This window comes from Halobacillus naozhouensis, assembly GCF_029714185.1.
GTDB lineage: Bacteria > Bacillota > Bacilli > Bacillales > Halobacillaceae > Halobacillus_A > Halobacillus_A naozhouensis.
Genome location: NZ_CP121671.1, coordinates 4151109 through 4208779 on the forward strand (window position 1 = coordinate 4151109; position 57671 = coordinate 4208779).

Consider the following 57671-nt stretch of genomic DNA (forward strand, 5'->3'; position numbering starts at 1 on the left):
ATTCTCAGGAACATCTAAGATTCCCTGAATAATTACCATATTGGCAGATCCGCCCGTCCAGCTCCCTGCCAATGCCCCAAAGGCCTGCCACGTTTCTGGAGCGTACAACCCTTGAAACATTAAAAAGGTAAGCACGAAACCGAGAATGATACTAAATGAAGCTGCCACATAGCCTACTAACATCTTAGGCCCCAGTTTCACTAACTTTCGCAAATCACAATTCAACAGCATTAATAGAATTAGCATCGGCAACAGTGCATCTCGTACAGATCCATACGTTGCATCAATCGGCTCTGTTGACCCAATAATCCCGCTCGTTTTCAAGATTGCTCCGCCAAAATAAATCAGTACAATGCCCGGCACATACTTAAAAAACTTGCTTTTGGAACTTGACTCAAAGTAGGCAACCAGACCTGCCAGACCAATAACAATACCAAGGTACAAAAATCCTCCCTCAATCATTTTCATTCCCCCTATTTTTAAAATAATATAAAAAACCCAGCTGCAAGAATGGTGTTCTTGTCAGCTGGGTTTTATCTACGAAAAGTAAGATAAAGCAGCTCTTCACTTATTTAGTGCCTCTTTATACTTGTAATAGGCTTGTTTAAATGCTACAATCAACGCTTTCTGAGATGAACCAAAATATCGTCCATGTACTTCTTTTGCAGCCCCGTCATAATCCAATATACTCCGTCCTACAAAAAGACTTTGAACAAACTTAACGGTGATCCCCATCATGGCTGTGCACTCAACATCCACAATTAAATCAGTTTTTGGATCGATAACGAACCCTATGAAAAAGCCGTCAAACTTTTTCGTAATCGGGTTATTTCCTGGGGATTTCGACTCCCCGACTACATAACAAGTTCCATTGGTATACACTTAATTCACTCTCCAGGTCAATCCGGCATCTTCCGTACGGAGTACCTGTCCGGTATGGAACGGGCAGCCGCTACGAAATGTAGATGTTCACGGAGGTATTCTTGGAAAAATACTACCACGAAATGAATCCGCTTTCAATAATTGTTGAAAATTATTGAAAAAAGTGACTTTTTCCTTATCTCTTACACTAGCCCTTGGAACGACTCTATATGGACGGCAGTAACACGTACGTAACATCCCCCAGAGCCATCATCTTCTCAATGTTTTTTGAGAGAGAATAAACCATGTGAAATAAGCTGCTACCAGCATCATAATAATTCGTACGAACACTAACGGTACGATAAAAAAAGCAGAATAGATAATGGAAATCCACAATGTAGCAACCCCGATCACCTTCGCTTTTAGGGGAATTCCTTTGCCAGCACGAAAATTTTGAATGTAGCTTCCGAACCACTTATTATGGATAAGCCATTGGTAAAGTCTATTCGAACTTCGGACAAAACATGCAGCTGAAAGTAATAAAAATGGTGTTGTAGGGATTAAAGGCAGGACGATCCCTATTATACCTAAAGCCAGGGATAAAGTACCTATAATAATTAAACTAACTTGTATCACTAATTTCATAGTCAAGTCCTTCATTTCTTCAAAAAGTGGTTGATAAAAGGGAAAGTCTACTAAGCTTCCCCTTTTTAATACTTCATTCACATTCGCTGTTTTCTACGATGATGGATCACGTTGATCTCCGCACCAATCATTAGAATAATCCCCGTAATAAAGAACCATAGCATTAAAATAATAACCCCGCCAAGACTGCCATACGTTGCAGAATAATTGCCAAAGTTACTTACATAAAAGGAAAAGGCAAGGGAAATAAGCTGCCAGAGAACTGCCGTAATGATAGCTCCGGGCAAGATCTCTTTAAATGGCAACGATTTATTAGGTGCAATGTGGTATAACGCCACCAACACAGCACTCATTACAAGAATAGCAATCGCCCAACGAAGTATTTGAAATAAGATGACTGTTTGACCAGGCAATCCAAGGGAAGAGGTTAAGAAACCAATGATGACATCCCCGAAGATAGGCAATGTTAAAGCTACAACAATAGCAATAATCATACCCAACGTTAGTAAGATGGACAGGAATCTCACCTTAATAAAGGATCTCGTCTCTTCCACATTGTAAGCAATGTTTGATGATTGAATAAATGCGTTTACACCGCTTGAGGCTGTCCATAATGTACCAATAATACCAATGGTCAACAGCCCTCCTTTAGGCTTCTCGACAAGGTTGACAATATTGTCACGAAAAGCTTCTGCGGTGCCTCCTGGAACTACCTTTTTTATAAAACCTATAATAGTTTCAGGATCGATATTTAAGTAAGGCAGAATGGATAATAGCAAGATGAGCATAGGCACGATCGCAAGCAAATAATAGTAGGCCTGAGCCGCACCTAAAATCGGAATATTGTCCTTCTGAAATTCATCCAGGACTTCCTTAGTGTAGGTAACAATTGTTCTCATAGAAAAAACCCCCTCGAACCACTTATATAGTTCTATCCCCTTTTTCGCTTAATAACTAACCCCATTTTTACCAGGAGAGGATCTTTACTTAAAAGATGAGCCTTTGGTTTTATTACTAAATAATAACCTTGTATAATACATTTAATGAGAAAGGGGAGTTCTATGAGCCTACCAAAACCGCTTGTACAGTTGAATCAGAGCTTTATTGTTACTTCTGTCCTGCTTGCTTTTCTCGTCCATCCTTCTATATTGATCATCCCATTTGTTATCGGTGTTTACACATTATTAACCAAACAAAACCCTGTCATCAGCTTAGGTAAAAGGTTTCTAAAGAAACCTTTACACCAATACACTGCGGAAGATAAAGACCAACAGCTTTTTAATCAATGGATTGCCACCATTTGCTTAGGACTGTCGCTCCTGTTCCATTATATAGGCTGGACCGTTCTTGCTCTTGTATTCAGCCTTATGGTATTGACTGCTGCCGGCGTTGCCTTAATGGGCTTTTGCATCGGCTGTACGATCCGCTACCGCTATCTGATGTGGAAGCATAAGCGAACTTAAAGCAGAATGCAAGCCACAACCTTTGCGTAGGTTGTGGCTTGTCTTTACTCAGCCTTAATAGAATTATGAAAAAACTCCAGCAAGGTATGCTCTATCTTATGAAAGTACTCCCCTATTTCAACAGGATGGATGAAAATCTCGTGGTTGTTTACATTTTCATAATCCACATGCCAGATTAGTCCTTGACCCGGTAATAAGAAAACAATTTGGTCAAACTTGGACTGATCCTCTACATAGTTTGACACCATAAAAGCAATATTATCTAACTCCTGGCCGTTACGTAAGAACTCCTGTAAAAAGCTTCGCAATGAGGAATCTACCTTTTCGTCTCGAATCATTCTCCCCAATACATCAGCTTCTGTAGTATGTAACTCATCAAGCATGGTGTCTGACAATTGGATGGTTTGTAAATCTGCTCTATCATAATCAACTTTTTCCAAACCATAATGACTAATAAAAATGGATTCGAATCCGTCAGCGTTTTGATGGACCCAAAACGTATGTTCATGATTATGTATTTCCTGTATAAGTGAATGCTCCTGGTTAACATCATGAATAAGCAAAACACGTTCATTTTCCATGTTTACACACCGAAGCTTTTTAGTGGATTGGATTAGCAGATGCAGCAAGTCTTCTAATCCACTAGCTATATTTGTCTCCTTGTCATCATCCCAGTACCCCTTCCCCCTTAAAGAGATCTCGGCCTGATAGACAAAACGGTCAAACTCTGCTTCGTTTTGAATTAACTTATGATCATTGAGAATCTGACTAGCAACTTGTTCGTAACCGCACAGAACTAATGCTGACACTAGCTCATTCACGGTAAGCTTGATTTTCCCCCTGTCGATCATTGTAACCCCTCCTCAACTATACACTCCCTACTATACATGAAATTTCCTCAATTTTTCCACTTTCTATTCACGTTACCTTGTACAAATATTGTTATACTAGATATACCTTTTACAAAAATCTTCACCATAAAAACTGTCAAGAGGAGGGGAAAAATGGATGCATTTCCGGATGGGATATCTTTTTGCTATGACTGGCGTTCCTATCAAGCAAAAGCCTTCGACCAGTTAGACAAACACTTGAAAGATAAGCATTTTCATCTGGTAGCTCCGCCGGGTTCCGGTAAAACTGTGTTAGGTTTAGAAGTCATGCTTCGATTAAATCAACCTACATTCATTGTTGCACCGACTATTGCCATTCGGAATCAATGGGCTGAAAGATTTCAAGAGTTATTCTTACAAACCAAAACAAAACCTGATTGGATTTCCACTAATATCCGTCAGCCGGCATTTTTAACGATAACAACCTATCAATCCTTACATAGTCTTTATCGAGGAGAAAAAGAGAATAATGAGGCAGACGCAGAACTGGATGAACCTGCAAACCCAGGGGAGGATGAAAAAGCTGAAAGTCAAAGTGATGTGGACCTGGCTATGGACCACTTACATAAGATTGGATTTAAGACATTCATATTAGACGAAGCCCATCACTTAAGAACAGCCTGGTGGCAGAGTACGATCGACTTTCGAAACAGCCTTGGAGACCCTGCAATCGTTGCTTTAACAGCTACCCCGCCATACGACGTCAACATGTCCGAGTGGAAGAAGTATGTTGATTTATGTGGACCCATAGATGCCGAAATTAGTGTCCCTGAACTTGTGAGGGAAGCAGAATTATGCCCTCATCAAGATTATGTCTATGCTTCAGCCCCCTCTCATGAGGAATCTGAGCCGATTTATGCCTTTAAAGAGAAGGTAAGGGCGTTTCAAAAAGACATCATACATAACGAAGCATTTAAATCATTGATTGAACAGCATCCTTGGATCGCTTCTTCCAAAGATCATATAGAAGACATTCTATCATCACCTTCCTATTTCTCGAGCCTTATCATTTACTTGAAGAAATCAGGCAGTACGACATGGAAGAAAGCTATAAAAACTATTGAGGCCAACGAAAAGGTTATTCCTGATTTTGATTTGGAATGGCTTGAAGATATGCTTACAGGTGTGCTGTTTAAAGATGATCACTTTGCCCCTAGAGAAGCGATTATCAAAGACATTCATAAACACCTTTCACAGATAGGTGCTATCGAAAGAAGAAAAGTAATGCTGCAATCTACCGATATGATAAATCGAACATTAGTAAATAGTGTTTCAAAACTATCAAGCATCAGCGAGATTGTTTCATTTGAGGAAAATGAATTAGGCAAAGATTTACGTCTGGTTATCCTTGCCGATTATATCAGAATGAAAGACATGCCAAATAATATAGGCGAAGAAAAACCACTTGTTCGTCTAGGGGTAATTCCGATCTTCGAAAAGGTCCGCAGAGAATTAGGAAACCAAGTAAAAATAGGTGTATTAACCGGATCGATTGTGATTATTCCAAGTTCAGCGCTTCCGCTTTTGCAAACATGTGCGGACGTACAACATTTAGAATTTCAATCCAGTCCACTGGCTTATGACGAAACATATATACGTGTAGAGATGAAAGCAGCTTCTCGCCAAAAGATGGTCAGTGTTATGACAGAGGTGTTTACATTAGGCGGTATGCAAGTGTTGGTAGGGACAACTGCATTGCTTGGGGAAGGATGGGATGCCCCGAGTATTAACTCATTGATTCTAGCATCCTATGTAGGAACATTCATGCTTTCCAATCAAATGCGCGGTCGAGCAATACGGACAGAAACCGGTAACCCTATGAAAACAGCCAATATATGGCACCTTGTTTGTTTTGATCCAGACCAACGAGATGGGGGCCACGATTTTAACTCGCTTACCAGAAGATTCCGTTCGTTAATAGGAATCGCGGTGCAACGAGAAACTATTGAAACCGGCATCGAACGAATGAATTTACAGCCGCCTCCTTATTCTCAGGATAAAATCCATACCGCAAACAAGAAAATGTTTGAAAGAGCAAGTGCTCGCAAAGAACTTTTCGATCGTTGGAAAAAGGCTGTAGAACAGGATGGAGAAATAACGGAAGAGATCATTTCGGATAAACGGGCAGTTCCTCGTCCTTTTATTTTCAGAAACACACTTAAGGCTATGTTTATCTTTGCCATTATTAATGGTGTGCAACTCTTTTTTGGTGCATTGGAATCAAGCAGAGCCTATGATGAGGATGATATCAATATTGGCTTCCTTATTGGAATGGGGATCATTGCGATCCTTTCTGCATTGCCATTATTAAAAACAATCAAAACTTACTTGCGCCATTCCTCTATTGAATCCAGTATGGTTCAAGTTGGGGAGGTTGTCTACAACACATTGCATCGTATGGACCTAATCCAAACAAATCTTGAACACAACCACATTCATGCTGAAAAAGATCATCTTGGATTTGTTACATGCTGGATGGAGAAAGGATCCACTCATGAAAAAACGGTCTTCCTCAAAGCGATGGAAGAACTTGTCGACCCTATTGAAAACCCAAGGTATATTTTGTTTAGAAAATCAAGCTTATTCTTCATACCACGCTATGATTACCATGCTATACCACAAGAAATTGGACGCAGGAAAGAAAATGCGGAATTTTTCACAAAGGAGTGGGAAAAACGTGTAGGAAAAGCAGAACTTATTTATACCAGAACTCCGGTGGGACGTAACAAATTGCTAACAGCGAGAATGAAAGCCATGTCGGCAGCCTTTGTTCCTAAATCTGAGCGGATAAGCGCCTGGAGATAATACAAGCCAAGGCTCAACAGAAGTGATACGTTGTTGAGCCTTGGCTTTTTATATTATTTAGTCAAAAATGCCGCCAACTAGAAAATTTGCTCCTCGTTTCATCGTCTTTTCTATTGTTGACAGCTATCCATCTTGCTACTTCCGATTACCACCTATTGCTCAAAAACATTAATAAGTACTGCACTTTGCCACAATAAGAAAAAGATAAATACTATTGCTATTAATTTATTTACAATTAACGGTAATCTAATTAAGATAATTTGAATATGATAATTGATTCCCGAGAAAAGAACAGCTATAAACTTAAATGTGTAATCCATAACACTTTCTGCTTCTCCATATACATTCGATTCATACAAAGCTATTGCTGGTTTGTGAAAAATAATTGAATATAAAGCCACCATGGCGTTTGTGAAGATAGTTAAAAGAACGAGTGTACTTGGATAAGGAATATGAATGCCTGTGAATATTAGCGACATTAATGAAAATAAAATGGTTGCTATACCTAAACCGAGCCACTCATTTTTCTGTGGCATACTGAATTTCCTTTTCTTTGTCGTTGGCTTTACACAAGCTAATACGCCTATCAAGATAAGGAATACTTCAAGGGTAAAGATAAACATACTTATGGCAGAGCCACCCGTACCTCTCCACACCCCGTAATTTAGTATGAACAACAGCAAAATAAAAACCACTAGAAGGTTAGCCTTTAAAAAAATTTTGAAGCCACTTTTGAGAGAGAACTTTTTTGGTTCTTGAATGATCTCACCTTGTTTATCTAGAGATGAATTGCTCATTTGTACCTCCCCATTTCTGTCTATAACGGTTAATTGAAAAAGTTTGAGATGAACTTTCCAGAACCTGATATAAGGTCATCTATTTCCTCTCCTAACTTTTCCCCTGTCTCCTCTCCCCATTCTATAGCTCCCTCTACTTGCTCATCCAACCATTTTCCAGCATCCTCGCCCCATTCCTTCACAGTATCCTCAACTATCCAGGACCCAACAATACCAACTCCAGCTCCAACTGCCCCACCAATAATTGTGCCTACACCTGGACAAATCATAGTTCCAATGACAGCTCCTCCAGTCGTTAAACCGGCGACCCCAACATCTAATCCGAGACCTGCAGCAAACCGGCCTGTTTTTTCCAACCCTGATTTATGTTTATTGGTATCACTGTAAAATTCCCCGGAATTAGTCATAACAGAGAACCCTATTCCCACATAGGGGATACGCTTGGTAAACTTAGAAATACTCTTAGCATCCGAGAATTGTTTTGCCGTTGCTTTCATATCAACATCCCATTTGTACTTTTTAAGCATATCTTCCTCAAGAACTAACACATTCGTGTATTTGTTCGCAACTTTGCCAAAACTAATCCGAGTTGTTCCACCCTCTAAATTAACCATTTCTCTGAGTACCCCGCTTGGAGCGTTATTATATTTTCCTAAATATTTTTTAAGTACTGGGTTGGCAGACTTGTTTCCTGTCTTTAATAGTTTGTGAAGATTGCTAGCCAAGTTGGATCCGTATTTTTTATTGATATCTTGCTTCCACGCTGAAGAAGCGGTCACGATAAAATTGCCCTTCCCATCTTTGGTCAATTTCAACATTCCACTACTTAACACACTGGCTGCCACAATTCCTTTTGCTACATTATAGGCACCGTTTGTTCTGCCTAAATCAGAAAGCCATTGAGCCACATCACCTTTAAGGGTGGAATCTCCCTGCTCAACAGATAATTTCATAGCATTATCAATCATATCCTGGATCGTATTCGATTCTCCGAAGTAATTCTCCACTTGATTAATTTGTGCTTCAGTAAGAAATACGCCGTTTGTCGTCCAGGATTTTATATTTGAAATAAATTGATTAATCTGTTCAATGGATTGCTCAGGAGATCCTAACTTTGATGAACTTGCTTCATCAAGATTTCTCAATTCAGTGACGGTCTCCTCATTTTGCCGTTTTGCGCGATAGATGGCTTGATCTAACCTGGGAGTAGATAGACTTATAGGGTCAATTAAATCCCCCACCGCTTCATAATGATTACGTATATCATGAACAATGTCATGAGTCATGTTCTCTAACTTATTCAACCCATGTTCAACATCTTGTTCAATAAAGTCTTCTCTTATCAGCCCATCATGACTTTCATATTCCCTAATGGAGCTTTGGATCTTCCTAAGCACGTCCGTATATTGGTGCAGGAATTGATTAAAAAGGATAATGGCCGGAAAGTGCAGGGTAATGAAATGTTCTTTTATGGCTTCTCCACCCTCTCCTTTAAGGGCATCGCCTAAATCAATGATCTTATTCATTTCATCTCTTAGCGTAAGAACTTGTTCCTTTTCCTGTTCCTTTTTTTGAATGACTTGTTCCAGCCCCTGAATCACTTCAGATACGTTCAATACTTTCATCCGGTCGCTCTCCCTCACTTCGATCTAGTTACGCATCAACAAATCTATTATTTTTCTTTCATCTGCTGAGCCAGTCTTTGTTCAGTCTGAACCAAGGTTTCAATACTAGAAGAGATATCATCTTCTACTTTTATCAGAGTTGTTTTATAAGTGTCTAACGTTTGATAATATTTATCTTCGATGGCGTGTATTCTTTCGATGAAGTTAAGGATAGATGTAGGAAACTGGGGTTCGGGATTAGTCGTATTTAAATCATTAGTTCTTTCCTTTAGACGCTTTAAAACGGGTTCAACTTCATTAGGTTTAACTTTTATTTCGGGCACCTTATATCACCACCGTTAATTGTTATTCATGGAATCTATCTGACTTTGTTTCGACTCCAGCGAATGAGAAAGGCTTGCATTCACATTCTGCAAGCGTGAAATTTCACTCGTTATCCTTTCCAGAAGAGATTCTACTCTTCCGTTTATTATGTTTGTATAAGCCTGCTCAATATCACTTCGAATGTTCAAGAACTCTGTGGAATGCTTGCCAGTCCATGTTCCCGGAGATAATTCTGGTTCAAATACAAGCCTTTTTTGGATCGCTAGTTCATCCTGTTCATTTAAAATGTTAAATTTAGCCTGTTCCAACCTGCTGATATCTTCCATATTGGATTGCATTCTATTATGAAGCGACCAAATATCGCTCGTTAAAGATCTGATTAGGTACTCATTTTCTACCACTTTATTCGCCTCTCTTGGTTATAAAGTATTGTCACCAAAACATTTTTTGGAAAATTACCCATATAAGTATTAATTATACGGTGAATGATAACCCCCGTAAATTGACTTCTTAGAATTTAAATCCTTTGCACTATTTAACCATAAGCGAGCAGCGTTAAGCAGGAAATCAGGACCATGATTATTGACCCCATCATAACCTTTACTTCATCCCGACATCTTGAAGCACTTCTTGAGTTTGTCCCTTTGGCATGAACTATGTTATGAAATTCAGCCAACATTCAATGTCATGGTTAGGCTAATTTTTGTTAAAAAAGTTTTCTTAACCTCTTGTAGGGAAAGGTTATTTTTGTTATAGTACACTCAATTAAATAATTTTCTTATTTCAATATATTTTGAAGTAAGGATAGAGGTGCAAAGACCATCAGTACACAATATAAGGGGAATGAGACCCTGTGACCATTGTGAAAAGGGGGCTTTGCCGAAGCGGAGGGAATCTCATTGTCTTGAAGCTGGTTCTGCTATTGAATAAATACGGGACTGTCATATAGGAAACTATATGGAGGGCTATCTTACGCGCAGGAACGATTTTTCTAAAAATATGTTTCTACGGCAACAACGAGCCCTCTCGTTGTTGCTTTTTTGCGTTTACTTCTGTGTAGGCCCAGACACCTCCATATCTCAAATTTACAAAAAGGGTGTGACAAGATGAATTTTGGGCAAGTTTTAACTGCAATGGTTACCCCATTTGATCAAAATGGTGAAATTGATTTTAACGCAACGAGAACTTTGATCAACCATTTAATAGCAAATGGAACGGACGGATTAGTAGTAGGTGGCACGACTGGGGAGTCACCGACATTAACAGCAGAAGAGAAATTAGACCTATTCAAATTCGTTGTACAGGCTGCTGATGGAAGGGTCCCTGTAATCGCTGGAACTGGCTCTAACAACACGAACGCTTCTATCAGCTTAACAAAACAGGCTGAACTAACCGGTGTCGATGGGATTATGCTCGTGACTCCATATTACAACAAACCATCTCAAGAAGGTTTATTTCAACATTTCACCACCATTGCTCATTCCACATCGCTGCCGATTATGCTTTATAACATCCCAGGAAGAAGTGTAGTGAACATGGCACCTGAGACGATCATACGCCTTAGCAAGGTTCAAAATATTGTATCGGTCAAAGAATCAAGCGGTGACTTAGATGCTGTGTCAGAAATCATTACTGAAACAGCCGATGATTTTACAGTTTATAGTGGTGATGATGGGATGACCTTACCAGTGATGTCCGTTGGTGGAGCCGGGGTTGTTTCCGTCGCTTCTCACATTATCGGAAATGAAATGCAGCATATGGTGACGAGCTTCCTGAATGGTCAGGTTAAAGAAGCTGCCGCAGCTCACCGAACCCTGCTGCCTGTTATGAATGCATTATTTGCGGCACCGAGCCCATCTCCTGTAAAAGCTGCCTTAAATATGAGGGGAATCCAAGTGGGAGATGTCCGTTTACCAATGCTTCCGTTAACGAAAGAAGAAAAAGATACACTCCAAAAAACCCTCCCGCCAAATAAAATAGAAGCAGTAGGATAAACTAGTCAAAAGTTCACTTTAGGGAAGCTCCTAATGTGAATTTTTTTTGTGAAAAAACCTGCACTGCATAGCCTATAAAATTTTATAGAGGTAGAATAAAATCTTCATAGAAGGGTATGAATCATAATAGAAAAGAAACGTAATTTAGAAAGAAAACGGAGGAGATTTTAGTGAACCGTGGAATCGTGACAGCTCTCTCAGCAATTGGAATCGCACAAGGGCTCAAAATACTTACACATAAAAACGTAACTGGAAAATGGGAGTGGAAACCGATCTTTCAAACCGGTGGCATGCCAAGTTCTCACTCTGCAGGGGTTGCTTCACTCGCTACTTATGTAGCGGCCAATCGTGGAACGAGACATATCGAAACCGCTTTAGCAGTCGTGTTCGGATCCATTGTTATGTATGATGCACAGGGGATTAGACGCCATACTGGTGAAATTGCCCAGCTGGTGAATGATCTCGAAGAGCATTTCGAGGCTATTTCCGGTGATTTCCCCAGCTTAGAATATGTGAAGCAGGAACATGAATTAAAAGAAGTCCTGGGGCATCAGCCAGCCGAAGTGCTAGCAGGTGGGCTGTTTGGTATTTTACTTGGGTTAATCTCAGCAAAAGTAGAAGATAAATAAGGCGCATAGCCACAACTTTGGTGTTATCATTTGATTATCAACAGATTATTACGATCAATAAGGTGTGAATACTATGGTTCAACATATGAGCCGAAAACGACCCATCGTTACATATAAAAATGGGCAACTACAAGGTGTAGAGGATGAAATAGTAACAGAATTTCCTATCACCATTCATATCAACGGTGAAGAGTTTGCTACAATGGTTTGCACTCCGACTCATCTCGAAGAACTGATTATTGGCTTTTTAGCCTCAGAAGGAGCCATTTTGTTTAAAGATGACGTGACGGACCTCATTATTGATGAGAGCGCCGGCTTTGCCTATGTCACTTTAAAATCTGAGATTCACGAGAAACAACAACAGCATTCTAAACGCTTCATTGGATCCTGTTGTGGGAAAAGCAGACAATTTTATTTTCAAAATGATGTTCGAACTGCTAAAACATCGATGGCAAAGACTAGACTCAAACCCGAAGATTGCTTGAATCTCATGAAAATGATGCAGAAAAATAGTCTTGTTTTTAAAAATACCGGCGGTGTACATAATGCCGCCCTTTGCACCCCTTCTGAGATCTTAGTAGGGAGGGCTGATATCGGAAGACATAATGCAATTGATAAATTATACGGCCATAGTCTTCTGAACAAAATACCAGTCAGGGATAAAGTAATTGTCTTCAGTGGAAGGATCTCATCAGAAATACTCATAAAGGCAGCTAAAATTGGAGTAGGTATTGTTTTATCAAAATCTGCTCCAACTGATCTTGCCATTCAACTCGCGGATGACCTAAATATTACAACGGTCGGTTTCATCCGCGGGGAGTCCTTTAACGTGTATTCTCATCCGGAGAGAATATCAGATTATAGTATGGCTGAATAGAAGTAAAGGAGCAATCCATGTCTGTTCAATGGATTGCTCCTTTATTATCACTTAAGGTTAATTCTACACCCTGTTATGAAGAGGGTCGGATGTCTTCACTGTAGATTTGTGGCTAACAGCAAGACCATTACCGCAATACCAATGGCTCCAGCAACTTGTTGGATCGTTTGAGTCGAAGCAATTCCATCTGGATACCACTGTTTTGGAAGGGAATTCAGTGTCTTCCCTTGCACTTTTCGTTTGATGCTATTAAAGTATATAATGGTTAAAATCCAGTCTATATAGGAATAGATAACAGTAACATTTTCACTTTTTAACTTTGGGAACATGTTTTCCCTTAAGGAAAGGGTTCAGATATACTATGAAAGAAAACTTTTGGCATGAGTTGCCACGGCCGTTTTTTGTTCTGGCACCGATGGAAGCTGTAACGGATGTCGTTTTTCGTCATGTCGTGAGTGAAGCAGCGAGACCTGACGTGTTTTTTACAGAGTTTACGAATACGGAAAGCTATTGCCATCCGAAAGGAAAAGACAGCGTGCGTGGACGTCTGACGTTCACGAAAGATGAACAGCCGATCGTCGCCCACATCTGGGGAGACAAGCCCGAACACTTTCGAGAAATGAGTATCGGCATGGCCGAAATGGGCTATCAGGGCGTAGATATCAACATGGGATGTCCTGCGCAGAATGTCGCACCGAAAGGAAAAGGATGCGGTCTGATCCGCCGTCCGGATGTGGCAGCGGAAATCATCCAGGCAGCCAAAGCGGGAGGTCTTCCCGTCAGTGTGAAGACCCGTCTTGGTTATACGAAAGTGGACGAATGGCGCGACTGGCTGAAGCACCTTCTGGAACAGGATATTGCCAATCTTTCCATCCATCTCCGTACGAAAAAAGAAATGAGTAACGTCGATGCTCACTGGGAGCTGATCCCGGAGATTAAGAAGCTTCGTGACGAAATAGCCCCTGATACGCTTCTGACGATCAACGGTGATATTCCTGACCGCCATAAGGGTCTTGAACTTGCAGAAAAATACGGCGTGGACGGAGTGATGATTGGACGGGGGATCTTCCATAACCCGTTCGCTTTCGAAACAGAGAAGAAAGACCATACAAGCGAAGAACTGCTCGACCTCCTGCGGCTGCAGCTCGACCTTCATGATAAATATTCCGAAGAACTGGAGCCACGGCTCTTCAAACCGCTTCGTCGCTTTTTCAAGATTTACGTCCGTGGATTCCGGGGAGCGAGTGAGTTAAGAAATCAGCTGATGAGCACCCAATCCACCGATGAAGTGCGTGCGCTGCTTGATGAGTTTACAGAGAAAGATGGAGTGAAAGAAGAGGAAGGTTTTTCTATTTCTTAAGTAAAGCTGTTTTGTTTGAACAGAATTATTCTTAGATTTTTAAAGGGGAGGAGAGCCGTTCGTGCTTTTCTCTTTTTTGTATGTGCTTCGAAACTGATTCTGAAATGTTGATAGCATCGTGTTTTCTCCTCTGTTAAAAATAGTATTTTAAGGGCTACACAAACTGACTGCCATTCCCATATAGAATGCCATAAACAATAAACAGACCTTCTGGTTTATGAAGACTATTTATGGTACGGTTCCCCTCGATTAATCTTAAAAGCCCGATAAATTTGCTCCACCAGCACCAGCCGCATCAACTGATGAGGAAACGTCATTTTAGAAAAAGAAAGCCCGAAGTCCCTTCGCTGCAATACCTCATCACTCAAACCCAGTGACCCGCCAATGACAAAGGCGACCTTGCTCTTACCATACGTTGCAAGGTCGTCCATTTTTTTGGCAAGCTTCTCCGATGTAAGCTGCTGGCCATCAATTTCCAGTGTTATGACATAGCTATCCGGATTGATTTTGCTCAGAATCCGCTCCCCTTCTTTTTGTTTCACTTCAAGCATCTGCGCCTCGCTTAAGTTTTCGGGAGCTTTTTCATCTGCAACTTCCACGACTTCAACTTTTGCGTAAGGGCTAAGGCGTTTTACGTATTCCTCGATCCCCTGTTTTAAGTATTTCTCTTTTAGTTTTCCGACAGTTATGATGGTGATTTTCATGTAGTGGCCTCCACTTGATTCGTTTGTTCTTAGTTTATCATTTGCTGATAAAGATTACGATTCCCCTTGCTGTTGATAATGGTATTTAAGATAAGACAGTAGGTTAGGGAGGTATGTCCATTAGATAAGGCGGTATCTTTCATTCCGCGAGTCATTATATAAAAAGTACGCCGCTACTTCCTTAGGCATAAACCGTTACCTCTCTATTTCTCCTTATACTCCTCCAGCATCGAAATCCGATCCATCATCGTCGGATGGCCATACCTGAAAAACTTCACGAGAGCTGGTGGATTCACGTCACTTAAACCATTAACGGTTAACTTTTGAAAAGAGCCTACCGCGGCTTGTGGATCCTCCGTCATCTCGATAGCGTATTGGTCTGCTGCTTTTTCAGCGCTGCGTGAGATTGCTAATTCTGCCGGACTTGACGCAAAGGACAATAGAGATAAGATGATAAATAATGCGGGCAGTGAGGAAATATCAGCCACATGTTTTACACCCCAGCCTGCTCCCCATTTGCGAATAACTACATGAAGAACTCGATAGGCAATGTACAAACCAATCAGGCTTGAGAGAATAACAGCTGCCAGGTTTAAATAGAGATGGTCCATCACATAGTGGCCGATTTCGTGTGCCATAATGAATAAAACTTCTTTATCCTTAAGATTATTTAGGGTCGTATCCCATAGCACAATGCGCAGGTTCGAACCAATTCCATTTACATATGCATTCATAGCGTTTGTTTCTTCGGACATATTTACCTGGTAAACACGTTCGGCAGGAATATCGGCTTCATCGGCAAGGTTAAGAATTTTCTCTTCCAACACCGGATCATTTAATCTGGAAAAATCGTTGTAAAGCGGGTCAATCACGACGGGTTGAATATACATCATAAAGACGAAGAAAGGAATAAGAAGGACCCAGGCATAGAGCCACCAGCGTTTCGTAAAACGTTTCATTAGCGAATATAAAACCGTAATGAGAATAATCATAATCAATGTACCGATCCAGAAACTTAACAGCAGATCCTGCATCCAGCTTGAAAAACTTTGCGTTGAAATGCCATATGTCACCGAAAGCTTTCGTTCAGCGTAATCGATTGGAAACGTAAGAATCCATGTGAAGGCGGACAATAATAATACATAAATAGGAATTTTAATGATGGAAAACCGTGAAACGCCTTCACCAAATCGTTTAAAAATTGGAGATAGGCCAAAAACAAGCACACTTAAATAAATCAGCGCTTCTAAAGGAATTCCAATAAAAAATAAGAAGTCCTTATATCTTGAAAATTCTTGACTCAGTTCAAGTTCCTTCGCTGTCATAAAGGTTGATGGATCAGCAGCCGTACCCTGATAAGCAGCCGGTACCCCTGTGCCTGCCATGTGGAACAAATAAAGGTAGACAAGAAAGGCATAAATCGGGAAAAGAACAGCCGTCCACAGCACGAATCGTTTTTTCATTTTTGTCTAAGCCTCCGTTCTTTAATACACTCTATACTACTTGTACGAGTTCTATTCCTTTTTAGAACCTTCATTCGTTTTGAGTAGTCTACTTTATTTAGTGAAAAAGGAGTCCGGTTCATCTGATTATTTTAAATTGAGAGAAGCTGCCAACTTTATTGAAGGCAAAATAAGGTCAGCTCCAAACGAAAATGGAGGCTGACCTTATTAAGTAGGATTTTCATTATACTACACGCAACTATCGAAGCTTAGACCATTACCATCTGTTCAAGTACTTTACTTTCCGTTTCATCCTCTTTCTGTAACTCTTCAAAGGAGTAGACACCTTCTACATAGATCTGGTGCCACAGCATGAACATGAGAACCGTCCATATTTTCCTTGAGTAGTCTCCTTTTTGCTGAACGTGCGCCTCAAGCAAATCAAGGACGACTGATTTATGAATGAGATGGTCTGTTTCACTTGTAACAATCAGGTTTTTCGCCCAGTCATACAATTCATTCCGCAGCCAATGACGAATTGGTACAGGAAAGCCAAGCTTTTTACGATCGAGCACGTGGTCGGGTACAATGTCCCGTGACGCCTTACGTAAAATTGACTTTGTTGTTCCATCGGCGATTTTGCTTGCGACAGGTAGTTCGCGGGCTACGTTAAACACTTCCTTATCCAGGAAAGGAACGCGCAATTCCAAAGAGTTCGCCATCGTCATTTTATCCGCTTTTAATAAAATGTCACCGCGCAGCCATGTATGAATATCAACGTATTGCATTTGGTGAACAGGATGTTCGTTTTCTACGTTATCATACAGACTCTTCGTAAGTGATTGATACGACTTGTCCTTGGAAAATTGTTTCAATAAATTTCCTTTCTCACGTTCTTCAAACATCTTCGCGTTACCAATATAACGGTCCTTCAATGGCGTTGTGCCACGCTCGAGGAAACTCTTACCGCGAACGCCTTCAGGCAGCTTCTGTGCTACTTTTTGTAAGGCCTTTTTTACAACAGGCGGCATCGAATCAAATGCCCTTAATGACTCTGATTCACGATAAATATTATACCCGCCGAACAGTTCGTCTGCTCCCTCACCTGATAGAACTACCGTGACATGCTTCCTCGCTTCTCGTGCAACAAAGTAAAGCGGAACACAGGCCGGGTCTGCTAATGGATCGTCCATGTGCCACATTATTTTAGGCAGCTTCTGAACGTATTCATCAGGTGTGATGATGTATGAATGGTTGGTTACGTTAAGTTTATCAGCTGTTTCTTTTGCCACGTCAACTTCTGAATAACCTTCACGCTCAAATCCTACAGAGAACGTTTTAATGTTTGGATTAAATTCCCTGGCGATAGCAACTATGATCGATGAATCGATCCCGCCGGATAGGAAGGAACCTACCGGAACATCACTTCGCATGTGAACATCGACAGAATTATATAACGCATCCTGAATTTGTGTAATCATCCGCTTCTCATCTGTAAGAACGGGTTGGAAAGTAGCATGGAAATAACGCTCAATGACAAGCGGTTCACCTGGAGTTTTTACGAAATAATGACCTGGTTCAAGTTTTTGAACGCCTTCCGTTAATGTCATTGGCTCAGGGACATACTGGTAGCTTAAATAGTGCTGCAAAGCCTCAGTATCTACCTTGCCGTCTGCTTCTGCCAGGCTCTTCTTCTCCGACGCAAAACTTAAGGTGTGACCTGACTTTGTATAAAACAACGGTTTAATGCCAAATTGGTCACGTGCTCCGTATAAAGTGTTCGTTTCCTTGTCCCAAATCAGAATGGCAAACATGCCTCGCAGCTTACTAAAAGCCTGCTCCTGCTGATCTTGGAACAATACTGCAATAACCTCTGTATCCGATTCTGTTTCAAAGGTATAGCCTTTATTCAAAAGCTGTTCGCGAAGTTCTACATAATTATAAATTTCTCCGTTAAATACCATCCAGTAGCGTTCATTTTCAAAGTGAAAGGGTTGATGGCCGCTCTCAATATCAATGATACTTAACCGGCGAAATCCCAGTGAGATATAACCATCATGGTAGTACCCTTCATCATCAGGTCCCCGATGCTTAATAAAATTATTCTTCTCACTGAATTGCTGTTTGTATTCCTTATTAACTTGATTTCCTTTGTTGTGTAATATCCCAATAAATCCGCACATAGGGAATCCTTCTTTCTTTTAGAAAAATTAGTAAGGGAAAACCTCGATACCATTAGACTCACCTTTATACTCCTAATGTACACGTTTTTAATAACGGTATTCTATCTTTGGAAAATAAAGTGTATAGGACTCAATTGTCTAATGTGTCCCTTGTTTGACTTAAAACTTTGAGTTGCGTGTCTATACAGCTATTGTACCATGTTTTCAAATAGCTGTTATATTTAAATCCAATCATTTGGTGGGCTCTATGACCTTGAAACCGCACACCCTTTAATTAGACCGGTACAGCAGATAAAAGGTTTCTTGTATACTACACTTTTCGTAAAAAAATTTGAATTATGACTATTGATTGCTTAATTTCAACAGTTTGAAACTAATTGTTCTACACAGGTTATGACAGATTCTATATCTTTTGCATTCACATCATAGTTTGTTACGAACCTTATCGTTTCAGGTCCAAATGGCACAGCAAGCACTTCGACCTTTTTTAAATCTATCAGGAATTCATCAGCTGACTTGCCAAGATCAGCTACATTCACTAAAACGATGTTTGTTTCCACCTGTCCTTCCAAACTAAGCCCGCTAATTTGGTCAATTCCTTCCGCGAGTCGCCGGGCATGTTTATGATCTTCTGCTAGTCGATCAACCATTTCAGAAAGAGCGACTATTCCAGGTGCTGCAACCATACCAACCTGCCTTAGACCGCCTCCCAGACGTTTACGCCATTTTCGTGCTTTGTTTATGAAATCATAAGAACCCGCTATGATAGAACCCATAGGAGCACGAGCCCTTTTGATAAGCAAAACTGAACCGTATCCGCCTGAGCGGCATAGTGTCCAAGTGATACGCCTGAAGCCACTGATGCGTTAAACAATCTTGCCCCATCCAGATGTACTGGGATCTGCTGCTCGCGAGCTACCTCATAAATCGCCTGCATATTCCCCAGGGGAACAATTGCCCCACCTGCTTTGTTATGGGTGTTCTCTACACAAATGAGACCGGTTTCGGGAAAATGAATGTCCTCTGGACGGATGGCAGCCTTAACCTCTTTCGGATCCATTGCTCCACGGGTGCCTTCAATGGTTCTTGGTTGAACACCAGCTAACGCAGACATGGAGGCTCCTTCATATAAAAATAGATGGGAGTTTGACTCAAGCAGTACTTCATCGCCCGGCTGACAATGTGTTAACATAGCCACCTGATTTCCCTGCGTTCCGCTCGTCACAAACAATGCCGCTTCTTTCCCAAGCAGACTGGCAGCCATCTCCTCCAAACGGTGAACCGTAGGATCCTCGCCATAAACATCATCTCCTACTTCGGCTTCAAAGGCTGCTTTCCTCATTGCTTCTGTAGGTTTTGTTACTGTATCGCTTCGTAAATCAATCATATGTAACTCCTCCTTATTTCCATCATTGTACGAAACCAACATATTAGCGAACAATTTATTTGGTTGTGAAAGTTTGATTCACAGACACCTTAATTTACGACATGTAACGTCCTAATAGAAATTTCTCGTATGTCGTTAGTAAAACCAGCTTATACACACAGGTGTCCTCATCTATAACATGTGATTAACTTGCAGGTGTTGTGGATAAACGCTAACACTGCGCCACCACTGCTATTCACATGTGGAAAGACTGACTAACGAAAGCAGTTACCCACAATTGTCCACAGACTTATACACAACCCGTGTTGGTCAACTTTTACTCACAGGTTGTCCTAGGCTATGAACAAGTTATCCCCTGATATTATCCACACCTGTTTATAACTTAAAGTCTATATGGTAGTAGTATATATGTTCGCTACCATATATGCTATTTATCCAGAGCTTTATCAACACACTGTGGATAAGTGCTGATAGCTTCAATTTGCCTATCAAAAAGACGACATTTAAAAAGGCGCATGCATTGTAATTATAATGCATACGCCTTAGTCTTTATTGCTGTGAGCCTAATGTTAAAGTAACTGTATTCTTTTCACCTTCACGATAATATGTGATTTCCAGCTCATCACCAGGGTCTTTCTGTTTATAAAGATATTTACGCAAGTCAATAATATCTTCTACCGGCTCACCGTCGATCGCTGTAATTACATCAAGTGGCTGCAATCCAGCTTTATCGGCTGGTGACATCCTTGTAATACTTCGAATGTATAAACCACCATCCACACCTTCAGGTAAATTCAAAGTATTTCGCCATTCAGAAGTAGGAACTTGTGACAATGAATAAGCTTCAATTCCTATGAATGCTCGATTAACTTGACCATACTGCTCAAGCTCCGCGATGATCGGCTTTACAGTTTCAATTGGTATTGCAAAACCAATGCCTTCTACCGCTGACTGAGCTATCTTCATGGAGTTAATACCAATGACTTGACCTTCTATGTTTATAAGTGCTCCTCCACTGTTTCCGGGGTTAATGGCTGCATCAGTCTGAATAACTTCTGATTGCCAGTCTTTTTGACCATCCCCATTAAAATCTTGAGGTATCGCCCGTTGTTTCCCACTAATAATTCCTTTTGTAACGGAGCCAGCAAAGCGCAGGCCTAGAGGGTTTCCAATTGCAATCGCCGGTTCTCCAACTTTCAAGTTATCAGATGAACCGAATTCGGCAACTTCCTTCACCTTCTCACTCGACATCTTAAGTACGGCTAAATCAGTAAATACATCACCGCCGACTAGCTGTGCCTTCTTTCTTGTACCATCGGAAAGAACGACTTCAATTTCACTAGCCCCTTCAATGACGTGATAATTCGTCACCACATAGGCAGTACCATCTTCTTTCTTATAAATTACTCCTGATCCGGCTCCTGCCTGCTCAGGGTCCCCTCTTTGCTCCCAGAAATTTTGCTGAGATTGGAGGTTGATAACCCCTACTACCGCAGGAGATACTTCTTCTACCACTTTAGTAATTTGGCTTGTTACATTTAAATCGACTGTTTGTGCGGGGTCTTCAGTGGGAGTGCCACCATCTTCAGCCGACTGTTGTTCATTTGGTGTAATATTATACGGCAGTATGTTTGTTTGGACCAGCGCTGGTAAAGCGAGCAGGACGAGAACTGCGCCAAGAACGACTCCAACAATCGTTGGCATAACGAAGCGACGTCGACCTTTTTGCCGCTGATTGGCTGGTGAATGATCGTCATAATAACCCACGTTTTCCACCTTTCCTTTCATTTCGGCTTTCCTTCTACCTATCTTATTGTTACCTTATCTCAACCCATTTAAAACCTGCTATACTTCATAAATTGGTGTCGCCTGTGCCGGGTCCGTATCATGAAGTTCAATACGTGATCCAATCTCAAAGCCACGCTCCTCCAATACGTTCTTAACGGACATACGGGCTATATCCTTCATGTTGTTATCGAGACTTAAATGCGCTAAATATATCCGTTTGGTCCGATCAGTTAATATATCGGACAGGGCAAGAGCAGAATCTTCGTTAGATACATGCCCTGAGTCGCCTAAAATTCGCCGTTTTACATTCCATGGATATCGACCCATGCGTAACATGCTCACATCATGATTGGATTCAAAAATATAAGCATCCGCATCCTCGACAGTCTTTTTAATCCGTTCAGATACATACCCTAAATCAGTGACAAGCGCCACCTTTTTTCCGTTGTTACGAAATGTATAAAACATGGGTTCGGCTGCGTCATGGGAAACAGCAAAGGACTCGACATCAAGCCCTCCAAATGATTTTGTTTCCTCCATATTAAAATGGAATTTCTGGTCTACAGATAGCTTGCCAAGTTGTCCCTCCATAGCACTCCATGTCTTTTCATTTGCGTAAATAGGCAAGTTATAACGGCGAGCCATAATTCCAAGACCTTTGATATGATCACTATGCTCATGAGTGACAAGGATTCTGGACAGCTCTGCCGGATCCACATCCACCTGTGCCAGCAAGCCTTCAATCCTTTTCCCGCTAAGACCTGCATCGACCAGGATCTTCTCTTCTTCAGATTCTATATAAAAAGCATTCCCCGTGCTTCCTGATGCTAGTACGCTAAATCTTAACGTCATAGTTAGACACTCCATCTCCCTTTATTCTTCAGTGTTTTCTCCCTTATTGGTCATAACATTTTGGTTGCTCCCTGACTTGATCTCTTCGAAGCCATTTATGGTTTTTTGAATAAATTCATTTTCATCGAGTTGTAAATAAATTGGCTTTGCTGCTAGAGCAGAATAAAAAGCATCTTCATTGCCATTGATAGTCACTTTCCATACAGGAGCGAATAATTGCTCACTCGCTCCTCCCCCAGGGTCTAAACTATATGCTGAATAGTAGCCAATTGACATGTCCGTAACTTTGTCTCCTCCATTTATAACTCCATCGGTATATAGACGCTCTACCACTTCTAACGGGTTAATTAGCTCTTGTTTATCTTCCCCTGACTGATTTGGTACTTTCAGATGAGCAAGCTGATAGCCTGTCATTTTGCCGTTTTCAATATTAACAATCAGTACACCACCCGAGTTATAATAAACGGTTCGGGAATTCGCCTTCTGGAAGAAAATTGCCCTGCCCAGCTCTTCATTTAAGTTCCAAAAGGAATACTGACTGCTAAATGGAACATATTTGCTGACAGCTCCTGCAATTGTTTCTTCAGATACAGCTACAGGTTTATCTAAAGTCGCAGTTAAAAGATTCTTATTATATACTTTAGCCGTTTGTCCTTCGAGTTGCCTGATTGCCTCAAGCTGCTCTTCAGTGAAATCACCAGCTGAAGCCGTAATTAACCTGACTGCCGGCGCTTCTTCTGGTACATTATTGGAAATTGTTATGTCTGCGTTACTTAAGCTCGTTTCGTACTGCGATTCTCCAACAGTTTGAATACTGGTTTGTCCTTGCTTATCCAGAAATTGCTGAAGAAGGAATAAATCGAGCACAAGGAAACTAAAGATAAACAATGTTTTAATTTGTCCCCATTGCACCAGTCATCCCCCCTTCGTGTACGAAAGATTCTTCGACTTCTTTCCAGCTGCCATTTTCTAAGATAAACCATCTAGGAATAAGGGAATAACCTCCATACCCACCACTTTGCTTCACAAGCTTGTAACCGATTTCGATGTCTTCAATAAGCTTGATATTATATTTGCGCGATTCATTAATGAGGGCAATAATTTTATTCCCTGACGAAAGCGAGTATGGCCCTTCTGATTTATTAATTGAAGGTTCCAAACGAACCAACGGGCGTGCGTAGCGTTTTTCTAGGCCGTTTTGATAATCAACCATAATGGTATGAATGTTACCTTCACTTGCCAGAACTGGTAAATGCTTTTGATACATGTGATAGGTAATCGACGTGTTTGCTGTAGACAATTCACCTATGCGGAACGTGTCTGTCCAACCCTGATGTGCATTAATAAAGCTGATACTCTTTTCTAATACCTCATAAGAACTCATAGCTGTCTGGGGAGAAGGTTTACTGAGCAACTCAGAAAAAACCATTCGTCTTCCCCCTTCCATAACCTCCAGATTACTAAGAGAATCAGTAAGTCTTTGTTCTACTCTTGGAGCGGGGATATCCTTGACGATAGAAGGGTCCTCAAATAATGTGTTTTTTAAAGGAACAATCGGTATCGTAGTTGTGTCTAAAATATGCCACGAAACCTCTACGCTATTACTTGGTAAGAAAATGCGCTTATCACCATCACCGGTAAACATGACTTGCTTATTTACTCCTTCGGTGGTGGCAATTAACTCTTCCAGCTGATATATATTTTCACTTCGAAGTGAAGCCCCATATGCTATAGCGTCTTCCGATTCAGGCTTAAAGAAAACATCTACCCCGCCATTTTCATTAATAGAAAAGAAGATTCGCTTGAACTCACCTGATGAAGGCGCGAAATCCTGTTCACCAAGAGAAAAGATATTTTTAATCGCCTGTGCAGGAATATTCGTCGGAAAAATGACCTCCATCATTCTCGCTGCCTCAGGTACAACACGGTTTTCCACTGTATGAATATTAAACAATGTCCAGTTCTTCATTATCTTGTAAGTTTCCTCACGGTCTTTTCCATCTTCAAAAGAATAATGGTTACCGTTTCTATGGAAGACAAACTGAGAAGGGGCAATTAAGGAAGACATTTTAACCTCCTCACCGCCAATTGTGGTCTCTTCTACTAAATTTTCATTTTCTTTACCCACCTCATCGGTGATAGGTTGATAATTCCATAAGCCGACAGTTAATAACAGACTAAAACAAATAAGAATTAGTAAAATAATGGACTTAAGTGTTTCAAATTTCATTTTCTCCGCCTCCGCTTCTGACTGATTAGCGGAAGTGTAAAGAAGACAGTGGTCCCCTTACCTTCTTGGCTTTTCGCCCAAATTTGGCCATGATGGGCTTCAATTATTTCCCGGGCAATAGCTAGTCCAAGTCCTGTACCGCCCATTTCTCTGGACCTTGCTTTATCAACACGATAAAAGCGATCGAAAATTTTATCGACAGTATCTGAAGGCATGCCAAGTCCTTGATCAGAGATGCTTACCTGAAGATGTTTATTAACAGGCTGTGCTTGGAAAGTAATGGTCCCTCCTTCAGGAGAGTATTTAATCGCATTAGAAATCACATTGTCCAGGACTTGTGTAATTTTATCTTTATCAATCCATACATAGAGGTGCTGCTTAGATAATTCTCGTTGATGGTTCATGTTTTCATCCCGATTCATTTCGAACCGATCTATAATATGGTCAAAAAAAGGGACAAAATCGACTTTTTCCTTAAATAGCCCAGTATCCTGCTTACGCTCCATTTTTGACAATTGCAGCAAATCATTGACGAGTCGAATCATTCGGTCTGTTTCATTTTGAGTAACATCTAAGAACCTTGGTGCAATTTCCTTGTCCTGCCAGGCACCATCTGTCAATGCCTCAATATAGCTCCGCATCGTTGTTAAAGGAGTACGAAGTTCATGTGAAACATTCGACACAAATTCCCGTCGCTCCTGTTCTACTTTTTCTTGTTCGGTTACATCACTAAGTACGGTGATAAAACCATTCATCTCTTCATTTTCATCTTGTACCACAGAGAAATTAGCTTTTAATAGAAGATGCTGGTCATCCTCACTCAAATCAATGATCACTGAACCGATGGAATCAATCTCTGATATGTCATTGAGTTGATCTGATAACTCAAGGATATCTATTAATGACTGCCCTTGTACTTCATAAAAACTTTGTCCAATAAGTTTAGACGCTGGAGCATTCATTAAGGTTACAGCCCCCAAACGATCTGTGGCAATAACCCCATCTGACATGTTGGAGAGGACGGAACTAAGTTTCCTTCGTTCCCCCTCCGTTGTAGCCTGTGACAGCTTTAATTTTTCAGTCAAATCATTAAAGGCTATCCCTAACTGTCCAATCTCATCATTTCCATGTACCGTTACTTTTTGCGAGAAGTCTCCAGTAGACATCACAAGGGCTTGCCTTCGCATCGCAGACAGAGGTTTCGTGATCGTCCGCGCTACCAAGATGCCTAGTAAAGCAGTAATCGTAATGGCCAAGACTGCCCCTGTAGCAAAAATATTGTTGATCGTCTGAAGCTGTCCATAAACTTCACTCATATCAGCTTGATAATAGACAGCTCCAAGTGCCTGTTCCTCATTACTGCTCAGTATTGAAGTGGCGCCGACTAATAAGCGGTTCCCGGTTTCTCCATCTTGTCTAATATCATGGGAAGACTCGGAAGATGGCAGTTGTAGAGCGGAGGTGATTCGGGGAATGAGGACCTTTTTCCCAACGTTTGAAACTCTTAACTCTTCATTTTGTTCCGCAATAATACGTCCATTGCTATCTACCACCAAAAGTTTCTGGATATCGGATTCATCAAAATCCTGGATTAGGTTTTGAACGTCTGACTTAAGACTTGGATCTGTTTCGTCCCTATCCAATTGGAATGAATTTTGCAAACTATAGGTTAGGGAACGAATAGTCCCCTCAATAGAGCTTGTAAAATTCTCCTCAAGCTGCTCCTCAAGCTTGTCAACGAAATATGCCCCAATCACCTGAATCCCTAGTAAGAGTAATAAAATATAAACAACAATAAGCTTCAGCCTTACTGACTGAAAAAAGCTCACTTTCTTCATATAATCCTACTCCTGCTCAGGGTTTCTCAAATAATAACCAACTCCGCGTCGAGTCACAATCCATGCTGGATTACTCGGATTTTCTTCAATTTTCTCACGAAGACGACGAACCGTAACATCAACCGTACGCACATCTCCATAGTAGTCATAACCCCACACCGTCTCGAGCAAATGTTCACGGGTCATCACCTGTCCAATATGACGAGCAAGGTAATGCAGCAATTCAAATTCACGGTGCGTAAGCTCAATATAAGATCCATCCCTAGTGACTGTATAAGCGTCAGGGTGAATCGCTAAACGTCCAATCGTAATGTCTTTAGACTGTTGAGACTGATCCTCTGGCTCTTGCTGATGTCGACGCAAATTGGCCTTTACTCTCGCAATCAGTTCACGATTACTGAATGGTTTGGTCACATAGTCATCGGCTCCCATCTCTAAGCCTAAAACCTTATCGATTTCAGCATCCTTCGCTGTCAGCATAATAATCGGCATCGTGTGATTTTTACGGACCTCACGGCACACTTCATTCCCATCTTTATGAGGCAGCATAATATCAAGCAAGATCAAATCAGGATCTTCATGATCTGCTTTTTGAATGGCTTCATCCCCATCATAAGCGCAGACCACATCATAGCCCTCTTTTTCTAAATTAAATTTCAATATATCCGCAATTGGCTTCTCATCATCTACTACTAATATTTTCAGCGCCATATCTAGTCACTTCCTTTTCATCTACTTCAACACTTTCCCTTATTTTAACTTATTTACAGTCAAATGTCTTACTTCAACTGAAATTACAACCTTTCACACCAAAAAACCGCTATGATGCACATAGCGGTTTGTCTATTAAAAATAGGATAGAGGATTTTGTAATGAACCATTTTTATAAACCTCAAAATGTAAATGTACCCCTGTTGAATTTCCGGTCGTTCCCATAATTCCGATCGCGCTTCCTTGTTCAACGGTTTCTCCTGCACTTACATTAATGGACGATAGGTGAGCATAGATAGTTTTATACCCATTGTTATGATTGATCACGACTTTATTCCCGTAGCCGCCGTCATAACCTGCCGAAACAACGACTCCATTGTCAGCCGCTTTAATTGTACGGTCACTCACACCAGAGATATCAATCCCTTTGTGATAGTCACCCCACCTAGAACCTTGCTCACTTGTAATCGTCCCGCCTATAGCCGGCCATACAAATTCTCCAGTTCCCCGTGATGGTGTCACCTTTGTTCCTTTAAGAATAATTTCTTTTACAGGCTCTGTAATGATTTCTTCATCCAATGTTTTCTCTTCGATTACAGTTCCGTTTCTCTTTTTTAAGGAAAAATGAACTTTCTTTTTCCCTTCCTGTCCCTCTTGTTTAACTTTTGTTTCACCTTTACGAAGATCATCTGTCTTAACAACCTCCGTCTCATAGGAAATTTTCTTCTCTTTCATCCCTTCTTCCGTCACGAGTACCTCTGTTAACGGTTTAAACTCCGTTACATTCAGTTCTTGTCCAATCTGCAGAGGTTCCCCTTTATTCAGATCAGGATTCAACTCATATAATTTCTCCTCAGAGAGATCATACTCAGAAGATATTTCACTTAGCACCTCACCTTTTTCAACAGTATGAAGTTTTTCCTCCGGTGTCCCTTTTTGTAAAATATCCACCGCTTCATCTACCGTTACAACTTTACCGGGTTCCACTTCTTTTTCTTTTTTTGAAACCTTATTGGTAAGTTTGACGTCTATTATAGTAGAGTCGTCAATATTTGGTTCTTCACCATTCTCTTTTCTCTCTTTTAAGTTAAGTAGTGCCTCTTCTTCCACGTACTGTGCTTTGTAGTGTTGAATAGCCTTCCGGGCCTTTTCTTCGCTTGGAAGATAAGCTACAGTTTGGTCACCAACAGTTAATGCCACAGCATCAGCAGCAATGGTGATATTGTTTTTGAGGATTTTCATAACTTCTTCATTATCATGAGAAGGTGTAAATATTTTTTCAGGTACGTAGACGATATTTTTTTTTGTCGTAACCTGAAGTTGGTTATGATCTTCTTGAGCTTGGTTCAAGCGTTGATCTACATAATCTTGAACGACTTCTTTATTATCCACTACCCCTACGTGTTTATCTCCCATATATACGTGGTAGATAGTTTCTAAGCTGCCTTTTGCATATGATGTAGCTCCAAGGCTCAAACCAAATCCAAGTAAAGTCATTATGGCGACTTTTTTCCAAATGCCAGTCGTCTGTTTCACGATCCTTTCCCCCAAATCAAATCTCTATCTCTCTTTATTTTTATATAGTTGACACCTTTTACAACTTATCATACCTAAACATAATTCGACAGGATATTTAATAGATGTAAACAATTTATAATATTGCTTCCAAAATTCTCTTATAAAGTGTTATCAAACACTCTAAAGGTGTAATTTTACACAAAGTGAAGGGTTATTTTACCATTATTATTGCACTAATGTTACATAAGTGGAAAAGGACTAAATTTCTGTGTCATAAAGGGCTTTTTGTCGAATTTAGCCAAGTGGAAATTGAGCACTCGCCACAAAAATAGGGACTCCTCCAAAAGTGACCAATTATTTACATGTGAATAACCTAAAGAAAAGCAATATTTTTCTAGGAGGGTCCTCATGTATCCAAACTATCCTTATTACACTGTAACCACTACTACCGAATATAAGGCGCTCACATTTCCGCCTCAGCATCAGCCCAAGCAGCCAGGCATTGAAGCCTTAATGAACCCAAAACCAATTATTGAAAGTAACAACTATGAAGGCAGCGGAAAGCTTACTAATAAAGTTGCGATCATAACGGGTGGTGATAGTGGGATCGGAGCTGCAGCAGCCATTGCCTATGCTAAGGAAGGGGCAGACCTAGTCATTCCATATTTTTATGAATATGAGAATGAGGATGCCTTTCGTACTAGGGAGCGCATAGAAGAGCTTGGACAGAATTGCCTCCTTCTTAGGGGAGACCTTCGAGATCCAGCATACTGTGAATTTGTTGTAAACAAAGCAGTTGAAAGCTTTGGTAAGTTAAATATTATTGTGAATAATCACGGGGTGCAATTTCCTCAAAAAGACTTACTTGATATTACAAACGAGCAATTTGATGACACGTTTAAAACAAACATCTATTCCTTTTTCTACCTGACGAAAGCTGCTCTCCCTCATCTATCTAAAGGGGATGCGGTCATTAACACGGCCTCAGTTGTGGCGTATGAAGGGAATAAATTGTTAATGGACTATTCTGCCACAAAAGGCGCAATCGTTGGGTTTACCCGCTCCCTGTCACAAAACCTTGCTGAGAAAACTATCAGAGTCAATGCAGTGGCTCCTGGACCAATTTGGACACCCTTGATCCCATCAAGTTTTTCCGAAGACAAAGTAAAGACGTTCGGTATGGAAGTACCTATGAAACGAGCAGGGCAGCCATTTGAATTGGCACCCATGTATGTATACCTGGCTTCTAATGATTCGCGTTATGTAACTGGTCAAGTCTTTCATGTTAACGGAGGGGAGATGGTAAGTTCCTAACGTAAGAGTTAATAAAAACGTCCGTGAGTAACTCACGGACGTTTTCTAAGAGTGGCTCGGGACGGAATCGAACCGCCGACACACGGATTTTCAGTCCGTTGCTCTACCGACTGAGCTACCGAGCCATAATGTTATTAAATTCAAGTTGAGCCTTCGCTCTTTGGTGCCCATATGTAAAATGGCGGTCCGGACGGGACTCGAACCCGCGACCTCCTGCGTGACAGGCAGGCATTCTAACCAGCTGAACTACCGGACCATTTCTTACGGCAACGATATTTATCATATCACAGAGATATACAAACAGCAATAGATTTTTTGATAACCCTCCAAGAGAGAAATAAGGAACGGGGACTCCCTATTTCTCTCTTAGCCAACTTTTCATCTTTTCTACAAGCTCTCCCGGTTCAGTAGCTTGTAGTATCAAGCTCCTGTTTGATTCAGAAACGAATCCTGCTTGAATCGCATGATCAATCAGATTTAGTAGCGGAGTATAATAATTCTCGGTATTTAATAAGGCAATGGGTTTAGTGTGCAACCCGATTTGTGCCCATGTTATCGTTTCGAATAGTTCCTCGAATGTCCCAAAGCCTCCAGGCAATGCAATAAAACCATCAGCCAGTTCGCTCATTTTAGCTTTTCTTTCATGCATAGTTTTGACTTCAATAAATGAGGTTAGCTTTTGGTGAACAATTTCTTTTTCAAAAAGCGGTGTCGGCATAATGCCTGTCACACTTCCCCCTGATTCTAGAATGGAATCAGCAAGCTCTCCCATCAGTCCACTTTTAGCTCCACCGTAAACAAGTTCAATTTGTTCCCGAGCAAAAACTTCTCCCAACATTTTGGATTGTTCCGCAAATGCCCGGTTACTCCCTAGTTTTGCTCCAGCATATACACATATTCTTTTCATAATAAGCTCCTTTCCTCAAACAAAACACGCCCCCCATTAACAAGGAAGACGTGCCTTATTCTTTCTATTGATACTATTCGCTATATACACTTCGTACAACATTCGTTTGTGAACGATCAGGGCCAACTGAAAAAATAGACAACGGAATACCTGTCAGCTGTGAGACACGCTCTAAATAATGACGAGCGTTCACAGGCAGATCAGAAAGTGTTTTGGCTCCTGTAATATCTTCGCTCCATCCCGGCATTTCTTCATAAACAGGTTCACATTCAGCTAACACTTTCAAGCTGGCTGGAAATTCTTTAATGATTTCACCCTTGTATTTGTAAGCTACACAAATTTTTAAAGTCTCAATTCCTGTCAGGACATCAATAGAGTTTAAAGAAAGGTCGGTGATCCCACTAACTCGACGCGCGTGCCGAACGACCACACTATCAAACCAGCCGACACGACGCGGACGTCCTGTTGTCGTTCCATACTCGCGGCCTACCTCCCGAATCTGGTTTCCTACTTCGTTATCAAGTTCTGTAGGGAACGGGCCATCTCCAACACGTGTAGTATAAGCTTTTGATACACCTACTACATGTTTGATTTTTGAAGGACCGACACCTGAGCCGATGGTGACACCACCTGCTATAGGGTTTGAGGAAGTAACAAATGGGTAGGTTCCCTGATCAATATCCAGCATAACCCCTTGAGCTCCTTCAAACAGAACCCGACGGCCTTCATCTAAACTATCATTGAGGACAACTGATGTATCACAGACATATTCTTTTATTTGCTGTCCATACTCGTAATATTCATCTAGAATTTCATCTACAGTAAATGGTGTTGTTTCATATACTTTTTCAAATAAACGATTTTTTTCTGCTAAATTCTGTTCAAGCTTTTCACGGAAGCTTTCTTTATCCAATAGGTCTGCCACACGGATTCCGGTTCTCGCGGCTTTATCCATATAAGCAGGTCCAATTCCTTTTTTCGTTGTCCCGATTTTATTGACACCTTTTTCTTCTTCTTGCAGTGCATCAAGTTTTAGGTGGTATGGAAGGATAATATGTGCACGGTTGCTAATTCGTAAATTATCCGTCGATATCCCTCGGTCATGTAAGTACTTCAATTCTTCTAAAAGAGCCTTCGGATCGACAACCATTCCATTTCCTAACACACAAATCTTTTGATCAAAAAAGATCCCAGAAGGAATAAGATGCAATTTATAAGTGACTCCATCAAATTTAATGGTATGCCCCGCGTTATTCCCGCCTTGATAACGAGCCACAACTTCGGCATTTTGTGACAGAAAATCAGTAATTTTACCTTTACCTTCGTCGCCCCATTGGGTTCCGACAACTACTACTGAAGACATATGGCACCTCCGCCAATAGAATTTACTTTTTAAATTAAATACATGGTCAGTTTATCAATATTACAGAAATTCGTCAACGTAAATCCGAACGATGTTTAATAAATTACTTCATAATGTTCGATTATATCCCTTTTTCTCCAAATACTTATAATTACTTAATATAACTTACATTACTTGAATTGTAATGAAATATTACTTATAATAGCTTATGGAGGGAGGTAGTTTACTATGTATCAAGAGGAACGGCTTATTGAGATCCTTACTTACTTAAGTAATGAGAGACGAATTTCAGTAGAGAAAATTTGTGAACTCTTTGGCGTTTCCCGTGATACAGCCCGAAGAGACCTCGTAAAGCTTGAAGAACAGCAAGCGATCTTACGAACAAGAGGGGGAGCCATCCTGCCATCTACTCGTAATAAAATTAAAGACTATCCCAATCGCCTGCAGACTGATTCGGGAGAAAAATTCCACATTGGCCGAAAAGCGGCCTCTTTGATTAGAAATGGCGATAAAGTGATATTAGATGCCTCGACCACTGTTCAATCGTGCGCAGACCAAATGAAAGAACTAGACTGTACCGTCATTACAAATTCCATTAACCAAGCAGAAATTTTATCAAATAAAGCAAACATAACCATTCATTTACTTGGAGGACAGCTGCACAAGGAACATCGTTTTTTATATGGCACATCAGTCATTGATCGGTTAGCAAAATATTACGTCGATCATGCCTTCATTGGAGTAGTTGGCATCTCCGAGCATGGGTTAACCATTGCTCATGAAGAAGATGGAATGGTAAAAAGGAAAATGATTGAGCAAGCCAAACAGGTTACAGTTCTTGCTGACCATACCAAGATAGGGATAACTGACTTTTACCAGTATGCCGGCTTAGAAGATATCGACCTATTGATCACAGACCGTGCACCTTGTCTCGAATTTCAAGAACTTCTCAGCACTCACAAGGTCGAATTAGTCGTTACAGAGGAGGAAACGTCATTATGAAGATGATTGCTATTGATTTGGATGGAACCCTTTTAAATAGTCACAGTTTAATTAGTGAAGAAAATATAGCAGCAATTAAAAAGGCTCAAGCTAGAGGGATAGAAGTGGTTATTGCGACAGGACGTGCTGAATTCGATGTGAGAGAAGTTTTCAAGAATACAGGGCTGGTGACATGGGTAATAGGAGCAAATGGAGCTACTATACACCGGCCTGATAGGAGGTGCTTTGACGCTGTTTCGCTTGATCCAAAGGATGGAGAAGAGATTTTGCAATGGCTTGAACAAGAGGAATTCTATTATGAAGTCTTCAGTGATTCAGCGATTCTTACTCCACAGAATGGACGCGAACTGCTTAATATTGAACTTGACCGAATACGAAGTGCTAATCCACAAGCGGATATTTCCGATCTAAAGGTGGCGATGAACAAGCAATTCGGACAGCAAGGATTTCTGCATGTAGGATCCTATCAGGAGATTCTGGCAGCTGGCGTTCCACTTTACAATGTGCTGGCTTTTACGTTTGATCAAGATAAACTCATCACAGGCCGGCGTTATTTTGAGTCACGCGACGATTTAACATTAGTGAGTTCTTCTCTTCATAACTTCGAACTTGAACATAAGGATGCTTCAAAGGGCAATGCACTATGGAAGTTAGCGGAATATAAAGGCATCCCTCTGCAAGATACCGGTGTAATCGGAGACAGCCCTAATGACCTGTCCATGTTCGAAGTAGCCGGACACAAAGCAGCGATGTCAAATGCGCATGACTTAGTGAAAAAAGCTGGTGACTTTATAACAAAGTCCAATGATAAACATGGGGTTGCCCACGCCATTGATACATGGCTTCAATCATACTGATTCATACACAATCGGCGTAACTTACTATCGAAGGCGTAACGAGTTGTGATGAATATAAAATCAGGCGCCTGAGCATTTAATGCCCAGGCGCCTTACTATTAAAAAACCACCTCAGGTCATCCAAAATTTGGATGACCTGAGGTGGTAAAAAAAGGTACCTCTTTCTATCTTTTAGGCTGGCGGAACGTCTGCGTCACTGTATCGTCTATCAAGGTCAACGAATTTGTTGTATTCCTTTACAAAGGCGAGTTCTACATTACCGACCGGGCCGTTACGTTGTTTGGATATAATAATTTCAATAATATTTTGGTTTTCTGATTCCTGATCATAATAATCATCACGGTATAGAAATCCTACGATGTCTGCATCCTGCTCAATCGAGCCCGATTCACGCAGGTCGGACATCATTGGACGCTTATCCTGCCTTGACTCTACACCACGTGACAACTGGGATAATGCAATTAACGGGACATTCAACTCACGAGCCAGACCCTTCAAAGAACGGGAAATTTCCGATACTTCCTGCTGACGGTTCTCCTTAGAATTAGCACTTCCTTGAATGAGCTGCAAATAGTCAATCAAAATCATACCTAGTCCATGTTCTTGCTTAAGCCGACGACACTTGGAGCGGATTTCGCTCACCCGAATACCCGGTGTGTCATCGATATAAATCCCTGCATTCGAAAGACTCCCCATTGCCATGGTCAGTTTGTTCCAATCATCAGATTCCATATGCCCTGTTCGCAAACGCTGAGCATCAATATTTCCCTCTGCACACAGCATACGTGAGACGAGTTGATCAGCACCCATTTCCAGGCTGAAAATAGCCACATTCTCTTCCGTGTGTACAGCTACGTTTTGAGCTATATTAAGAGCAAACGCCGTTTTACCCATGGAAGGGCGGGCAGCGATTATAATCAAATCATTTCGCTGGAACCCCGAAGTGATTTGATCTAGGTCCCGATACCCGGTCGGAATTCCCGTTACGTTTCCATCATTGTTATGAAGCATTTCAATATTATCATATACATCGATTAACACATCTTTAATACTTTTAAATGCCCCAGAATTTTTTCTGCTGGATACCTCAAGAATATCTTTTTCTGCTGAATTTAAAACATCTTCTATGTTCTCTTCTTCAGCAAATCCGCTCGTTACGATATTCGTCGCAGTGCGAATCAACCCACGTAAAGTCGATTTCTCACTAACGATTTTCGTATAATAGCCGACATTTGCAGCCGTCGGCACAGAGTTCGCGATATCACTTAAATAGGAGACACCGCCAACTTCTTCTAACACTTTATTATTGGATAACGCCGTGGTCACTGTCACAAGGTCAATAGGATCACCACGATCTGATAAAGTAAGCATTACTTCAAAAACCCGTTGGTGACTTGCTCTGTAAAAATCCTCAGGCAGCAAGTATTCTGCGGCCGTGGACATAGCTTCCGGTTCCAAAAAAACCGCCCCTAGTACCGCTTGTTCCGCTTCGATATTATGCGGCGGGGTGCGGTCATTCCATAGTTCACTCACATGCTGTTCCTCCCCTAGTCAAGCAAAGGGTTCGTTATTTCCCTTCAATATGAACACGAATTGTGCCTGTAACCTCTGGATGCAGCTTTACAGGTACATTTGTATACCCAAGTGTACGAATAGGATCGTCTAACTCAATTTTACGTTTATCAATTTTAATATTGTACGATTTCTTCAGTTCTTCAGCAATTTGTTTACTCGTTATAGAGCCAAACAACCGTCCGCTATCACCGGATTTTGCTGTTAGTTTCACTTCCATATCCGCTAGTTTTTCCTTGAGCTGTTCGGCTTCCTTCACTTCTTCCTTAGCAAGCTGCTCTTGTTTTGCATCTTTCGCTTCCTGTGCCTTAAGGTTTCCGCTCGTAGCCTCGACAGCTAAATTGTGTTTCAAAAGATAGTTCCGTGCATACCCATCAGAAACGTTCTTAGTTTCCCCTTTTTTCCCTTTTCCTTTTACATCAGCTTTAAATATTACTTTCATTCTTCTTCTCCTCCCTCAAAGTATTCATCAATTATATCTTGTAATAACGCTCTCGCATCTTCAATTGTTGTATCTTCAAGCTGGGTGGCAGCATTAGTTAAATGGCCTCCCCCATTCATACGTTCCATAATGATCTGCACATTTACATCACCTAGTGAGCGAGCACTAATGCCAATACGGCCATCTTTTCGTTCAGAAATTACAAACGAACATACAACCCCCGTCATCGTAAGTAATGTATCTGCGGCTTGAGCAATGATGACCGGACCATAAGCTTCGCCGTGCTCTCCGGTTGAAATCGCAATTCCATCCCGGTACACATTGGCTTTTTCAATTAAACGGCTTCGCTTTACATAAACATCTAAATCTTCTTTCATAAATTTCTGCACAAGAACGGTGTCCGCTCCTTTTGACCTTAAATAGGAAGCGGCATCAAAGGTCCGAGAACCCGTGCGTAACGTAAAGCTTTTTGTGTCGACAATAATCCCTGATAACAATGCTGTCGATTCAAGCATAGATAGTTTCAGTTTCTTCGGCTGATACTCAAGTAACTCAGTTACTAGCTCTGCAGTAGAAGAAGCGTATGGCTCCATATAAACAAGTGTCGGATCCGATATGAATTCCTCTGCACGGCGATGGTGGTCAATCACTACCACATGTTCTGTTTTATTTAGAAGCTTTTCTTCGGCAACAAGCGATGGCTTGTGTGTGTCAACGACGACCAGCAAAGTTTCATTCGTAACAAGTTCAAGGGAATCTTCCGGAGTAATAAAGTTAGACCATAACCCCTCATCCTCCTGAATTTCTTCAATCATCCTTTGGACACCTGTATCAATATCATGAGGGTCAAGAACAATAGCCGCCGGTTTATCATTGGCCTGAGCAATTTTCAAAATCCCAATAGCTGCGCCAACCGAATCCATGTCTGGTGATTTATGACCCATAATCAGCACTCTTTCACTTTCCTGAACCAGTTCCTTCATAGCATGCGAGATGACCCGGGCACGTACTCTTGTGCGTTTTTCCATTGGATTCGTTTTCCCACCGTAGAAACGAACTTTACCGGTATCATCTTTAATGGCTACCTGATCTCCGCCTCTTCCGAGTGCGAGGTCAAGGCTTGATTGCGCTAATTCCCCTAGTTCCGGCAGACTCACAGGTCCTACTCCGACTCCGAAGCTTAGTGTCAAGGGAACATTTTGATTCGTAATGAGCTCTCTGACCTCATCTAAAATCTCAAATTTAGAACGTTCAAGGGTTTGTAAGATCTCCTGGCTCATAACGGCAATAAAGCGCTCCTGGGATGTACGTTTAAGATAAATACCATAATCCCCTGCCCACTTGTTTAAGGTGGATGTCACTTGTGAATTAATTTGACTCTTATTCGTATCATCCATTCCCTGAGTAATTTCTTCATAGTTATCAAGAAAAATAATAGATAAGACGGTCTGCTCATTTTGATAAAGATTATGAATCTTGGTCTGGTTTGTACGATCAAAAATATATAATAGACGCTCATCACGTTTAATTAAGGTGTGAAGTTTATAATCTTCAATCTCTAACCAAGTTTCGCCCTGGTCTTCTTTAATTTGAGCAATTAAATCATCAGAAAGAGTGGTGAGTGATTCTCCAACAATTGTGTCCTGTTTGGTAAATTTGTTCATATATGGATTGGCCCACTCTACCTTATAATCCTCACTATATAGAACAATCCCAATAGGCATCTCAAGTAATGCTTCTTCTCCTACCTTTTTCACTCGATAGGAAAGTGTTGATATATATTCCTCAGTTTCACTAATCATGGTCTGCTCTGTGCGAACACTATAGAATATAGATGCAGCGAGAAACAGTGTCATCAACAATCCAAGCATCCACTGGTAATACCAGATAAAGCAAAGAAGCAATAGAGAGATGACATAGATGACCCACAGATGTCCGCTCATAGTCGGTTTTTTAAAAAAATTCGGCATTTCATTCAGCTCCTGCCATTTTGTACGAGCTATCGTTACTTTTTAGCTTGTAAACGTTCGCGTAACGAGAATCCTATATCAATTATACCTAAGATTCGTACAAGATAAAGTAGGATTGTTGGTAAAAGCACACATGCTATAACTGCTATGATCGGCAGCGCCTTTGTTTTCTGTTTAACATGGGCATAGAAAGCAATAAATGCAATCCCCTGAACGACTAAAAGCGTTCCAGTTAGGGTGAAAACATTAATAGCAGCTAAATAACCTATACCATCACCAGCTGCAAATATAAAGTTAAAAATTAAGGCAAAAAAGTAATACCATAATACGGAAGTTGGCAAGGTGAAGTTTCTAAAAGCGGGAAATTGAAACTTTTTACCTTCCACCCGATTAATTAGTTTATAGCTTGCCCATTGACTAATAAAGGCATAAAAAATACCTAAAATAGCCAGAATACTAGGAATTAAGTCAGGAAGTGTTTCCATTTGCTGTCGTAAACCTTCAAGTTGTTCCTCCGTCTGTCCTTCCCCGCCAAAGGTACCTAACATTCCCTCTGTTATCGCAAATGCTTCATCTAAGGCTGTCTGAATTTGTTCCGTCCAGCTGACTCCAAACAATAACTGTGACATCAAGTATATGACAACAAGACCAATGATAAAACCAATGGAGCCCATCGCCCATGTTTCGTATGCTGACCTCTTATTATTCATAGAGGCCCCTACAAATATCCCACCAATTCCTGTAAGTAATGTAACAGGTAGTGAAAAGACCGTTGCAAACAAGGAAGCAAATATAGCGACAGCAATCAGCATGAGTCCCCCTGGTTTCCACCCATGCCTGTAAGTATAAAACACAAATGGTATTGGTAATGTAAGGATCAGAATAGAGCCAATAATTCCAGGAAGAAACAGAATTAACAATAACACTAGCAGATAAATTCCTGTCATTAAAGCCCCTTCTGTGATTCTTCTCGTATCATTCATTTACGTGCACCTCGTCTTTACTAAAAAAACTATACTAACTTCCCTATTTTAACATACCAGGCAACAACTCATCTTTCTTAGCGTTTTGTCTTTAGTGTAATATGTTGATATGATAGGACAAACAATTTTAACCAAGTTAGGAGGAGTAAATATGCGAACTGATTATCATGTACATATGGCTGAAACGGGGAATTTATCCATAGATTATTTACGTACTTATATTGAAAAGGCTAAACAAGAAGGGATAGAAGAATTAGGGATTTCAGAACATGCTTACTTTTTCCAGGAAACATCAGACATTCTGTCTAACCCTTGGGTGGAAAATCGCCGGACATTAGAATTCAAACAGTACCAGCAAATGTTTGATGCGGCAAATGATGCTGGTCTGCCTATTAAAATGGGTATTGAAATGGACTATATGCCTGGCAAAGAAGCGGAAATGCAGCAATTTATCGAGGCACATCCTTTTGATTATGTAATAGGTTCCGTACATTGGATTGATGAATGGGGCATTGACTTAGCTATATTCCGGGAAGAATACGAGAAACGCGATTTGCATAATGTTTACCAGGAATATTTTGATCGAGTTGTTACTTTAGCAGAATCAGGCCTTTTTGATTTCGTCGGCCATATTGACGTCATTAAAGTGTTTGGCTATCGCCCAGATGATAAGGAATTTCTCCAAGAACAGTATGAACGTGCCGCCCAGGCCCTTGCCAAAACAAATACTTGTATCGAAATTAGTACAGCCGGTTTGAGGAAGCCGGTCGGTGAACTATACCCCGACCCAGATCTTTTAAAGGCTTGTAAGGAAAAAGGTGTAGGAATCGTCCTCTGTTCAGACGCCCATAAGCCGGACCATATTGGTTATTCTTACGATGAAGCTATTAAACTAGCTCGAACAGCTGGTTACGATGAAGTCCATGTATTTACCAAGCGGGAAGCACGAACGGAACCTATAATATAAGTGTCCGTACCCCCAGGTGGAGATGAATCCATCTGGGGGTTTACTTTTGTATAACTACTCGACAGCACCGGGCATGGAAGAGTTATATTTCAATCCTCCACGCCATTCTCATGATAGAGAGTCCCTACTCAATCTCTTTACCTCATAGTTTGTCCTCTCAACACATACAAACATCTCTGTAGTAAAAAGTATTATTCTTTTTTATCCTATTAAACATATGTTCAATGTCAATCGGTCAATATAAATAGTTTTTTTCTTTTTTTTCTTTAGTAAAAACACTGAAAATTTATAGAATTATCTGTATAATTCAAAAGGTAGAAAAGATTTAGAATATTACCACATTAGGGGGAGGATTACTTTGAAGAAAGGCAGTTTATGGCTATTATTAGTATTAATGATGACATTCGTATTAGCTGCGTGTAGCGGTGGTGAAAGTACATCAAGTAATTCTAGTGGAGAAGAAGGAAGCAGCAGTGAAGGAGAAAGTGATGTTAAACAGGAAATAACTATCACAGCAAAAAGTGAAATTGCAAGTATGGATCCTTCATTAATTACAGATACGGTTTCATTCCAATGGGCCGGTGAAACATTAGAAGGACTTTTCCGATTGGACAAGGAAGGTAACCTATCACCAGGTATTGCCAAGGATAGTTCTGTTAGTGAGGATGGACTTACCTGGACTTTTAACTTGCGTGAAGATGCTAAGTGGGCCAATGGAGATCCTGTAACAGCACATGATTTTGTGTACTCCTGGCAGCGTGCAGTAGACCCTGCAACTGGATCTGAATATGGACCCTATTTCCTTGGCGGTGTTGTCAAAAACGCTACAGCCATTAGCGAAGGTGAAATGGATCCATCAGAACTTGGTGCTGTGGCCGTTGATGATCATACATTAGAAGTTCACCTTGAAAAACCTGTTCCATATTTCAAAAATATGACTGTATTCATCACATTCATGCCACTTAACAAGGACTATGTTGAAAAGCATGGAGATAAATTTGGTACAGAAGCGAAGTTCACACTGGCTAATGGTCCATTTAAAATGACAGAGTGGAACCACGGCGAAGGATGGACACTTGTTAAAAATGAATCTTACTGGGATGCAGATGCCGTTAAACTGCAAAAGCTTGAAGGAAAAGTCATTAAAGAAATTTCAACAGGGGTTAACCTCTATCAATCTGGTCAAATTGACCAAACAGAGCTCAATGCCGAATTCGTGGATCAGTATTCAACTTCTGAAGATTTCAGAGTAGCAGAACAGCCGTATTTATATTTCTTCAAATTCAATCAAGCAAATGAAGTATTAGCAAATTTACATGCTCGTAAAGCTATTTCCCTTGCTATTGATCGTCAATCCTTAGTTGACGTAATCTTAAACGATGGCTCTGTCGTAGCAGAAGGGTATGTTCCATCTAACTTTGTGAACAAACCTGGTACCGACAAAGGATTCCGCGAAGTACAAGGATCACTTGTAGAATCTAATGAATCTAAAGCTAAAGAACATTGGGCAAAAGCACTCGAAGAACTTGGAAAAGAAGAAGTTACTTTAGAAATTTTAGGTGATGATACAGGAACATCACAAAATGCTATGGCTTACTACAAAGACCAATTAGAAACAAAACTTGAGGGACTTACAATCAAACTTGTTCAAGTACCATTTAAAGAACGTGTGCGACGCGGACAAGAATCAGAGTTTCAGATCCTTGCAGCGACTTGGGGACCTGACTACGTTGACCCGAACACCTATTTAAATATGTATTTGACAGACGGACAAAACAATAACATGAATTTCTCAAGCGAAAAGTATGATTCCCTGATTGCGAAAGCAAATGGCGAATATGCTCAACAACCGCAGAAGCGTTTTGAAACATTCCTGGAAGCTGAAAGATTACTTCTAGAAGAGTACGCTGCTGTAGCACCGATTTATCAGGATGCGAAAGCAATGCTGTTCAGACCATCCATTAAAAACGCATTCGCTACTGCTACTGGCCCAGAATTTGAATTTAAGTGGGCATATGTAGAAAAATAATCTCAACAAAAACACATCTGTTGATTTTTCAACAGATGTGTTTTTTGTTTTAATCGAGACTTCCTTCCGGACCAAAGAACTCATAATTTCTTCTTTCCTCTGGTATTCCCCATTCTTTTAATGAATGATGAACAGCCTTCATAAACCCTTCAGGTCCACAGTAATAAAAATCTGCATGTTGAGGCACATGTTCCTGAAGCCACTCTAAATCAATATACCCTTTTTTATCATATCCCCTATCCTGTTCCGATGGACTTTCATAGATAGTATGTGTTTTTACGAAGGGATGATCTGCACTCACTTGACTCATATCCTCTTTAAACGCATGAACACTGCCATTTCGCGCTGCATCGATAAAGTGAATATCGCGGCCCGTCTGTTTCGTGGTGGAGGTCTTAAGCATACTCATTAATGGCGTTAACCCTACACCACCACTAAGTAGCACGACAGGGTTTTCTGATTCTGTATTTAAGTAGAAATCTCCAGCAGGGGCACTGATTGATACGATATCGCCAGTCTCTATTTGATTGTGTAAGAAACTAGATACGATACCTGCCGGATTTCCTCCATATTCATCTTCCCTTTTCACACTGATACGATAATAGCCTTTACCAGGGGAATCTGATAGGCTGTATTGTCTTAAATGGGTATGGTCTTCACCGGGAACTTCAGCCTTAATCGTAATATATTGACCTGGTTTATAGTCCGCTAATTCCCCGCCATCCACCGGTTCTAAATAGAAGGACGTGATCACATCACTTTCTTTCACCTTCTTCACAATCCGAAACTCACGATAACCATTCCAACCACCTTTTTGCGCAAAAGCTTCATGGTACTTCTGTTGTTCAACCGCAATAAATGCATCTGCAATCACACCATAAGCTTCTCCCCATGCTTCGATAATATCATCAGTAGCAGCATCTCCAAGAACCTCTTTAATAGCCAGAAGCAAATACTCACCAACAAGAGGATAGTGCTCCGGTTTGACGTTTAAACTCCGGTGCTTTTCAGAAATCTGTATAACTGTCGGCATGATCACACTTAAATCATCAATATGTTGCGCAGCAGCATAAACTGCATTGGCCAGAGCCTTAGGCTGTCTCCCTGCCTTTTGGTTCGTTTGATTAAAAATGTTTTTTAATTCAGGTTGATCCGCAAACATACGCTGATAGAAGCACTTTGTAATGGCTTCTCCATGCTCAGCCAGCACAGGTACAGTTGACTTAACAATTTTTATTGTTTCTTCACTTAATCTAACTTTTACAGTCATAGAAATATTCCTTTTAAAAGATGTATTTTTAATACATCTTTATTGTAAAAACAATTGCACTTTAAAAGCAATATTATAAATACACCTTTTGTGACAATATTGTAACAAGGCAAACACTTGCAAGCTAAAAGACAACCTGCGGATTATATGATAAGATAATGGAAAACCAAAATGAGGATTTTTATATGCGCTTAAAAAAATACACTGATTATGCTCTTAGAGTACTAATTTATACATCTTCTCTCCCGGAAGGTGAATTAGCGAGGAAAAAGGAAATCTCTGATGTCTTTCATATTTCTGAGAATCACCTCGGGAAGATTATTCATCAGTTAAACAAACTTGAGTTAATAGAAACGATACGTGGCAGAAGCGGGGGAATTAAGCTGGCTAAGGAACCCCGGGATATTAACATTGGCTATGTAGTTAGAGCTATGGAGGATGATTTTCTTCTGTTGGAGTGTTTTGATAATGACACCAATTACTGTGTGATCACGCCAGCCTGTAAACTAAGGCATGTACTAAATGATGCATTACGTGCCTTTTTAGAGGTAGTCGACAACTACACACTCTATGATTTATTATCCAATAAGGATGAGTTAAGAGAGCTAATGGATATTACCTAAAAAAGTTTATTAAAAAAGCCGTTGAGTTAGTTAAATAACTCAACGGCTTTTTACGTTTGCTATTTATTCAGCACTGTAAGGTAATAGTGCCATTTGACGAGAGCGTTTGATTGCTTTCGTCAATTTACGTTGATACTTTGCAGAAGTTCCAGTTACTCGACGAGGAAGAATTTTTCCACGGTCGGAAATGAAACGTCTAAGCAAGTCTGTATCTTTAAAGTCGATGTGTGTGATTCCGTTTGCTGTGAAGAAACACACCTTTTTGCGTTTACCGCGTCCACGACGTGCCATGAGGCGTCCCTCCTTTACTTATTTAAAATGGTAAATCATCATCTGAGATGTCGATCGGTTCACCATTATCGGCGAAAGGATCGTCATCTTTTTTATTATTATTGGAACCGAAGTTATTTCCTTGTTGTTGTTGATTCTGATTTGGCTGGAATCCTGAACCTTGTTGGCCGCCTCCACCCTGGGATGCACCCTTAGATTCTAGGAACTGTACGCTGTCTGCAACAACTTCTGTTACAAACACACGCTTACCTTCTTGATTATCGAAGCTTCGGGACTGCAAACGCCCGTCCACACCGATAAGACTGCCTTTGCTCATAAAGTTGGCAAGGTTTTCAGCAGCTCGTCTCCAAACAACACAGTTAATGAAGTCTGCATCACGATCACCCTGGTTATTTGAAAATGGCCGATTCACTGCAACAGTGAAGTTGGCAACAGCCACCCCATTTGGCGTATAGCGTAAATCCGGATCCTTCGTTAATCTGCCGACTAAAACGACACGATTTAACATCAGAACCACCCCTTATTTGTCATCTTCGCGTACAGCGATGTGACGGATAACATCATCCGAGAACTTCGCTTGACGGTCGAATTCATTGATCGCGTCACGATCACCTTTGAAGTTGATCGTTACATAGATCCCATCACGATAATCGTTAATTTCGTAAGCAAGACGACGCTTGCCAACTTCTTTAACATTTTCGATTTCCGCACCATTGTTTGTAAGGATACCGCTGAAACGCTCAACTACAGCTGTTTTAGCTTCCTCCTCGATATCTGGGCGGATGATGTACATGATTTCATAATTTCTCATCCGTTTTCACCTCCTTATGGACTTAACGGCCCCTTTAACATTGAAAGGAGCAAGGAGTAATTTAACTATAATTACTCACAATGTTGTATTATATCAAAAGTGCCTTGGAAATACAATATGTTAACGGAGAGATCCGGGTTTTAGCTTATACGTTGAATCGGAAATGGATTACATCGCCATCTTTTACTAAATAATCTTTACCTTCTAAACGAACTCGGCCACGATCTCGAGCAACTCCCATTGTCCCAGCATCTACAAGGTCTTCATAAGAAACTGTCTCTGCGCGAATAAACCCGCGTTCAAAGTCAGTATGGATAATTCCCGCAGCTTGAGGAGCAGTCATTCCTTCTTTAAAAGTCCAAGCACGAACCTCTTGCTCACCAGCTGTAAAATAAGTAGCTAGTCCTAACAAGTTATATGTTGCTTTAATCAATTGATCCAGTCCAGATTCTTCAATACCAAGGTCCTCAAGAAACTCTTGTTTTTCCTCACCATCCAGCTCGGCAATTTCAGCTTCGATTTTTGCACATACTACAATAACCTCTGCATTCTCTTGAGCTGCATATTCACGAATTTGTTTCACATTATCATTGTCTGCCTCACCAATTTCATCTTCACTAACATTAGCCACGTATAAGATTGGCTTAGAAGTTAATAAGTGCAGGCCTTTAACAATCTTCAGCTGGTCTGTTGAGAATTCAACCGCTCGAGCAGGTATTTCACTCTCAAGACTCTCTTTCAGCTTTTCTAGGACGGCATATTCAGCTACTGCATCCTTATCTTTTTGGCGAGCCATTTTAGCTACCCGGTCCAAACGTTTAGAAACAGTTTCAAGATCTGCTAAAATCAATTCCAAATTAATTGTTTCGATATCTGATATGGGATCTACTTGTCCTGAAACGTGTGTAATATTCTCATCTTCAAAAGCACGTACAACATGACAAATCGCATCCACTTGGCGAATATGAGACAAAAACTGGTTTCCTAGTCCTTCTCCCTTACTGGCACCCTTAACAATTCCAGCAATGTCGGTAAATTCGAATGCTGTCGGAACTGTTTTCTTCGGATTGACCAGTTCAGTTAACTTTTCTAATCGAGGATCCGGCACCTCCACAATCCCAACGTTTGGATCAATGGTGGCAAACGGATAGTTCGCAGACAATGCTCCAGCCTGCGTTATTGCGTTAAATAACGTAGACTTGCCCACGTTAGGCAACCCTACAATTCCAGCTGTTAATGCCATATAAAAATTCCACTCCTTAAGGATTTACATACATGTATGTTCGGTCATATCAATTATAGATACTGTACAAAAAAATAACAACCTATGCAAAATAGAAAACAGACCCCTTAAGGAAGCCTGTTTTTCATATTTTGTCTATTTAATTATTTAAATGTCAGTAACCTTACATATCAGCTTAAAGCAAATCCAACTCTAATGTATTAGCTGAGCTTTTTTAAATACCTTGTTATTGTTCATTCGTTTCGAGTACTTTTTTCATCTTTGTTTCAAATTTCTTGCGCGGGATCAGCACACTGTGACCGCATCCTTCACACTTAATCCTAATATCCGCACCCATGCGAATAATTTTCCAGCGATTTTCTCCGCAAGGATGTGCTTTCTTCATTTGAACTACATCATTTAAATGATACGTTTTCTCTGCCATAGCTTTTTGCCTCCTGAATACATAATTATGATGGTTCTTGCCTTGTTTCTTCTTCATGGCGTGAATACATAACAATACGCGGATAAGGAATCTCGACCCCTTTCTCTTCTAAACGCTGTTTCACTTCCCTGCGAATGGCACGAGCCACGCCCCAGTGCTCCATAGGGACTGTTTCGCTAATGATCCTCATCATGATGTCTGAAGCGTTCAAGTTATCTACACCTAGCAATTCAGGTATTGCCGTCATCTGTTCATAACGTTCTGGTAATTCCTCAAGGAGCTCGGATATGACCTGTTCCGCATATTCAATGTTATTCTCATAGGCAATCCTTACATCAACTACAGCAATGCTGTTATGAATGGAGTAGTTGGTGACCTGGGTGACATTTCCATTAGGGAGAATATTGATCTCACCTGTCCAACTTTTGATTTTAGTCGTCCGTAAACCGATTTCCTCAACAAACCCCTCTACACCAGAAGTCAGTACATAGTCTCCTACAGAAAATTGATCTTCAAAGATAATAAAGAATCCTGAAATGATATCACGCACAAGATTTTGTGCGCCAAAACCAATAGCTAAGCCGGCCACACCAGCACCGGCAAGCAATGGACCTATTTTGATACCGAATACTTCCAATATCATTATAAATGCTGTGAAGTAAACGATGTATGTCATTGTATTGATTACAAGTTTTTTGAGGGTAGATTCACGACGTGCCGTAATCTGAAATGGGCCGCGTCGGCGGTTCTCAAAAAACTTTGAAATAATTTTACTACCAATTCTAATAATTAATAACGAAACTAATAGAATGAGCAATATTTGCAGCAGGCCCTGTCCTAATTCCATCCATAGTTTAGGCCCTGTAATATATTCAATGGCTTTATCCCACTCTGACACAGCTTCCTTCATAGTCACCCTCCTAAGTTTCAGCAGTATAGAATATGAAACTTATTTTAACAGGTTTCTATCGAATTTTGAATCGATGTATGAAGGGAGATAGCAGAAGGGAGCCCAAGACATATAAGTTAAGCAATCCATAGAGAGGATATAAATATTCTATCAATGTAGAGAAACCAAAGGATGTAAAAGGGATCATAATGGCAATCGTTATCATGGAAAGAATCCATAACGGTTGTTTTAGATACTCTCTGAACCGAGTTACGATTCCGAGCATCCCTGAAGCAGCGGTCGTAAACATAGCAATCCACATTACGATCGACATAAATATCATCATTTCAAACGGGTACTCTTTTAATATAGCGAATAAAGGAATTTCATATAATATGATTTCCTCCGAAATTTGGATCAAACTATTATTATATAAATAAGAAACAACTCCCAATAGAAGACCGCTACCTATACTTGCCACCCATATTTCACGCCTACTTTCAATTTTATTTCCGATAGCCCCAAGAACGGCTATTAACGGAACAACATTAAGAGCTGTAAATGGGAAAGCAGCTTTCCAATTGCTTGTCTCCTTTATGTGTCCGAACATTGACAGGTTCTGATCATGAGTAAACAGAAGTAAAACAAATAGCAGCCCACCAATTAACAATGGTAGAACTAGACTATTAACTGTCACGATTCCTTTTACATCCCAGACAAACAGTAAGATTAAGGGGATAATAATCGCTATTACTCCTAACCGGTAGGAAAAATGAAAGGCTTGCCATGTTGCTCCACTCCCCGCCAGCATCACCACTGTTGTTGTAAATAAATATATGATAATCATTCCGTCATAGATACCCGTCAAGTGTTTTCCAACCACTTTTCTAAGAACAGGCAGATAATGACTCGCCCTCTGTTCATAGCTGATTCTCATAATACTCATACAACAAAAGCTAAACATAATCGAAAATAAAAGGATCGCCAGACTGCTATCTTGTCCGAAAAACTGCCACAGTTCTCTACCAGAAGCATAACCAGCGCCAATTGTTGTTCCTATGATTAAGCACACCCATTTAAAACCTGCTCTCACTACAACCGCTCCCTACTCGATATATTTTGCCACGTATAGAAACATGAAAAGGCTTATATACTGTTACTAATATGTGTCTGGAGGGGTACCTATGAATGTTAAGGACAAGTTTTCAAAAGGTGAGCAGCGTGTCCATGTAGACGATCCAAATATGAGCGAACAACTAAGCCATTACTTATTGGAGTCCCTTCCTAAAGACAAGCAAGTGATTATTGCTTGCATCGGCACCGACCGATCAACTGGAGATTCATTAGGTCCGTTGATAGGTTCGATGTTGCGCGACCATTCTCTAAGAACCTTCCATGTTTACGGGACATTAGAGCATCCCTTACATGCCCTGAACCTGAAAGATACAGTAAAGGCTATATACCGTACCCATCCATCACCATTCATCCTTGCTATCGATGCCTGCCTTGGAAAAAACTCTTCTATAGGAAGTGTATCTATTGGACAAGGGACCCTTAACCCTGGGGCTGCATTAAAAAAGGATCTCCCGCCTATAGGTGATATTCATATCAGCGGAATGGTTAATGTAGGTGGTTTCATGGAATATGTAGTCCTGCAAAATACCCGCCTGCATCATGTTATGAATATGGCTGCAAAAATTGCTGCAGCCATCCGAATGGCAGAAGAAAAACGCGGGCGCGGGGCTTATACTTATCAGCCTTTAATAGCCGCAACAAAAAAACAGCAACGGTGAGTTTCCGTTGCTGTGCTAAAACCATTGCATAACATAGATAATGATTCCGACAATGAATAATGAGGGTAATAAATTTGCCACCCGTATTTTAGTCAACTTAAGTAAGTTTAAGCCAATTGCAACAATGAGTAACCCGCCCGTTGACGTCATTTCCACAATAAATAAATCGAGCATCTCTTGGGGGACCCACTTATTGATTTGCGTCGCCAGTAAGGCAATCCCCCCTTCGTAAAGTACAACAGGGATAACTGAAAAAATCACACCTATTCCGAGTGTAGAAGTTAATACTAAAGCAACAAATCCATCAATGATTGCTTTAGTAATCAACACTTCATGATCATTCCGAAGACCACTATCTAAAGCTCCGATAACAGAGAGTGCTCCTATAACAAAGATAAGTGAAGCCGTAATAAACCCTTGAGCAATAGTTGACTGCTGCTCAGGTCTTGTGAACTTCCTCTCGACCCAGCGACCAATATACTCCAGGCGCTCCTCCAAATGAAGGGCTTCTCCTACGACAGCACCTATTAGCAGACTAAGTAAAACTACAACTATATTTTTCGTTTCAAACCCCATCTGCAAACCTATCAGGATAACAGCTAAGCCAACGCCGCTCATAACCGTTTCTTTAAACCGTTCCGGAATTTTCGTGAAAATTAAGCCAAGCAATGTACCAACAAATATACATACTCCATTTACAATAGTACCTAATAATACCATAATGCACGCCCCAATAATTGTTTCACGTGAAAACCGTATAAAATATAAGAAAAAGGCCTGGATACCATTCGGCCATACTGTTTGCTCTTATGAATTATCCAACCAGTTTAAAATCCGCTCCAGGTCCTCGTCATTTAGAAACTCAATCTCAATTTTCCCTTTCCGTTTGCCTTTATGAATGGTGACCCCTGTCCCCAAACGCTGTTTGAGACTCTCTTCCCTCTCACGGATAAAAATATCTTTTTCAGGTTCTTTCGCGTCCTTTTTTGGTTTATCTTCATTTATTTCTAAGATGAGCTTTTCGACCTGACGTACGTTTAACCCTTCTGATTCAATACGTTTCATAACAGGAATAACCTTTTTCTTATCCTTCAATCCTAAGAGGGCTCGACCATGCCCCATAGATAAGGAGCCATCATTAATCCGTTCACTGACCTCTTGTGGCAGGGTCAGCAATCGTACGAGATTAGCAATATGTGAACGACTTTTACCAAGTCGCTTAGAAAGACTGTCCTGAGTGACCCCCAATTCCTTGATTAGGTTTTGATATGCATGCGCTTCTTCTATAGGTGTTAAATCTTCACGCTGAAGATTTTCAAGGAGAGCTAACTCCATCATTTCATCATCCGTCAATTCCCGGACTAAAACAGGAACAGATTCAAGTCCCGCCTGCTTGGCTGCACGAAAGCGCCGTTCCCCTACTACAATTTCGTAACCCTTTATACTTTTTCTCGCAATCAAAGGCTGAAGAATTCCATGTTCTTCAATAGATTGCTGAAGTTCATTAATGGCTTCTTCAGTGAAATGTTTACGTGGTTGGTATGGATTGGGTCTACAATTCTTCACTTTTATTTCATGAACCTGTTCGTCGTCCTTAACATTCATGTCGTTAAATAGCGCATTAATGCCTTTACCTAACCCTCTCGCCATTTGCCATCACTTCCTTCGCTAAGTCTAAATATACTTCAGCCCCGCGTGATTTGGCATCATATAAAATAATTGGTTTGCCATGACTCGGCGCTTCACTTAAACGAACATTACGGGGAATAACTGCCTTGTAAACACGATCCTGAAAATACTTCTTCACTTCTTCAATCACTTGGAGGCCTAAGTTTGTACGAGCATCCAGCATCGTCAATAAGACTCCTTCAATCATAAGATCTTTATTCAGGTGCTTTTGAACAAGACGAATAGTGTTAAGCAGCTGACTTAATCCCTCGAGAGCATAATACTCACACTGAACAGGGATCAAAACTGTGTCTGATGCTGTTAAAGAATTAATCGTTAACAGACCTAATGAAGGTGGACAATCAATAATGACATAATCATACTCATCTTTCACTTCATCAATGGCATGCTTGAGCCTTACTTCTCTCGAAATTGTAGGGACAAGTTCAATTTCCGCCCCAGCTAACTGAATGGTAGCTGGAATGGCATCCAGGTTTTCTACCATTGTTGACGTACGAACTCGAGGAGCATCAACTCCATCTACTAATACATCATATATACATTGGTTTACTTCACCCTTTTCTACACCAACACCACTGGTAGCATTACCTTGTGGGTCAATATCAACTAAGAGCACCTTATTGTTCAAGTAAGCCAGGCATGCGCTTAAATTGACGGCTGTTGTTGTTTTTCCAACGCCACCTTTTTGATTGGCAATGGAAATCACTTTACCCATGCTGTCACCTGCCTCTTTCCAAAGACTTTACAAACTGACCATTATCATCACTTTCTTTCACATCTGTCTATTACTACTTCTTTCAAAAAACACCCATCTTCACAGCTGCAGGATAGATGGGTGGATAATGTAAGCTATGTTTTTTTCTTAGGGATTTTTATTGTGAATTGATAATATTCATCATGGTCTTCTTCATTTGTTTCAACATCAATTCCGGTATCCGAAACCATATCTAGAGATTGACGGATTGTGTTCATCGCAATCCTCATATCTTTATTGACACCTTTAAGCTTCGGTTTTTTCTTCTTTGGCTTAGGATCTTGCAGCTTTGCAATTCGCTCTTCTGTCTGCTTGACGTTAAGTTGCTTTTCAATAATTTCATCTAGAAGCTTTTCCTGATACTCCGGCTCTTTTAAAGCAATTAGGGCACGCGCATGGCGTTCCGTAATCACTTTATCCATCACAGCTCGCTGTACAGATTCAGGAAGCTTTAGCAATCGCATTTTGTTGGCAACAGTTGACTGACTCTTCCCTAGTCTTTGAGCAAGAGCTTCTTGAGTTAATTCATGAATTTCAATTAAACGTGCGTAAGCTGTAGCTTCTTCAATCACGGTAAGTTCTTCACGTTGCAGGTTTTCGATTAAGGCAACAGAAGCTGTTTGAGCATCGTCCATTTCCCTAAGAATGGCAGGGATTGTTTCCCAGCCAAGTGACTGGACGGCACGCCACCTCCGCTCACCTGCGATTAACTCATAATGATCTTCGTTCAAACGACGCACAACAATTGGCTGAATCATCCCGTGCGTATGTATCGTCTGGGCGAGTTCACTAATCTTTTCTTCGTTAAAAATAGCCCTAGGCTGATAACGGTTCGGTTGAACACTCTCGACAGGAACTTGCATAACTTCATCAGGATTGTATTCTTCTTCGTTGTTGTTGCTATCTGTCTCTGACTCTGACTTGTCACCCAGTCCGAACAGACGACCAAAAGGATGTAACACGATCAGACACCACCTTTTTTCGATCAAGCACACGATCAAATATGTTTCACGTGGAACATTCATTTATCAAATAGAAAAAAGCGCCGCAGGCTTAATAGCTGCTGCGCGTACGTATGCCTTTTTGAATCTATGATTTATTTTATCATATTTTGGCTAGTAAAAGTATCTAGTAAATCGAATATTTCTAATATCGACTTTTATTACAAAGTAACGACTCATTATACAAAATTCCACTTTGCTTGTATGATGAATAAGATTATTTTTCGACCCTAAGCTACACAATCATAATCTAACCCCGCTAAACTAACATAGATCAGGCCTTATTTAAGCATTCAACTAGCGGTTTAGTAAAACTAGGCCACCCCGTATCCTAATAAAATTTGTCTACAGAGCTGAAAAACGGCTCACTAGATACAACATCTACGTAGATTCCTTCTTTTTTTATTATTCCAGTACTTATTTTCAAAAGCCTTTTCCCATTCGAGTAACTTTATATTGAAAGATGTTAGCATTTCTTTTAACTCAATTTGAAAACATGTGACCTTTCCTCGTCCCTATTTCTCAAATCTACTATACGTTCCGCGTTGTTCACTTCACCGAAGATCTTATTATAAACTCCTGTACCTATAAAGACAGTCAAACCAATCAGGGCAACGATAGAAAGAACTATTTTGAACAAGGGTCTCCATCCCATCGAGGTTCTATATTCATAAATTTAATATTTATCGCAGACAAAGCCAATTTATATGCTTGATCCCATTTTTTCATTATAAAAATAATCTGCCATTCGTTATAATAATAGATAAATGAGGAAAAGGAGCTAATGGGATGAATCGAAAAGAAATGGAAGACCAAGTAATACAAAGCTATCAACAGGACGAGCAAATGATGATTCTCGTGTTTGCTCAATGGTGTATCAACCATGACCTGGACCCTGCTGATCTCTATAAAGAGGCCTATCCTGAGCAAGCAGACAATGAATCATTAATTCAAGCATTACAATTAACTGTATCTAAACAAGAAGCTGGAGAAATTCCGGATGAGACATTGCTTGGTGTGTTGTCCCTATTTGGTAATGATGATTTAGCTTTTGTCGTAACTAAGTATATGGATAATCAAAAATAAAGCGGCCTCCTAATTTGCGCCGCTTTTTCTTCACCACATACAGTTATTACAATTCTTATAAAATTATGCGAGTTCCAAATTCCCTATCATCTTGTAACCTTAAACAGACTTCCCTTCCCCAAATTCAAATGAAATAGCAATTTATCCAATTCTATAAGTGAAATATCAAATGTATTCAAAAGCTCAACTAAAGGAAGCTTAAACTCTTGAACAGATACATTTTATTAACAGTAGGGATATGTTTCACGTGAAACATATCCCTTAATAATTAGACTTTGGAAGCCGTTATTTCCATGTTTCCTTCAATACCCGCATCCAATTTCCGCTCGTTAACTTACTTAGATCATCATCACTAAACCCACGATCTTTTAACAATTTAACTACCTTTGGTACTCCTGTTACGTCGCCTAATTCGTCCGGAATCGTTGTACCGTCAAAATCTGACCCTAAAGAAACATGCTCGATGCCAATACGATCCGCAATATATTCAATATGTTTTACGATCATTTCTAAAGGTGTATCTGTATCTAACTTTCCATCCGGGCGAAGCATATTTACGGCATAAGTTACCCCTACTACTCCATTAGAATCCGCTATGGCATCCAGTTGCTTATCAGTTAAATTACGCGATATCGGACATATGGCATGTGCATTTGAGTGAGTTGCCACTAGGGGCGCATCAGACAATTCCATTACATCCCAAAACCCTTTTTCATTAAGATGTGATAAATCTAACATGATTCCAAGTTTATTACACTCCTGTACAAGTTTTTTCCCAGGCTCTGTTAGCCCAGATCCTATATCAGGTGTGGACGGATAACGGTATGGTACTCCTTCAGCAAATACATTCGGGCGACTCCATACGAGACCAAGTGAACGAAGACCAGCTTGATAAAATACGTGTAAGGCATTAAGATCTTTATCGATGGATTCGGCTCCTTCAAAATGAAGAATTGCACCGACCGTTTCAATATGTATTAATTCTTCTAATTCATCAGCGGTTCTAAGTACCTTGAACTTCTCATTCGCATCTGCCTCCAGACGGTAAAGATCAGCAACCATAGCATTTGTTAAGTGATTACAATAGTCATAATCTACGGCTTGTGGCAAGGGAAAGTCGTATCCATCTTCTGTCATGTATTCTTCAAAATCTGGAAGCATTGGCCCTGACGAGTTTGGACAAAAAATCGCAAAGAATCCGGCACTAAATCCACCTCTTCGTGCCCTGGGTAAATCAATGTGTCCCACTGATGTTTTACTAAAAAATAGACGCTCACTGCTACACCCTTCTAGATGAAGCTTTAACAACGTATCATTATGACCATCAATGATTGGAAACCGATTCATGATATTCATACCTTTCTCTTAAAACTTCTGGTTAATTTTTTGAGAGACCAAATGAGTATTCCAGAAACTACTGCTGCGACCATGGATAATCGTTGAACGTTATAGACAGGCTTAAATGTGGTGTGTTGTCTGGACATTTCGTAAACACCCAAAGGCTTAATGGAAACGTGTCCGCCTCCGCCCTCGCCTCGACCAGCTTGAACTGATTCAGTTCCATCTGAACTTCCTCCCCCGCCACCAATAAAGTAGTTAACTTTCGCCACTGGGATCACTTTCCTATCTCCGAGTTCGACAGGGTCTCCATACACTAATGAAATTTCTTTTTGTTTCGACAATTTTTCAAAAACAGGTGCTATGGGAGACCGATAGCTATTTTCTTTGTCCATTTCCCACTTCCTCTCTACATTATTGTTTCGGTGTGTTTTGTTTTTTTTCCTACTTCTTTTTTAAAAATAGACCAGCTTTTATCAAGCTGGTCTATAGTACTCTATAATTTCTTTCTATGCATACATCAATTTGGTTTGATCGTTTTCTTAATTTCATGCTCGTCTCCGTTAACTACAGTAAGGTTTCCATTATCTTCAGAGTCAGTTATTTCATCTTTTGCTTCATTAACTTTGTCGTTCACATCTTTCAATTCCTCACCTGCTTCTTTTGCAGTAGAAACGATTTCTTCAGAATCTGCTTTTACTTCTTGAACTTTTTCTTTTAACTCCTTACCTTCATTATCAAGGATCTCCTGGATCTTGTTAATAGCTTCTTTTGTAACCGATGTAGTTCTTTGAATACGACTGACAAGCTCTTCCTTTGTTCCAGATGGATCTTCCTTCACTTTAGAGACGTATTGACTTAACGAGTCCTTTGTTGCCCCTGACCTTTCTTTTAACCTTGTACGCTCAGTCGGGTTTCTAACTAAAACAAGAGCCCCTCCTATAATTGCGCCCGCAGTCATTGCTAACGTTAATTTACCTTTTAGGGGTTTTGCTTGAACCTGTGTCTGTTGTGTCATAATTTAACTCTTCTCCCTTCCTATCAATATTATCTTTATTTTTCAATGCGGTTTCGCCACCATTATAAACCTTTTTGCGACATATCTCTGCTGGTAGTCTGGGGTTAAATTCGGTTCTTGCTAACAGAAGCAGCGTGACCACCTTTTCCATAAAAGTTACCCTAAAATCTTAGTTTAGAAACATAAGCCTCTTTAATAAGGGTCTAGCCCATCAACTGTACTGTTAACGCCTGAGATTGAACCTCCACTCGCGAAGACTTCAGTAAACTCATAAATCTATTTAAACAGCTCCTCACAGTCATCGATCACTATAATGACTTTTGAAGGAAACTTTATTGTTTTAAAATTTCACCATGTGGAATGCACATGAATATAACACATAATCACCTGTTGGTGAGGAGGAATAGTTGATGAAAAGAATGGATAGACAAACAGAAGGACAACCCGGACAGGAACAATCTAAGCAGCCTGGACAGGAAGAAAAGCTGCAGCCTCAGCCACTTCAAGCCGACGACGACTATAAAAGCGGAAATAAACTTTCTGGAAAAGTAGCCCTCATTACAGGGGGTGACAGTGGAATTGGACGTTCTGTCGCCATTGGTTATGCCAAAGAAGGTGCCGATATTGCTATTTCTTATTTAGAAGAACATGAAGATGCAGAGATCACTAAAGAAAAAATTGAAGCTGAAGGCCAACGTGCCATTTTAATCCCTGGAGATGTAGGAGAGGAATCGGTATGCAGGGATTCTGTAACACGTACAGTTCAAGAATTGGGGCGACTTGATATATTGGTCAATAATGCAGCTGAACAACATCCAACAGATGACCTCCTAGACATCTCGGCTGAACAACTCGAAAGTACGTTTAAAACAAATATATACTCTATGTTTCATATGACCAAAGCTGCCCTGCCCCATCTTAAAAGCGGAAGTTCTATTATTAACACCGCATCAGTAAATCCTTATACAGGCAATCCGCAATTAGTTGACTATACAGCTACTAAGGGAGCTGTGGTGGCTTTCACGCGCTCAATGGCTAAGCAACTCGTAGAGAAAGGCATCCGCGTAAACGGAGTTGCACCTGGACCGATCTGGACACCATTGATCCCGTCA

The 57671-nt window shown here is 40.5% G+C and carries 56 protein-coding genes, 2 tRNA genes, 1 pseudogene and 1 riboswitch (2 of these 60 cut by a window edge); of the genes and pseudogenes, 15 read left to right on the forward strand and 44 right to left on the reverse strand.

The window, feature by feature from the left end; translation table 11 throughout:
* The 4 genes from P9989_RS21095 to P9989_RS21110 form a co-directional block, all read right to left on the reverse strand.
* Window positions 1-462: the 5' portion of a DUF819 family protein gene (locus P9989_RS21095; protein ID WP_283076793.1), read on the reverse strand. It extends 705 nt beyond the left edge of the window; 462 of the gene's 1167 nt are visible here — the first part of the coding sequence; it begins with the start codon at window positions 460-462; the stop codon falls past the left edge of the window.
* A gap of 102 nt (window positions 463-564) precedes the next feature.
* Complete coding sequence (locus tag P9989_RS21100; protein WP_283076794.1) at window positions 565-882, reverse strand: DUF3870 domain-containing protein; 318 nt, start codon at window positions 880-882, stop codon at window positions 565-567.
* 249 nt (window positions 883-1131) lie between these two features.
* Window positions 1132-1506: a YbaN family protein gene (locus tag P9989_RS21105; protein WP_283076795.1), complete on the reverse strand. Its 375-nt coding sequence runs from the start codon at window positions 1504-1506 to the stop codon at window positions 1132-1134.
* 77 nt (window positions 1507-1583) lie between these two features.
* Window positions 1584-2405, reverse strand: a complete 822-nt coding sequence (locus P9989_RS21110; protein ID WP_283076796.1) for a YihY/virulence factor BrkB family protein — start codon at window positions 2403-2405, stop codon at window positions 1584-1586.
* Window positions 2406-2567: 162 nt separating this feature from the next.
* Between P9989_RS21110 and P9989_RS21115 the strand changes: the two genes are divergently transcribed.
* Window positions 2568-2969: a DUF4395 domain-containing protein gene (locus P9989_RS21115; protein WP_283076797.1), complete on the forward strand. Its 402-nt coding sequence runs from the start codon at window positions 2568-2570 to the stop codon at window positions 2967-2969.
* Window positions 2970-3013: 44 nt separating this feature from the next.
* Here P9989_RS21115 and P9989_RS21120 read toward each other — a convergent pair whose 3' ends face one another.
* Window positions 3014-3820 carry a hypothetical protein gene (locus P9989_RS21120; RefSeq protein WP_283076798.1) on the reverse strand — a complete coding sequence of 269 codons (807 nt, stop codon included), beginning with the start codon at window positions 3818-3820 and terminating at the stop codon, window positions 3014-3016.
* 153 nt (window positions 3821-3973) lie between these two features.
* Between P9989_RS21120 and P9989_RS21125 the strand changes: the two genes are divergently transcribed.
* Window positions 3974-6664 carry a DEAD/DEAH box helicase family protein gene (locus tag P9989_RS21125; protein ID WP_283076799.1) on the forward strand — a complete coding sequence of 897 codons (2691 nt, stop codon included), beginning with the start codon at window positions 3974-3976 and terminating at the stop codon, window positions 6662-6664.
* 152 nt (window positions 6665-6816) lie between these two features.
* Here the strand turns inward: P9989_RS21125 and P9989_RS21130 are convergent, their stop codons facing one another.
* The 4 genes from P9989_RS21130 to P9989_RS21145 are packed head-to-tail and all read right to left on the reverse strand — an operon-like array spanning window position 6817 to window position 9811.
* Window positions 6817-7461 (reverse strand): hypothetical protein, encoded by a 645-nt coding sequence (locus P9989_RS21130; protein ID WP_283076800.1) that lies wholly within the window; start codon window positions 7459-7461, stop codon window positions 6817-6819.
* A gap of 29 nt (window positions 7462-7490) precedes the next feature.
* Window positions 7491-9086 (reverse strand): LXG domain-containing protein, encoded by a 1596-nt coding sequence (locus P9989_RS21135; RefSeq protein WP_283076801.1) that lies wholly within the window; start codon window positions 9084-9086, stop codon window positions 7491-7493.
* Window positions 9087-9133: 47 nt separating this feature from the next.
* A complete protein-coding gene (locus P9989_RS21140; RefSeq protein WP_283076802.1) occupies window positions 9134-9409 on the reverse strand; it encodes a YwqI/YxiC family protein in 276 nt (91 codons plus the stop codon).
* A gap of 15 nt (window positions 9410-9424) precedes the next feature.
* Window positions 9425-9811, reverse strand: coding sequence for a YwqH-like family protein (locus P9989_RS21145; protein WP_283076803.1), 387 nt, complete (start codon window positions 9809-9811; stop codon window positions 9425-9427).
* 396 nt (window positions 9812-10207) lie between these two features.
* Window positions 10208-10386: riboswitch (Lysine riboswitch) on the forward strand.
* A 130-nt stretch (window positions 10387-10516) separates the two neighbouring features.
* Between P9989_RS21145 and dapA the strand changes: the two genes are divergently transcribed.
* The 3 genes from dapA (at window position 10517) to fdhD (ending at window position 12910) form a co-directional block, all read left to right on the forward strand.
* Window positions 10517-11404 carry a 4-hydroxy-tetrahydrodipicolinate synthase gene (dapA, locus tag P9989_RS21150; protein WP_283076804.1) on the forward strand — a complete coding sequence of 296 codons (888 nt, stop codon included), beginning with the start codon at window positions 10517-10519 and terminating at the stop codon, window positions 11402-11404.
* A 170-nt stretch (window positions 11405-11574) separates the two neighbouring features.
* Window positions 11575-12033: a divergent PAP2 family protein gene (locus tag P9989_RS21155; protein ID WP_283076805.1), complete on the forward strand. Its 459-nt coding sequence runs from the start codon at window positions 11575-11577 to the stop codon at window positions 12031-12033.
* A gap of 73 nt (window positions 12034-12106) precedes the next feature.
* Window positions 12107-12910, forward strand: coding sequence for a formate dehydrogenase accessory sulfurtransferase FdhD (fdhD, locus tag P9989_RS21160; protein ID WP_283076806.1), 804 nt, complete (start codon window positions 12107-12109; stop codon window positions 12908-12910).
* Window positions 12911-13005: 95 nt separating this feature from the next.
* On the opposite strand, the gene P9989_RS21165 is transcribed toward fdhD, so the two are convergent.
* Window positions 13006-13239, reverse strand: coding sequence for a hypothetical protein (locus P9989_RS21165; protein WP_283076807.1), 234 nt, complete (start codon window positions 13237-13239; stop codon window positions 13006-13008).
* Window positions 13240-13271: 32 nt separating this feature from the next.
* Between P9989_RS21165 and P9989_RS21170 the strand changes: the two genes are divergently transcribed.
* Window positions 13272-14270, forward strand: a complete 999-nt coding sequence (locus P9989_RS21170; protein WP_283076808.1) for a tRNA dihydrouridine synthase — start codon at window positions 13272-13274, stop codon at window positions 14268-14270.
* A gap of 224 nt (window positions 14271-14494) precedes the next feature.
* On the opposite strand, the gene rlmH is transcribed toward P9989_RS21170, so the two are convergent.
* The 11 genes and pseudogenes from rlmH to P9989_RS21225 all read right to left on the reverse strand — a co-directional run bounded on the left by rlmH (window position 14495) and on the right by P9989_RS21225 (window position 28941).
* Window positions 14495-14974: a 23S rRNA (pseudouridine(1915)-N(3))-methyltransferase RlmH gene (gene rlmH, locus P9989_RS21175; RefSeq protein WP_283076809.1), complete on the reverse strand. Its 480-nt coding sequence runs from the start codon at window positions 14972-14974 to the stop codon at window positions 14495-14497.
* A 203-nt stretch (window positions 14975-15177) separates the two neighbouring features.
* The gene (locus P9989_RS21180) at window positions 15178-16437 is read right to left on the reverse strand and encodes a M48 family metallopeptidase (RefSeq protein ID WP_283076810.1); all 1260 of its coding nucleotides are present in this window, start codon (window positions 16435-16437) and stop codon (window positions 15178-15180) included.
* 248 nt (window positions 16438-16685) lie between these two features.
* A complete protein-coding gene (gene asnB, locus P9989_RS21185; RefSeq protein WP_283076811.1) occupies window positions 16686-18599 on the reverse strand; it encodes an asparagine synthase (glutamine-hydrolyzing) in 1914 nt (637 codons plus the stop codon).
* Window positions 18600-18958: 359 nt separating this feature from the next.
* Window positions 18959-19986, reverse strand: a pseudogene (gene ltaE, locus P9989_RS21190) (low-specificity L-threonine aldolase).
* A gap of 549 nt (window positions 19987-20535) precedes the next feature.
* On the reverse strand, window positions 20536-21753 hold the full coding sequence (locus tag P9989_RS21195) for a S1C family serine protease (protein ID WP_283079015.1): 1218 nt from the start codon (window positions 21751-21753) through the stop codon (window positions 20536-20538).
* A 78-nt stretch (window positions 21754-21831) separates the two neighbouring features.
* Window positions 21832-22626: an MBL fold metallo-hydrolase gene (locus P9989_RS21200; RefSeq protein ID WP_283076812.1), complete on the reverse strand. Its 795-nt coding sequence runs from the start codon at window positions 22624-22626 to the stop codon at window positions 21832-21834.
* A gap of 21 nt (window positions 22627-22647) precedes the next feature.
* Window positions 22648-23538, reverse strand: coding sequence for a two-component system regulatory protein YycI (locus P9989_RS21205; protein ID WP_283076813.1), 891 nt, complete (start codon window positions 23536-23538; stop codon window positions 22648-22650).
* Window positions 23519-24856, reverse strand: coding sequence for a YycH family regulatory protein (locus P9989_RS21210; protein ID WP_283076814.1), 1338 nt, complete (start codon window positions 24854-24856; stop codon window positions 23519-23521). The genes P9989_RS21205 and P9989_RS21210 overlap by 20 nt, the downstream gene beginning before the upstream one ends.
* Window positions 24853-26694, reverse strand: coding sequence for a cell wall metabolism sensor histidine kinase WalK (walK, locus tag P9989_RS21215; protein WP_283076815.1), 1842 nt, complete (start codon window positions 26692-26694; stop codon window positions 24853-24855). The genes P9989_RS21210 and walK overlap by 4 nt, the downstream gene beginning before the upstream one ends.
* A gap of 6 nt (window positions 26695-26700) precedes the next feature.
* The gene (gene yycF, locus P9989_RS21220) at window positions 26701-27405 is read right to left on the reverse strand and encodes a response regulator YycF (RefSeq protein WP_283076816.1); all 705 of its coding nucleotides are present in this window, start codon (window positions 27403-27405) and stop codon (window positions 26701-26703) included.
* Between the two features lie 135 nt (window positions 27406-27540).
* Window positions 27541-28941: a M23 family metallopeptidase gene (locus P9989_RS21225; RefSeq protein WP_283076817.1), complete on the reverse strand. Its 1401-nt coding sequence runs from the start codon at window positions 28939-28941 to the stop codon at window positions 27541-27543.
* Between the two features lie 390 nt (window positions 28942-29331).
* Here P9989_RS21225 and P9989_RS21230 point away from each other — a divergent pair, with 390 nt between their 5' ends.
* The gene (locus tag P9989_RS21230; RefSeq protein WP_283076818.1) at window positions 29332-30237 is read left to right on the forward strand and encodes an SDR family oxidoreductase; all 906 of its coding nucleotides are present in this window, start codon (window positions 29332-29334) and stop codon (window positions 30235-30237) included.
* A gap of 52 nt (window positions 30238-30289) precedes the next feature.
* On the opposite strand, the gene P9989_RS21235 is transcribed toward P9989_RS21230, so the two are convergent.
* The 4 genes from P9989_RS21235 to P9989_RS21250 form a co-directional block, all read right to left on the reverse strand.
* Window positions 30290-30362: transfer RNA gene (locus tag P9989_RS21235), tRNA-Phe, on the reverse strand.
* A gap of 54 nt (window positions 30363-30416) precedes the next feature.
* Window positions 30417-30493 (reverse strand) — tRNA-Asp (locus P9989_RS21240).
* A 99-nt stretch (window positions 30494-30592) separates the two neighbouring features.
* A complete protein-coding gene (locus tag P9989_RS21245; RefSeq protein ID WP_283076819.1) occupies window positions 30593-31144 on the reverse strand; it encodes an LOG family protein in 552 nt (183 codons plus the stop codon).
* 73 nt (window positions 31145-31217) lie between these two features.
* The gene (locus tag P9989_RS21250; RefSeq protein WP_283076820.1) at window positions 31218-32507 is read right to left on the reverse strand and encodes an adenylosuccinate synthase; all 1290 of its coding nucleotides are present in this window, start codon (window positions 32505-32507) and stop codon (window positions 31218-31220) included.
* A 228-nt stretch (window positions 32508-32735) separates the two neighbouring features.
* Between P9989_RS21250 and P9989_RS21255 the strand changes: the two genes are divergently transcribed.
* The gene (locus P9989_RS21255; protein ID WP_283076821.1) at window positions 32736-33509 is read left to right on the forward strand and encodes a DeoR/GlpR family DNA-binding transcription regulator; all 774 of its coding nucleotides are present in this window, start codon (window positions 32736-32738) and stop codon (window positions 33507-33509) included.
* The gene (locus tag P9989_RS21260; protein ID WP_283076822.1) at window positions 33506-34366 is read left to right on the forward strand and encodes a Cof-type HAD-IIB family hydrolase; all 861 of its coding nucleotides are present in this window, start codon (window positions 33506-33508) and stop codon (window positions 34364-34366) included. Before P9989_RS21255 ends, P9989_RS21260 begins: the two co-directional genes overlap by 4 nt.
* Before the next feature lie 171 nt (window positions 34367-34537).
* Here P9989_RS21260 and dnaB read toward each other — a convergent pair whose 3' ends face one another.
* Genes dnaB through P9989_RS21280 form a run of 4 tightly spaced genes read right to left on the reverse strand, consistent with a single transcriptional unit; the run spans window position 34538 to window position 39333 of the window.
* The gene (gene dnaB / locus P9989_RS21265) at window positions 34538-35899 is read right to left on the reverse strand and encodes a replicative DNA helicase (protein WP_283076823.1); all 1362 of its coding nucleotides are present in this window, start codon (window positions 35897-35899) and stop codon (window positions 34538-34540) included.
* A 34-nt stretch (window positions 35900-35933) separates the two neighbouring features.
* A complete protein-coding gene (gene rplI / locus P9989_RS21270) occupies window positions 35934-36380 on the reverse strand; it encodes a 50S ribosomal protein L9 (protein WP_283076824.1) in 447 nt (148 codons plus the stop codon).
* A complete protein-coding gene (locus P9989_RS21275) occupies window positions 36377-38350 on the reverse strand; it encodes a DHH family phosphoesterase (protein ID WP_283076825.1) in 1974 nt (657 codons plus the stop codon). Before P9989_RS21275 ends, rplI begins: the two co-directional genes overlap by 4 nt.
* A 35-nt stretch (window positions 38351-38385) precedes the next feature.
* Window positions 38386-39333 carry a YybS family protein gene (locus P9989_RS21280; RefSeq protein ID WP_283076826.1) on the reverse strand — a complete coding sequence of 316 codons (948 nt, stop codon included), beginning with the start codon at window positions 39331-39333 and terminating at the stop codon, window positions 38386-38388.
* 151 nt (window positions 39334-39484) lie between these two features.
* On the opposite strand from P9989_RS21280, the gene P9989_RS21285 reads away from it, so the two are divergent.
* On the forward strand, window positions 39485-40300 hold the full coding sequence (locus P9989_RS21285; RefSeq protein ID WP_283076827.1) for a histidinol-phosphatase HisJ family protein: 816 nt from the start codon (window positions 39485-39487) through the stop codon (window positions 40298-40300).
* Between the two features lie 358 nt (window positions 40301-40658).
* Window positions 40659-42329 carry a peptide ABC transporter substrate-binding protein gene (locus P9989_RS21290; protein ID WP_346274880.1) on the forward strand — a complete coding sequence of 557 codons (1671 nt, stop codon included), beginning with the start codon at window positions 40659-40661 and terminating at the stop codon, window positions 42327-42329.
* Window positions 42330-42378: 49 nt separating this feature from the next.
* Here the strand turns inward: P9989_RS21290 and hmpA are convergent, their stop codons facing one another.
* Window positions 42379-43599, reverse strand: a complete 1221-nt coding sequence (gene hmpA / locus P9989_RS21295) for an NO-inducible flavohemoprotein (protein ID WP_283076828.1) — start codon at window positions 43597-43599, stop codon at window positions 42379-42381.
* A gap of 185 nt (window positions 43600-43784) precedes the next feature.
* On the opposite strand from hmpA, the gene P9989_RS21300 reads away from it, so the two are divergent.
* On the forward strand, window positions 43785-44222 hold the full coding sequence (locus tag P9989_RS21300) for an Rrf2 family transcriptional regulator (RefSeq protein ID WP_283076829.1): 438 nt from the start codon (window positions 43785-43787) through the stop codon (window positions 44220-44222).
* 63 nt (window positions 44223-44285) lie between these two features.
* Here P9989_RS21300 and rpsR read toward each other — a convergent pair whose 3' ends face one another.
* The 7 genes from rpsR to P9989_RS21335 form a co-directional block, all read right to left on the reverse strand.
* A complete protein-coding gene (gene rpsR / locus P9989_RS21305; RefSeq protein ID WP_163527903.1) occupies window positions 44286-44513 on the reverse strand; it encodes a 30S ribosomal protein S18 in 228 nt (75 codons plus the stop codon).
* Window positions 44514-44535: 22 nt separating this feature from the next.
* Window positions 44536-45021 carry a single-stranded DNA-binding protein gene (gene ssb, locus P9989_RS21310; protein WP_283076830.1) on the reverse strand — a complete coding sequence of 162 codons (486 nt, stop codon included), beginning with the start codon at window positions 45019-45021 and terminating at the stop codon, window positions 44536-44538.
* 12 nt (window positions 45022-45033) lie between these two features.
* A complete protein-coding gene (rpsF, locus tag P9989_RS21315; protein WP_283076831.1) occupies window positions 45034-45324 on the reverse strand; it encodes a 30S ribosomal protein S6 in 291 nt (96 codons plus the stop codon).
* 145 nt (window positions 45325-45469) lie between these two features.
* Entirely contained in the window at window positions 45470-46567 is a 1098-nt protein-coding gene (gene ychF / locus P9989_RS21320; RefSeq protein ID WP_283076832.1) for a redox-regulated ATPase YchF, read from the reverse strand.
* A gap of 226 nt (window positions 46568-46793) precedes the next feature.
* The gene (locus tag P9989_RS21325; RefSeq protein WP_283076833.1) at window positions 46794-46991 is read right to left on the reverse strand and encodes a DUF951 domain-containing protein; all 198 of its coding nucleotides are present in this window, start codon (window positions 46989-46991) and stop codon (window positions 46794-46796) included.
* A 25-nt stretch (window positions 46992-47016) separates the two neighbouring features.
* A complete protein-coding gene (locus P9989_RS21330; RefSeq protein WP_283076834.1) occupies window positions 47017-47901 on the reverse strand; it encodes a mechanosensitive ion channel family protein in 885 nt (294 codons plus the stop codon).
* A 55-nt stretch (window positions 47902-47956) separates the two neighbouring features.
* Complete coding sequence (locus P9989_RS21335) at window positions 47957-48973, reverse strand: YkvI family membrane protein (RefSeq protein ID WP_283076835.1); 1017 nt, start codon at window positions 48971-48973, stop codon at window positions 47957-47959.
* 91 nt (window positions 48974-49064) lie between these two features.
* Here P9989_RS21335 and yyaC point away from each other — a divergent pair, with 91 nt between their 5' ends.
* The gene (gene yyaC, locus P9989_RS21340; RefSeq protein ID WP_390305773.1) at window positions 49065-49673 is read left to right on the forward strand and encodes a spore protease YyaC; all 609 of its coding nucleotides are present in this window, start codon (window positions 49065-49067) and stop codon (window positions 49671-49673) included.
* 15 nt (window positions 49674-49688) lie between these two features.
* Here yyaC and P9989_RS21345 read toward each other — a convergent pair whose 3' ends face one another.
* From P9989_RS21345 to noc, 4 genes are all read right to left on the reverse strand, one after another.
* Complete coding sequence (locus P9989_RS21345; protein WP_283076836.1) at window positions 49689-50393, reverse strand: DUF554 domain-containing protein; 705 nt, start codon at window positions 50391-50393, stop codon at window positions 49689-49691.
* 87 nt (window positions 50394-50480) lie between these two features.
* A complete protein-coding gene (locus P9989_RS21350) occupies window positions 50481-51323 on the reverse strand; it encodes a ParB/RepB/Spo0J family partition protein (RefSeq protein ID WP_283076837.1) in 843 nt (280 codons plus the stop codon).
* Window positions 51304-52077, reverse strand: a complete 774-nt coding sequence (locus tag P9989_RS21355) for a ParA family protein (protein WP_283076838.1) — start codon at window positions 52075-52077, stop codon at window positions 51304-51306. The genes P9989_RS21350 and P9989_RS21355 overlap by 20 nt, the downstream gene beginning before the upstream one ends.
* Before the next feature lie 134 nt (window positions 52078-52211).
* The gene (gene noc / locus P9989_RS21360; protein WP_283076839.1) at window positions 52212-53078 is read right to left on the reverse strand and encodes a nucleoid occlusion protein; all 867 of its coding nucleotides are present in this window, start codon (window positions 53076-53078) and stop codon (window positions 52212-52214) included.
* 828 nt (window positions 53079-53906) lie between these two features.
* Between noc and P9989_RS21370 the strand changes: the two genes are divergently transcribed.
* Window positions 53907-54203: a hypothetical protein gene (locus tag P9989_RS21370; protein ID WP_283076840.1), complete on the forward strand. Its 297-nt coding sequence runs from the start codon at window positions 53907-53909 to the stop codon at window positions 54201-54203.
* A gap of 285 nt (window positions 54204-54488) precedes the next feature.
* Here the strand turns inward: P9989_RS21370 and P9989_RS21375 are convergent, their stop codons facing one another.
* From P9989_RS21375 to P9989_RS21385, 3 genes are all read right to left on the reverse strand, one after another.
* Complete coding sequence (locus P9989_RS21375) at window positions 54489-55559, reverse strand: dipeptidase (RefSeq protein ID WP_283076841.1); 1071 nt, start codon at window positions 55557-55559, stop codon at window positions 54489-54491.
* Window positions 55556-55936 (reverse strand): spore germination protein GerW family protein, encoded by a 381-nt coding sequence (locus P9989_RS21380; protein ID WP_283076842.1) that lies wholly within the window; start codon window positions 55934-55936, stop codon window positions 55556-55558. The genes P9989_RS21375 and P9989_RS21380 overlap by 4 nt, the downstream gene beginning before the upstream one ends.
* Before the next feature lie 125 nt (window positions 55937-56061).
* Entirely contained in the window at window positions 56062-56559 is a 498-nt protein-coding gene (locus P9989_RS21385) for a hypothetical protein (protein WP_283076843.1), read from the reverse strand.
* Window positions 56560-56969: 410 nt separating this feature from the next.
* Between P9989_RS21385 and P9989_RS21390 the strand changes: the two genes are divergently transcribed.
* Window positions 56970-57671: the 5' portion of an SDR family oxidoreductase gene (locus tag P9989_RS21390; RefSeq protein WP_283076844.1), read on the forward strand. 168 nt of this gene lie beyond the right edge of the window; the window shows 702 of its 870 coding nt (coding positions 1-702); its start codon is at window positions 56970-56972; its stop codon lies beyond the right edge, outside the window.

What these genes read in the sequence shown, in the direction of transcription:
- P9989_RS21170 (WP_283076808.1), top strand. Translation starts at nt 13,272, where the DNA reads ATGAAAGAAAACTTTTGGCATGAGTTGCCACGGCCGTTTTTTGTTCTG.
- P9989_RS21280 (WP_283076826.1), bottom strand. Translation starts at nt 39,333, where the DNA reads ATGAATGATACGAGAAGAATCACAGAAGGGGCTTTAATGACAGGAATT.
- yyaC (WP_390305773.1), top strand. Translation starts at nt 49,065, where the DNA reads ATGAATGTTAAGGACAAGTTTTCAAAAGGTGAGCAGCGTGTCCATGTA.
- P9989_RS21115 (WP_283076797.1), top strand. Translation starts at nt 2,568, where the DNA reads ATGAGCCTACCAAAACCGCTTGTACAGTTGAATCAGAGCTTTATTGTT.
- rplI (WP_283076824.1), bottom strand. Translation starts at nt 36,380, where the DNA reads ATGAAAGTAATATTTAAAGCTGATGTAAAAGGAAAAGGGAAAAAAGGG.
- P9989_RS21325 (WP_283076833.1), bottom strand. Translation starts at nt 46,991, where the DNA reads ATGGCAGAGAAAACGTATCATTTAAATGATGTAGTTCAAATGAAGAAA.
- P9989_RS21120 (WP_283076798.1), bottom strand. Translation starts at nt 3,820, where the DNA reads ATGATCGACAGGGGGAAAATCAAGCTTACCGTGAATGAGCTAGTGTCA.
- P9989_RS21255 (WP_283076821.1), top strand. Translation starts at nt 32,736, where the DNA reads ATGTATCAAGAGGAACGGCTTATTGAGATCCTTACTTACTTAAGTAAT.
- walK (WP_283076815.1), bottom strand. Translation starts at nt 26,694, where the DNA reads ATGAAGAAAGTGAGCTTTTTTCAGTCAGTAAGGCTGAAGCTTATTGTT.
- yycF (WP_283076816.1), bottom strand. Translation starts at nt 27,405, where the DNA reads ATGGCGCTGAAAATATTAGTAGTAGATGATGAGAAGCCAATTGCGGAT.
- hmpA (WP_283076828.1), bottom strand. Translation starts at nt 43,599, where the DNA reads ATGACTGTAAAAGTTAGATTAAGTGAAGAAACAATAAAAATTGTTAAG.
- dapA (WP_283076804.1), top strand. Translation starts at nt 10,517, where the DNA reads ATGAATTTTGGGCAAGTTTTAACTGCAATGGTTACCCCATTTGATCAA.
- P9989_RS21345 (WP_283076836.1), bottom strand. Translation starts at nt 50,393, where the DNA reads ATGGTATTATTAGGTACTATTGTAAATGGAGTATGTATATTTGTTGGT.
- asnB (WP_283076811.1), bottom strand. Translation starts at nt 18,599, where the DNA reads ATGTGCGGATTTATTGGGATATTACACAACAAAGGAAATCAAGTTAAT.
- P9989_RS21355 (WP_283076838.1), bottom strand. Translation starts at nt 52,077, where the DNA reads ATGGGTAAAGTGATTTCCATTGCCAATCAAAAAGGTGGCGTTGGAAAA.
- fdhD (WP_283076806.1), top strand. Translation starts at nt 12,107, where the DNA reads ATGGTTCAACATATGAGCCGAAAACGACCCATCGTTACATATAAAAAT.
- P9989_RS21370 (WP_283076840.1), top strand. Translation starts at nt 53,907, where the DNA reads ATGAATCGAAAAGAAATGGAAGACCAAGTAATACAAAGCTATCAACAG.
- P9989_RS21350 (WP_283076837.1), bottom strand. Translation starts at nt 51,323, where the DNA reads ATGGCGAGAGGGTTAGGTAAAGGCATTAATGCGCTATTTAACGACATG.
- P9989_RS21210 (WP_283076814.1), bottom strand. Translation starts at nt 24,856, where the DNA reads ATGAAATTTGAAACACTTAAGTCCATTATTTTACTAATTCTTATTTGT.
- P9989_RS21110 (WP_283076796.1), bottom strand. Translation starts at nt 2,405, where the DNA reads ATGAGAACAATTGTTACCTACACTAAGGAAGTCCTGGATGAATTTCAG.
- rpsR (WP_163527903.1), bottom strand. Translation starts at nt 44,513, where the DNA reads ATGGCACGTCGTGGACGCGGTAAACGCAAAAAGGTGTGTTTCTTCACA.
- ychF (WP_283076832.1), bottom strand. Translation starts at nt 46,567, where the DNA reads ATGGCATTAACAGCTGGAATTGTAGGGTTGCCTAACGTGGGCAAGTCT.
- P9989_RS21375 (WP_283076841.1), bottom strand. Translation starts at nt 55,559, where the DNA reads ATGAATATCATGAATCGGTTTCCAATCATTGATGGTCATAATGATACG.
- P9989_RS21200 (WP_283076812.1), bottom strand. Translation starts at nt 22,626, where the DNA reads ATGACGTTAAGATTTAGCGTACTAGCATCAGGAAGCACGGGGAATGCT.
- P9989_RS21250 (WP_283076820.1), bottom strand. Translation starts at nt 32,507, where the DNA reads ATGTCTTCAGTAGTAGTTGTCGGAACCCAATGGGGCGACGAAGGTAAA.
- P9989_RS21135 (WP_283076801.1), bottom strand. Translation starts at nt 9,086, where the DNA reads ATGAAAGTATTGAACGTATCTGAAGTGATTCAGGGGCTGGAACAAGTC.
- P9989_RS21125 (WP_283076799.1), top strand. Translation starts at nt 3,974, where the DNA reads ATGGATGCATTTCCGGATGGGATATCTTTTTGCTATGACTGGCGTTCC.
- P9989_RS21300 (WP_283076829.1), top strand. Translation starts at nt 43,785, where the DNA reads ATGCGCTTAAAAAAATACACTGATTATGCTCTTAGAGTACTAATTTAT.
- P9989_RS21180 (WP_283076810.1), bottom strand. Translation starts at nt 16,437, where the DNA reads ATGAAAAAACGATTCGTGCTGTGGACGGCTGTTCTTTTCCCGATTTAT.
- P9989_RS21275 (WP_283076825.1), bottom strand. Translation starts at nt 38,350, where the DNA reads ATGCCGAATTTTTTTAAAAAACCGACTATGAGCGGACATCTGTGGGTC.
- rlmH (WP_283076809.1), bottom strand. Translation starts at nt 14,974, where the DNA reads ATGAAAATCACCATCATAACTGTCGGAAAACTAAAAGAGAAATACTTA.
- P9989_RS21380 (WP_283076842.1), bottom strand. Translation starts at nt 55,936, where the DNA reads ATGGACAAAGAAAATAGCTATCGGTCTCCCATAGCACCTGTTTTTGAA.
- ssb (WP_283076830.1), bottom strand. Translation starts at nt 45,021, where the DNA reads ATGTTAAATCGTGTCGTTTTAGTCGGCAGATTAACGAAGGATCCGGAT.
- P9989_RS21130 (WP_283076800.1), bottom strand. Translation starts at nt 7,461, where the DNA reads ATGAGCAATTCATCTCTAGATAAACAAGGTGAGATCATTCAAGAACCA.
- P9989_RS21260 (WP_283076822.1), top strand. Translation starts at nt 33,506, where the DNA reads ATGAAGATGATTGCTATTGATTTGGATGGAACCCTTTTAAATAGTCAC.
- P9989_RS21245 (WP_283076819.1), bottom strand. Translation starts at nt 31,144, where the DNA reads ATGAAAAGAATATGTGTATATGCTGGAGCAAAACTAGGGAGTAACCGG.
- P9989_RS21385 (WP_283076843.1), bottom strand. Translation starts at nt 56,559, where the DNA reads ATGACACAACAGACACAGGTTCAAGCAAAACCCCTAAAAGGTAAATTA.
- P9989_RS21230 (WP_283076818.1), top strand. Translation starts at nt 29,332, where the DNA reads ATGTATCCAAACTATCCTTATTACACTGTAACCACTACTACCGAATAT.
- P9989_RS21330 (WP_283076834.1), bottom strand. Translation starts at nt 47,901, where the DNA reads ATGAAGGAAGCTGTGTCAGAGTGGGATAAAGCCATTGAATATATTACA.
- rpsF (WP_283076831.1), bottom strand. Translation starts at nt 45,324, where the DNA reads ATGAGAAATTATGAAATCATGTACATCATCCGCCCAGATATCGAGGAG.
- P9989_RS21285 (WP_283076827.1), top strand. Translation starts at nt 39,485, where the DNA reads ATGCGAACTGATTATCATGTACATATGGCTGAAACGGGGAATTTATCC.
- P9989_RS21105 (WP_283076795.1), bottom strand. Translation starts at nt 1,506, where the DNA reads ATGAAATTAGTGATACAAGTTAGTTTAATTATTATAGGTACTTTATCC.
- P9989_RS21165 (WP_283076807.1), bottom strand. Translation starts at nt 13,239, where the DNA reads ATGTTCCCAAAGTTAAAAAGTGAAAATGTTACTGTTATCTATTCCTAT.